Raw genomic sequence first — 56,907 nt, forward strand, 5'->3', positions numbered from 1 at the left:
ATCGGCGCTACCTTCCCAAAATCTTGTTTCGCACCTCGATTTTATGCGGGCTTAAAGGTATGCGCCGATTCCTTTTGGTGAAATTTCCGGGCTAGAACCGATATTCCACCTGCGCCAGCCACTGGTGATCGTTATCTCCAGCCGCATACTGCCCCGCGTAATCGAGCGACAGTTGCCATTGGCGCTGCGGCTGCCACATCAGACCCAGCTGAGTTTGCAGAGCGTGGCGGGCAATGTTAACGCCGGGCGCCGTATGGCCACTCTGCACAGACCCTCGGGCGCTGCCCTGCCATTGCATCCACGGCTGCTCCGATGTGTCGGCATGGCGCCAGGCAGCCTGTGCGTAGACTCCCAGCGAGCCGGATTGCTTCAGCGCGAACTGGCGCTCGGCCCGCACGCCCAGGGTGGCGGTGCGCATCCTGTCGGAAGTGCGTCCGGTTGCCAGCCATGCGTTGCTGGCCTGGTAGCGGTGCGACGGGGTCTTGTGACTGATCCAAGCCAGCTCGAGGAATGGCGTCAGCGCCGTATCCCCTATCCGCCATTGGCGCGATGCCGAGGCAAACAGCTGAACCGTATGAGCGCGATGGCTGGTATGCAGGCTTTGCCTCCATGCTGCCTGCGCCAGCTGGGCATGCCCGGATACGCTGTGGCGGCTGTAGGCCAGTCCAGTGGTGAATTGCCATGCATCGCGCCGGGCGGTCAGCGCCATGCCCAGGTGCCAGGTATTGACCGAGGCCGGTGTCTGGCTGTCTCCGGAAGTCCATCGGGTATGCTGCGCCCCGCCGTACACGCTGCCATGCCACACGGCATTGATGGGGACATCCATCCCCAGTATCGCGCCATTCAGGCTGCGCTGGCCAGATGCGGTCGGGCCGCTGCGCGAGCCATGCACGGTAAAGGCATGCGCCCATGCGCGGGGCGCATCCGCCAGCCCAAGGCCGCCGCGCTGTTGATGCAGGACCGCCTGCCGCACAAAGCGGCTGTCGTCCAGCAGGATAGCCCGCACTGCCGTGCCGGATGCCTGCACATTCCACGCAACGGCCTCCCGCCTGGGTGACAGGGTAAGAATAACGCGATCCGCCGCGTAGGCCAGGGATGCATCCAGGTCGTCGCGACTCAGCAGCCAATCGGCAAATGCCGAGCCTGGCTCGATGCGCTGGGCCTGCACGATGTTGTAGCTGACGCTGCGCTCCCATTCGCCTTCGGCCAGGATATGCAGTTGCCCGGCCAGATGGACGCTCCCGCCTACTAGCAGCCGGTTCGACATGCCGTCCGGCCTAGCGACGATCAGCAGCGTGCTGCCGTCGCTCAGATGCACATCGCCGCCCACCTGGAATACCGACCGGTCCGATAGCTGGCTTGCCGGCGACTGGCTGCCCGGCCACTGCCGCAGGCCGGGCGCGAACAGGACATCGCCATTGAGCCGCAGGCTTTGCGCCTGGCCCTGGCCCGACAGTCGTGTGCCGGAGTCGGCCAGCAGGCTGCCGCCCAGCATATTGTTCAAGGCCAGCGCGCCTTCGCCGAGATGAAATTCTCCCTGATACGCCAGGGCCATGCCGTCCAGAACCAATTCGCCCCGGCCAAGCTTCCATATGGGCAGATAGCCAAGCAGATCGCCCTGGTGAACGGCACTGCCCTGCTCGACTACCCATTGCACGCCCGGATGCGCCCCGGGCCGGGGCGCATCGAATGGCAGACCGGCCGGGATGGACAGGTCGGCCAGTTGCAAGCCGTGCAGGATACCAAGCCCGTCGGCGTATTCCAGCCGGGTACCGCCCGAAACCTGCAGGGCGCGACCTGCCCAGCCCAGCGCCTGGCTGTGCTCCAGTCTCAAGACACCCTGATATAACAGGGTGTTGCCCTGGAGCGTGCCGGCATTGGCGAGCGCCAGGGTGCCATGCCCGGTTTTGTGCAAGCCGTGATACGAGCCGGGCGCGTTGGCAAGCGTGCCCATCAGCCGCAGACTGGCATTTTCGGCGATATGGAACTGCGCCGGCGCCTGCACGATGATGGCACGCGCGTCGGTTTGATTGCTGCCGGAGGGAATCTGGATGGTGTCGCCCGTGAACGTATAGGAGGCGGGCGGACTTGCTGGTACTTCGGGGGAAGGACTTGCGCTTGCCTGCATGGGTAGCGGCAACAGCAGCAAGGCCAGTGAAAAAGCAATGCCCAAGGGGAAATGATGCAGCGCGCGGCCGCGCTGTCCAGCTGGATGAACCGCCATGGAAGCCTCCTCTGTTTTTGCGGTTGTGAAAAGTCAACAGCTGGGAGGACAGTTTTATCTGGCTGGAAGGAGAGGTCTTTGATCTAGATTGATATTTATGTTTATTTATTTCTTTTTATTACTTTTTGTTTTCATCGGGCATAATCCAGCAGCGGGGCCGTGGCGTCCCCGATTCGCATTCAATCCGGCATAAACGCTTGGCCATCTGAAAAAATAATTCCTGCCCAACCGATATATCGGATTTTTATTTCTATATTCCGATTTTTCAGATGATTATTTGGCAGTCTATTTTCGAGATCGGAAATTATAATTTTGGAAGCCTGGGCCGCGCATGCCGGCCCTGCTTTCATGGCGCCAGGCGTCTGCGCGCAGCTCATGTGACTCAAGGACTGAACTATGGCAAACGCCTCACCATTCGACTCGACCTACGACCTGATCGTCCTGGGATCCGGCTGCGCGGCCTTGACCGCCGCCCTGCGGGCCGCGACTTCGGGGCTCAGCGTGCTGGTCTGCGAGAAAACCAGCCTGCTGGGCGGCGCCAGCGCCATGTCCGCGGGAGGCATCTGGGTGCCGGCCAACCACCTCGCCAAGCGCGCCGGCCTTGAAGACAATCTGGACGACGCCCTGCGCTACATCGCTGGCGCCACGCCGGAAGATTGGGACGAAACGCCATCCTGGCGGGCAATGCTGTCGGCAGGCCCATCCATGCTCGAGTTCATCGAGGCGCACACACCGCTGCGCTTTCGGCTGACGAATGAGCCGGACCCCTTCCCCGCCGTACCTGGCTCGCGCCCGAAGGGCCGCATGCTGTCGCCGCTGCCGCTCAGCCGCCTTGCGGCGGGACGCCTGGCTTTCTGCATCCGGGGATCGACACTGCCCGAACCGTTCACCTATCACGATGTGCTGGAAACCGACCTCTATCACCGCCCGCTTGCCACCACCTTCCAGTTGCTGCCGCGGCTCGCGAAGCGGGTCCTCACGCTTTCGGCCGGCAAGGGCGTCGCGCTGATCACCGGACTGGTGCGCGGCTGCGTCGATGCGGGATGCCGGATCGTGCGCAAGGCGCGAGGCATCGAGCTGTTGCTGGATGGCGGCCGCGTCGCAGGCGCAAGAGTCGAATGGCAAGGACGCGAGTACGAGGCGCGTGCTCGCCATGGCGTCCTGATTGCAACGGGCGGGTTCGAATGGAATGCCCAGATGATGTCGCAGCACATACCCGGGCCCATAGGCTTTCTGGGCGGCCCGCGCTCATTGACCGGCGACGGCCATCGCATGGCGGAGCAAGCCGGCGCCGAGCTGGCCCGCATGGATCAGGCGACCTTTACGCCGGCCATCCCGAGGCCATACCACTGCGCAATACATGGCATGCCCGTCCCCTACCATGGGGAAGCCAACTCCATCCTGATCGACCGGCACGGCCGCCGCTTTACCGACGAGCTCATTCCCAATATCGGCGAGGTCATCAATCGCCGCGACCCGGCCACAGGCGAAGCGCTGTACTTGCCGGCCTACGTCGTGACCGATGCAAGCTATCTGCCCAAAATGCCGCTGATTCGCTGGATGTCCAGGCTGTCTCCGGATTGGCTGGTCAAGGCGGAAACGCTGGAGTCGCTGGCGGCGAAGATCGACGTGGATCCCCGCACCCTGGCGGAAACGGTGACGCGCTACAACGCGCTGTGCGCTACAGGCGTGGACAGCGATTTCGGACGCGGCAGCACCAGGGCGCAGCAAGCGGCCGACAAGCGCAAGAGCGGCGGCCTGGCGCCGATCGTCCAGCCGCCCTTCGTTGCGATCCGCTTCCTGCGCTCCATCATGAGCACCAAGGGCGGCCCGCGCACCGACGAGCGTGGGCGGGCGCTGCGGGCCGATGGCAGCGTGATCGAGGGACTGTACTGCGCGGGCGCTTCCATGGCCAATCCGATCGGCACGCGCGGCGTCGGCGCCGGCACCACGCTCGGGCCATTCATGAGTTGGGGCTATCTGTGCGCCGACGATATCGTGCGCCGGGCTGGAGGCAAGCCATAGAGCCTAGTATGACGAAGTATATATACTTCGTCATACGGTGCTTGCTTTATATGACCCTCACCGATTGATGCCCGTTTCTTTAGTCTGCCAAGCAGTATATATACTACCTAGCGGAGCAGATAAGAAGAAAGACCGCCCCCACCTACTTCGCCTCTTTCTCCGCCCAGCGCCAAGCGTCCTCGCACATCTGCTTCAGGCCCAGGCTGGCCTTCCAGCCTATGACCTGCCGCGCCTTCGTCGTGTCCGCCCAGCACGCGGCAATGTCGCCCGGACGGCGGGCCACGATGTCGTAAGGCACCTGGCGGCCGCTGGCCTGTTCGAACGCCTTGACCATTTCCAGCACGGAATAGCCCTGGCCGGTGCCCAGGTTGACGGTCAGCAGGTCCTGCTCGTGCTTTTCGCAATGGCGCAGCGCCGCCACGTGGCCTTCGGCCAGGTCCACGACGTGGATGTAGTCGCGCACGCCAGTGCCGTCCGGCGTATCGTAGTCGTTGCCGAATACTTGCAGCTTCGGGCGCAGGCCCGTCGCCACCTGCGCGACAAAGGGCATCAGGTTGTTGGGGACGCCTTGCGGAGATTCGCCGATCAGGCCGCTGGGATGCGCTCCCACGGGATTGAAGTACCGCAGCCTGGCGATTTTCCAGCCTGGTTCGCTGCGGTACAGGCTTTCCAGGATGTCCTCCACCACCAGCTTGGTATGGCCGTACGGGTTGGTCGCGGAGCGCGGATGATCCTCCGTCAGCGGCAGACGCTGCGGATCGCCGTAGACGGTGGCCGAGGAGGAAAACACGAACGTGCGCACGCCCGCCTGCTGCATGATCTGCAGCAATTGCGTGCTGCCGTTGACGTTGTTGTCGTAGTAGGCGAGGGGTATCTGCGTGGACTCGCCGACCGCCTTCAGGCCGGCGAAATGCAGGACGGCCGAGAGGTGATGGCTCTGGAACACGCGGGCCAGCAGTTCCGTATCCCGCACGTCGCCGCGCACGAAGGCCGGCTGCTGGCTGGTGATGGCCTGGATCGCATCCAGGACGGATTCGCTGCTGTTCGACAGGTTGTCCAGGATGACGACCTCGTAGCCAGCCTGCTGCAGCGCCACTACGGTATGGCTGCCGATGAAACCGGTGCCGCCGGTTACCAGAACTTTACGCATGCGAATTCTCCTGCTGTGTTCCTGCAATACAAGGAGTTTACCCTGTCCGGCGGATATTCCCAGTGCGGAAAAACCAGCTTCCCGGCCAACGACATGGCCATGTGATGACAGTATCCATGGGTAGTTGCCGAGGCTTACGCAAGAAAGCGAGCCTGCGTAGAGTGGCCATACTCTCTGCACCATGGCCCGCCCTTGAATTGCCGTGTCAACATCACACGATAGTCCGGAGGCTTGCCAGATATATCCGAACAGATATAATGAATCGAACGCGCAAGATCCTGTATTGGGAAGGTTCGTCAAAAAAAGACTTTACGAAATTCCCGCTCGATGTACAAAAGGATATGGGAGTGGCGCTGTTTGTCGCCCAGTTAGGCGGCTTGCCGGATTCAGCCAAGCATTGGAAGGGGCTCGGTTCCGGAATTTATGAACTGACGGAAGATTACCGGGGCGACGCTTTCCGAACGGTCTATACAGTGCGGGTCGGCGGCGCAGTACATGTACTCCATGCGTTCCAGAAAAAATCCAAATCCGGCATTGCCACACCTCAGCCGGACGTCACATTGATTGGGAAACGGCTGAAAGCTGTGCTCGCACGCTACGATTGAGCAGGAGAATGAGATGCCCCATCGCGACCACCCTCGTGGCACCGATAATGTGCTGCTCGACCTTGGTATCGAAGATGCCGAAGAATTATCAGCCAAGGCTGCGCTCGCACTCAAATTCAACGAATTGATCGATCAGCGCGGTCTCAGCCAAACCGAAGCTTCGGCCATCACTGGCATGACGCAACCAAAGGTGTCGCAAATCCGCCGCTACAAACTTCAGAACATTTCGCTCGAACGGTTGATGCAAGCTCTGGTATCGCTGGATCAGCACGTCGAAATCGTAGTTCAGCCCGCACGCCGGGAACACATGCCCGGCATTACCGTCGCCGCCTAAAAATTACCGACACACAGACACCATGCCCCGTTTCTGCGCCAACATCAGCCTGCTGTATCCCGAGCTTCCGTTTCCCGACCGCATCGCGGCGGCCGCGCGCAGCGGGTTTTCCGCCGTCGAGCTGCAGTTTCCCTATGAATACGAAGCCGGCATGCTGGCCGAGCGTCTGCGGAACGCCAATGTCGAGCTGGTCCTGCACAACCTGCCGCCCGGCAACGCCGCCGAGGGCGAGCGCGGCATTGCCTGCCTGCCGGGGCGCGAGCAGGAGTTCCGCGAGGGGCTGGAACGGGGCATCGAATACGCCCGCACGCTCGGCTGCAAGCAGCTGAACTGCCTGTCGGGCCTGATCCCCGAATCCCTGCCGCGCGAAGAAGCGCTTGCCACGCTGGCGGGCAACCTGCGTCACGCCGACGCGACGCTGAAGAAGGCCGGCATCCGCCTGCTGGTGGAAGCCATCAATACCTACGATGTGCCGGGCTTTGCCATGCACCGCTCGCAGCAAGTGCTGGACCTGATCGCCGCGCACGGCCTGGAAAACACCTGGCTGCAATACGACGTGTATCACATGCAGCGCATGGAGGGCGAGCTGGCGCGCACGCTGGAAGACAAGCTGCACCGCATCGCCCATATCCAGATTGCCGACAACCCCGGCAGGCACGAGCCGGGCACCGGAGAAATCCGCTATCCCTACCTGTTCGAACTGCTGGACCGCTTGGGCTACAGCGGCTGGATCGGCTGCGAATACATACCGCTGCACGACACCGACAGCGGCCTGGGCTGGATGCCGGAGGCGGTGCAATGACTCGCCCGTCCGCCTCGCTCTTTGCCCGCATCGTTCACGAATTGACGACACTGTCGCGAGACTCGGTCAAGGTCTACTTGACGCTGATGCGCGTCATGATCCCCGCCATCATCGCCGTCAAGCTGCTGGACATGGCGGGAGCGACGCAATGGCTGGCCTGGCTGCTGTCGCCCGCCATGCACCTGGTCGGCCTGCCCGAATCCATGGGAATCGTCTGGGCCACCACGCTCGTCACCAATATCTATACCGCCATGGCCATTTTCTTTACCGTCAGCGCGACGGAAAGCCTGACGGTCGCCCAGGTCACGGTGCTGAGTACGATGATGCTGATCGCCCACGCCCTGCCGGTGGAAGGCGCCATCGCCAAGGCCGCCGGCATGTCATGGCGCATGACGATCGCATTGCGCGTGGGAGGGGCCATGGTCCTGGGCGGGCTGCTGAACCTGGCCTATCGCGCCACCGGCAGCCTGCAGCAGACCAACGTCCTGCAGTGGCAACCCGACGCGCCCGATCCCGGGCTGCTGAGCTGGGCGCTGGGACAATTGCAGGTCATCGCCATGATCCTGCCCATCATTGCCGTGCTGATGCTGTTGCTGCGAGTATTGCGGCTGATCGGCGTCGAGCGCCTGCTCCACGTCCTGCTGTCTCCGCTCCTGAAAGCCATCGGCATCGGCAGGCAGGCCGCCAATACCACCATCATCGGCATCATGCTTGGCATCAGCTATGGCGGCGGCCTGCTGATCCGCGAAGCCAAGTCCGGCGCCGTAGGCAAGCGCGACATCCTGCTGACCCTGGCTTTCCTGAACCTGTGCCACAGCCTGATCGAAGACACCCTCGTCATGATGCTGCTGGGCGCGGACCTGTCGGGCATTCTCTGGGCCAGGCTGGCGTTCTCGCTGCTGGTGATCGGCGTGATCGCGCGGCTGATGCCGCAGGGATCCGCCGCGCCCAAGCGCGCGCTGTCCAGCTGACGCTCAATCGGGCGGCCGTTTCCCCCACAATTCAGTACAATAGCCCGATCTATCCGCCCGGCCGCCCGCAGGCCCGTGGCCTTCATTCCGTCTTTATTTTGTGTCAGCCATGAACGCACCTACCTTGTCAGAAGTGGAACAAGCCCGATTCAATATGATAGAGCAGCAGATCCGCCCCTGGGATGTGCTGGATACCGATGTGCTGCAGGCACTGTTCGACGTGCCGCGTGAACGCTTCGTGCCTCCCAATATGCAATCGCTGGCCTTTTCCGACATCGAGCTGCCGCTGGTCGTCAACTCCATCGACACCAACGAAACCATGCTGTCCCCCAAGCTCGAGGCCCGGCTTGCGCAAGAACTGCGGCTCAAGCCCAGCGACTGTGTGCTGGAAATCGGCACGGGCTCCGGCTATCAGGCCGCCCTGCTGGCGCGTCTGGCGCAGCAGGTCACCAGCGTCGAGGTCAACAGCAAGCTGGCCACCTACGCGCAGCAGAACCTGCAGCGCAACCAGATCGACAATGTGCGCGTCGAGACTGGCGACGCCCATGCCGGCTGGGGCGCCACCGAATACGACGCCATCCTGCTGACGGGCTCGGTTCCCGCCATTCCGGACGGCCTGAAATACCAGTTGCGCATCGGCGGACGCATGGTCGTCGTCGTTGGGCAGGCTCCCATCATGACGGCATTCCGCATCACGCGCACCAGCGCCGCCAACTTCGAGACCGAAGGCCTGTTCGATACCGTCATCAAGCCCCTGCGCGGGCCTGCTGTGTCTCAGTTCAAATTCTGAGCCCGGCCCTCCCGTGCAGCCGCTCCGCCTGAAACACGCGCTGGCGCTATTCACCCTGGCACTGGCCGTTCCACTGGCCAATGCCCAGGATCTGCTGCAGATATGGCAGTCCGCGCTGCAACGGGATCCCACTTACGCCGCCGCGCAATCGGCGCGCAACGCCGAGCAGGAACGCGTGCCGCAGGCTCGCGCGCAACTGCTGCCCCAGATCCAGGCCCAGGCCGGCACCTATGCGCAGGACAAGCGGCATGCCAGCGAACTGAACCAAGGCTCGGGCAGCAACCGCAACCTCTGGTCGCTGACGCTGACCCAGCCCGTCATCGACATCTCGCGCTGGCGCCAGCTGGAGCAATCGCACTTCCATGCCAACTCGGCCGATGTTGCGCAGCAACTGGCCTATCAGGACCTGATCCTGCGCGTGACCCAGGCCTATTTCGACGTGCTGGCGGCGCAAGACACGCTGAACGTCATCCATGCCCAGATCCGCGCCGCCGAGCACCAGTTGCAGTCAGCGCAGCAGTCCTTCGCGCTGGGCGGCACGACCATTGCCGATACGCACGAAACCCAGGCGCGGCTTGATCTGCTGCAGGCCTCCGAAATCCAGGCGCAGAACGCCCTGCAGATCAGCCGCGACCGCCTGTCCACGCTGATCTACGAGCCCGTGGGCCAGTTGGCGACCCTGCGCACCGATACGCCCCTGCCTCCCCCGCAGCCCGCGACCATCGACGACTGGGTTACGCAGGCCGCAACCGCCAACCTGGACGTACTGCGCGCCGACCTGGATGCGCGCATCGCCGAGAACCGCATCTCGGTCGCCCGCAGCGGCCACTACCCCACCCTGTCCCTGCAGGCGCAAACCGGCAGCGCCAGCGACAATCGCCTGTACCCGAACAACCAGGGCCCAAGGTCGATGGACAGCTCGATCGGCCTACAGCTTTCCATCCCGCTGTATTCCGGCGGCGGCATTTCCTCCGAGGTGCGCGAGCAGACGCTGCGCCTGCAGCAGGCCCGCTACCAGCTCGAAGCCGCGAAGCGCCTGGCCACGCAGTCGGCCCAGCAGTATTTTTCGGGGGTGGTGTCGGGGCTGTCACAGGTCCGGGCGCTGAGCGCCGCCGAGGCCTCCAGCCGCGCATCGCTCGAAGCCAACCAGCTTGGCTATGAAGTTGGCGTGCGGGTGAACATCGACGTGCTGAACGCGCAGCAGCAGTTGTACGAAACGCAGCGCAACCTGGCCCGCGCCCGCTACGATACGCTGATGCACGGCCTGCGCCTGAAGGCCAGCAGCGGCGCGCTGAACGAATCCGACATCATCGCCATCAACAATCTGCTGGCAAGCTCGCAACAAGTGCAATAACCGCGCAACGCGCTGGTGAAGAATCCGACCTGAAGTCCGGGACTTGCGCTTTGGCCCGTGGTCAAGCCATGCGTATTTCTTGTAAAAGCTCGGGATGCCTGTCCAGCAAGCGCAGCAATTTGATCAGTGCTATCGACGGACTGGCTTTGCCGGTTTCATAGCGGGAAAAGGCGTTGACACCGCCACCAAAAATTTCCGCCGCCTCCCTCTGATCCAGCCCCAGTTTTTTACGTACAGACGCGATATAGCCGGGATCCACTTGCGCAGCATTCACTTGCCGATTGAATGCGAGCATGGCCTGGCTTACCCGAGCAGATTCGGTTTCATTGAGCACTGTTTCCCCACAGGCTGGGCAACACTCGCCAGCCACTGCAGGTATCAACGTGGATTTGCCTTTGTAGGTATAGGACAGATCGCGACACTGCGTCACCAAATCATCTGCAGCACAAGCAGGACAAAGCATTGTCACAGCTCCTTGAAGGATACGACAAGGACGTCATCAGGCACGGTAAGCTTCATGTACGCCCAGCCGCCAGTCGTCCATGGACGATAAACATCATGCCAGACTCTATGATCCGCATGTGTCGTCATACTTTTATGGAAAACGCTGGACTCCAGGCTCACGACAGTATCGACAAGTGCCCTGAAGTCCAAGCCCAGACCTGCCGCACCAGCCAACGCTGAAACTGTTGATCTGATGCGTCCGGCGCTTGCCAATGCCTTTACCGCGTGTAGTTTGTAATGCGGAATCGCTTTTTCCATGATATTAACCTAAAAAGTTAATATCAACAATATACTTATCAAGCCTGCATATGCTTTTCATCAGTGGCGTCCCGGAGTTTGCTTGCGATGCTTCCAGATTGAAAACCAGTGAGAACTGCAATCTGAAAGACCGGGAACTACCATAGCGGGCTTGTTGCCCGCCAACCTGCCGATTGGGAGCAATATGTCAGTGAGGATATTTACTCAATATCGGCATCAAACTCCGCGTATCTTCTTCAGCAGCGCCGTGGTCGACTTTTCGTGCTCGAAGGGAATGGCCACCGCGCGGCCGCCCCAGCTTTCCACGACGGCGGTTTCCGGCAGCTTGGCCATGTCGTAGTCGCCGCCCTTGACGATGATGTCCGGCCGCAGTTGCTCGATCAGTTGCTGCGGCGTGTCTTCATCGAACGACGTCACCAGCGTCACGCTTTGCAGCGACGCCAGCAGGGCGGCGCGATCCTGCTCGGTATTCAGCGGACGGTCGTCGCCCTTGCCCAGGCGGCGCACCGAGGCATCCGTGTTGACGGCCACGATCAGCGTCGCGCCCAGCTGCGCCGCCTGGTCCAGGTACGTGACATGGCCGCGATGCAGGATGTCGAAGACGCCATTGGTGAACACCAGCGGACGCGGCAGTTCGGCGACGCGCGCCACGCACTGCTCGCGGGTGAGGATCTTGCTTTCGAATGATGCTGTCATGGCATTTTCCTGGCGCCTGTCGGCACTGAACGATATCTCAACGCTAGCGGATTATCGGGCGGCCGCCCCTAGCGCGTCAGCGCCCACAAGGCGATGCCCAGGGCTGCGGCCCCCAAAGCGGCAATGGCCATCAATACGCGATTGGCCTGCTCCTGCGAGCGCCGCAGTTGTTCGATTTCCTGCGCCAGCTTGGGCGCGGTATCGGGGCGGGACAGCTGCGCATGCACCAGGCGGGGCAACTCGGGCAGCATCTGCGCCCATTGCCCGGACTCCGCCTTGAGCCGCTCGCGCAATGCCTCCAGCCCGACGCGCTGGTGCATCCACTTTTCCAGGTACGGCTTGGCGGTCTGCCAGAGGTCCAGTTCGGGATCCAGCTCGCGGCCCATGCCTTCGACGTTCAGCAGGGTTTTCTGCAGCAGCACCAATTGCGGCTGGATTTCCACATTGAATCGGCGCGAAGTCTGGAACAACCGCAGCAGCACCTGGCCCAGCGAGATCTCGGCCAGGGGCCGGTCGAAATAAGGTTCGCACACCGCGCGCACCGCGCCTTCGAGCTCGACCTCGCGCGTGGTGGGCGGCACCCAGCCCGATTCGATGTGCAGTTGCGCTACGCGGCGATAATCGCGCCGGAAGAAAGCCAGGAAATTCTGCGCCAGATAGTTCTTGTCGAATTCCGACAGCGAGCCGACGATGCCGAAGTCCAGCGCAATATAGCGGCCCAGAGTCTTGGGATCGTCGGAGACATAGATATTGCCCGGATGCATGTCCGCATGGAAAAAGCCATCGGTGAACACCTGGGTAAAGAAGATCTCCACGCCGCTGCGGGCCAGCCGCTTGATGTCGATGCCCGCCTCGCGCAGCCGGTCGATCTTGCTGACCTGGATGCCGCTCATGCGCTCCATGGTGAACACATTGGTGGCGCAGTAGTCCCACATGACCTCGGGCACGATCAGCAGATGGCTGCGCCCGGTCTCCGGCGCGAAATTGCGCCGCAGCTGGCTGCAGTTGGCCGCCTCGCGAATCAGGTCCAGCTCATCGTGCAGATAGTTGTTGAACTCGGCCACGACCTCGCGGGGCTTGAGGCGGCGGCCGTCGGGCAGCAGGCGCTCCACCAGCGCCGCCAGCACGCGCATCAGCGCCAGGTCCTTTTCAATGATGTCGCGCATGCCGGGGCGCAGCACCTTCACGGCCACCTCGCGGCCATCGTGCAGCACGGCGAAATGCACCTGGGCGATGGAGGCCGACGCCACGGGATCCGTCTCGAAGTGCTTGAACAGCGTGTACGGCGATTCTCCGAGCGACTGCTCGATGGTCTTTATCGCCACGCTGGAGGGAAACGGGGGGACGCGATCCTGCAGCAGCGCCAGCTCTTGCGCCACATCCAGCGGAATCAGGTCGCGGCGCGTGGACAGCAGCTGTCCGAATTTGACGAAAATCGGACCCAGGGACTCCAGAGCAAGACGCAGCCGCACGCCGCGCTCCAGCTTGGGCGGACGGCCGAAGCGGACGATGCGCAGCAGTCCGGCGGCAATCGGATGGCGGATGGTGGACAGCACCAGTTCGTCGAGCCGATAGCGCAGCGAGACAAGACAAATACGCAGCAGACGGAAGAAGATCAACATGTTCAGCTCTTGTGTGCGGCAGGGCCTGCGGGCCGCTGCGTATTGCCGGAGGCATTAGCGCGCCGGCGCGCCAGCCGCGCCATGCGTTGCTCCAGGCCGGCCAACCGGGACTGCAGCCCAGCCACGCGTTCCGCCCAATGCTCGAAGGCAGGCCGGGAGACCAGCATGCCGCTCTCCTCGGAAAGGTATTCGGCCGTATTGCCCATGAAGCGCCGCGCGGTTTCCGTGGCGGCCGCAGCGGCATTGCGCGCCGTCGACGTCAGCCTGACAGCGGCCACGTCTCCCACCAGGCGGGAAAGATCGTCTTCCACGTCCCAGCGCAGATCGCGCGCCAGGTCGGACACGACCTGCGCCAGCGCAGCATCGCCCTGCACGTGCATCAGCGCAGCCAGCGCGGCGGGATCGCGCGTGCGCAGGGCGGCGGGCACATCGCGCCAGCGGCTGGATGGAATGGACAGCGTGACATCCGGCGCCGCCTGCTCCCCTGCCGGCTGCAGCTCGCCTTCAGGCAGGATCTCCAGTCCGAACGGACGCAGGCCGATATCGAACCTTACCGTTTTCCCCGCCTGCGCGCGCAGGCGCTGCGCGGCCCAGGGCTCGCGCCGGATCAGCGGATTGATCAGCCTGACGGCCAGGGCCACCGGATCGGGCAGCAATTGGAAAGGCAGCATAGAAATTACCGGGATCAGAAAGCACTCGCAGCCATGCTCGCCGGCCTGGAAACCGGCCGCGCATCCTGCGCCGCCCATTGTACAGACCTATTCCACCCGCCGCCCGCGCGGCAGCCGCACTGGAAAGGCAAAAGGGGCGCTCCCTTGCGATCGGACAAATCGCAGTGAAGCGCCCCCGGGGCAAGTGTTGGATGGATCAGCTGGCGTGTTCGACCGGAATCTGCTGGATGCCGGCCAGCAGCCAGCCCTGGCCGTCGGCCTTGAACAGGTTCCATACCTCTTCGAAGCGGAAGGCTTCGCTGCCGACCGACTCGCGCAGCATGCCGGAATAGCGCACGCTGGCCAGATAGCCGTCCTGCACCTTTTCTATGCCCAGCAGCTCGGCGTTGAGCAGGACGATTTCCGTCTTGCCGCCATCTTCGCGACCCATCATCTGGGGCTTGAGTTCGGCGATCAGGTCGTCGGTCAGGTATTCGGTCAGCTCATCGATGGCGCCGCGATCCCAGATGCCCTGGATGGTGGCGAACTGCTTCTTGGCCTGGGCCAGGAAGGTGGCGGTATCGAAATCGCCGGGGATGAACCAGGATTCGTCCACAGGCGCAGCGGGCACCGTTTCCAGGGGCGCGGCTGCGGCTGCTGCGACGGGCGCGGCCGCCGCCGGCTCGGACGACTGGCGCCACAGGGGCTGCGTATCGCCCTGGCGATTCAGGCCGTTGCCGCCATTGCCTGCGCCTGCCTGCTGCATCGCGGGACGCGCAGCGCCGCCGCGCAGACGGCGGAAGATGAAGATGACGGCGAAAGCCAGCAGACCGATCAGCAGCATGCTGGAGATCAGCTCCAGGAATGCGCCGGACAGGCCCAGGTGGGACAGCAGCGCGGCAATGCCCAGGCCGGCGGCGATACCGGCGATGGGGCCCAGCCAGCGCGACATGCCGCTCTTCGCTGCCGCGCCCGCGCCGGCGGCCCCGGCCGCCGCTGCAGGCGCCGCGGCGCGCTGCGCCGTATTGGCGTTGGCTGCCGTGGGCGGCGTGACTGCCTGGCGCTGCTGCGTTACGTTGGTGGACTGGCGGCCAAAGCTCTTGCCGCCGCCTGCGCGGCGAGCCTCGGCATCGAACGATGCCGTCAGCATGGCGCCCGTCGACACGACCAGCGTGACGATGGCAAAGAATCGGGAAAGTCGGGTCATGCGTGTTCTCCGATGAGCCCGCAGCCAAGACTGCGGGTGGTAACGATGTTGTTTTCTTATAGGAAAAGAAATGCGGATTCCTAATCTTACAGAAAGCTGAACATCACAGCAAGCTGAATGGAGATTTTCCGCATCATGAAATTTTCATGCCGGGCGGCCGAAACTCCTCCGCCAGATGGGACGTCCGCCCGCGTACGCCCTGCGATACGCCGATTGCGCGCTCGAGCGCGTGGCAAAAGCTCCGGCGCGCCGGTATGATGCAACGATTTCCCCCATTATTACAAGACCCTTCCTGCCATGACCACCCCTCAGCTTCCGACATTCGCCGACGTGCAGTCGGCCGCGGACCGCCTGCAAGGCATTGCCCATCGCACTCCGGTATTGACCTCATCCACTCTGAACCAGCAACTCGGCGCCGAAGTCTTCTTCAAGTGCGAGAACCTGCAGCGCATCGGCGCCTTCAAGTTCCGCGGCGCCTACAACGCGCTTTCCCGGCTCACGCCGGAGCAGCGGCGGCGGGGGGTGGTGGCGTTCTCGTCCGGCAACCATGCGCAGGCCGTGGCGCTGTCGGGCAGGCTGCTGGACACGCCCATTACCGTCGTCATGCCAGCCGATGCGCCGCAGATCAAGCAGAACGCCACACGGGGATACGGCGCAACCGTCGTCCTGTACGACCGGCTGCGCGAAGACCGGCAAGTCGTAGCCGACGCCCTGATCCAGGAAAAGGGGCTGACGCTGGTCCCGCCCTTCGATCATCCCCATGTCATCGCCGGCCAGGGCACGGCGGCCAAGGAACTGCTGGAAGACACCGGCCCGCTGGACATGCTGTTCTGCCCGCTCGGCGGCGGCGGCCTGCTGGCCGGCACGCTGTTGTCTGTCGAGGCGCTGTCGCCCGATTGCGCCGCCTATGGCGTCGAGCCGCTGGCGGGCAACGACGGGCAGCGATCCATGGAGACCGGCAGCATCGTCTCCATCGCGCCGCCAACCTCCATCGCCGACGGCGCGCTGTCGCTGGCCCTGGGACAATTGACCTTCCCCATCCTGCAGCGGGTGGCGCGCGGCGTGCTGACAGTCACGGACGAAGAACTGGTCCAGGTCATGCGCTGGTTCGGCGAACGCATGAAGCTGATCGTGGAGCCCACCGGCTGCCTGGGCGCCGCCGGCATGCTGCAGAACCCCGATCTGGTGCGCGGCAAGCGCGTGGGGGTTATTCTCAGTGGCGGGAATATCGACTTGTCCCGGTATGGGGAACTGCTGGCGGGCTGAGGGGCGGATCACGCTGGCTCAGTTACGCAAGCTGGCCGAAGGGCTGGATTGCGAAGTCGTGTATGGTCTGGTGCCCCGCCATCCATTACAGAAAATATTGGAGCAGCAGGCAAATGAGATTGCCAGGAAGGAAGTTCTGGGGGTAGCCCATACGATGGCGCTCGAAGAACAGCGGCCGGATGACGCATTCGTCAACAAGCGGATAGAAGAACGCAAACTTGCTTTGTTGAGCGGTTCGTGGTCCAAGCTATGGCGATAGACTTTATCTCTCTACCAGGCCAAACGCCTATTGATGAAGACGAGAAAGCCGGGCTTATACCCAAGCACATCTCTACCATCGCCGAGCTTAATGAATGGGAGGCCGCAAATATTCAGGCTGCGATGCAGTGGCTAGGACGACAGCGGCGACTGGATGTGCTCGACGGGCTCAGCCCAGGTTCACCCCTTCATGCAGGGCAACCACGCCGGCTGTCATGTTGAAGTACTGCACATTGGAAAAGCCTACGCCTTCCATCATGCCGGACAGGGTCTGCTGGTCGGGATGCATGCGGATGGACTCCGCCAGGTAGCGGTAGCTGTCCGCATCACCCGCCACTTTCGAGCCCAGCCAGGGCAGGATATTGAAGGAATACCAGTCGTAGGCCGGGGCCAGCGGCGCGGCCACGCGGGAGAACTCCAGCACCAGCAGTTTGCCGCCCGGCTTCAGCACGCGGCGCATTTCCGCCAGCGCCTGCTCCTTGTGCGTCATGTTGCGCAGGCCGAACGCCACGCTGACGCGGTCGAAATAGGCTGACGGGAACGGCAGCTTCTCGGCGTCGCAGACGGCGGCGGGCAGCACCAGGCCATGGTCGGCCATGCGGTCGCGCCCGACGCGCAGCATGGATTCGTTGATGTCCGTCAGCCAGACCTCGCCGGACTCTCCGGCGCGCAAAGCGAACGCCTTGGCCAGGTCGCCCGTGCCGCCGGCGATGTCCAGCACCCTCATGCCCGGGCGGATGCCAGCGCGACGCACGGTGAAGGCCTTCCAGGCCCGGTGCAAGCCGGCCGACATCAGATCGTTCATGATGTCGTAGCGGCGGGCGACGGAATGGAACACTTCGGCGACTTTCTTCGCCTTTTCGGCCTCGCGGACTGTCTGATAGCCGAAATGCGTGGTCGATTCGGCGTCGCCTGCCTGATCCGTTTGCTTGTGTTCGTCTTGCATGATCCCTGCCCTGCCGCGACTGCGGTAAATGGTTCACGTCATTATAGCCAAGCCCCGCCGGGCGCTTTCCTGCGTTTTCACAAACCTGAAATAATTACGCCATAACATGGCGGCATATCGCCCGGCCTTTGCGTCGGTTTCCCGTTTATTCGTTTATCATTACGCGCGCTATGAGTACAACCATTCTTGTCATCGAAGACGAGCCCGCCATCCAGGAGCTGATTTCCGTCAACCTGACGTTTGCCGGACACAAGGTACTGCGGGCCTTCGATGCCGAGCAGGCCCAGACGCTGATCCGCGCCGAACTGCCGGACCTCATCCTGCTGGACTGGATGCTGCCCGGCGCATCCGGCATCACCCTGGCCCGCAAGCTGCGCTCCGAAGAACGCACCCGCCAGGTGCCCATCATCATGCTGACGGCCAAGGGCGCCGAGGACGACAAGATCGAAGGCCTGGAAGCCGGCGCCGACGATTACATTACCAAGCCCTTCTCGCCCAAGGAGCTGATCGCCCGCATCAAGGCCGTGCTGCGCAGGCGCGCGCCGCAGTTGACGGACGACGTCATCCAGATCGACTCGCTCAAGCTGGATCCGGTCACGCACCGCGTGACCAGCAACGACATGACCCTGACGCTGGGGCCGACGGAGTTCCGCCTGCTGCATTTCTTCATGACCCATACCGAGCGCGTGTTTTCGCGCGCGCAACTGCTGGACCAGGTCTGGGGCGACCATGTGTTCGTGGAAGAACGCACCGTGGACGTGCACATTCGCCGCCTGCGCAAGGCGCTGGAGCCCGGCAAGCACGAAAACCACATCGAAACCGTGCGCGGGGCCGGCTACAGGTTTACCGCCACTCCGGCCTGCAGCTCCAATACCTGACCCCGCCATCACATCCTACTTTCATACGCCTGGAATCCATTCGCATCCACCATGGTAAAGACGTTGCTAACAATCGCCCTGTGGGGCTTGCTCGGATGGCTGACGGGCGCATGGCTGGGGGCAAACTCTGGCTGGATCGTCTTTACCTTCGGACTGCTCCTGATGATCCTGGTCTGCGGCTCGCAGCTGTCCAAGATCACCCGCTGGTCGAAGAACACAAATGACCCGCCCCCGGTTTCCGTGGGGCCGTGGGACAACGTCCTGGCGCAGATCTATCGCAGCATGCGCCTGCAGCGCCAGGAGATCGAACAGCTGAACCGCCACGTCGACGGCATCATGCTGGCGGCGGAGGCCTTGCCCGACGGCGCCATCACGCTGGACGAGTCCATGGCTGTCACCTGGTGCAACCAGACGGCCTGCGAGCACATCGGCCTGAACCTGGAGACCGACCGCGACCGCAGTATTTTCAACATCCTGCGCGCGCCGGAATTCCTGCGCTACGCCAAGCAGAAGGACTGGCACAGCCCGCTGCTGCTGCACCTGAGCAGCGACGGCAAGGAAAAAAGCCTGCTGATCCAGCTGACTCCCTACGGCGTGGGCCAGTTCCTCATCGTAACGCGCGACGTCACGCAGATGGAAAAGCTGGAAACCACGCGCAAGGACTTCGTCGCGAACGTGTCGCACGAGATGCGCACGCCGCTGACCGTGCTGGCGGGTTTCCTGGAAACGCTGCGCGACATGCCGCCCGAGTCGCTGACCAGCGAACAGCGCGAGCGTTACCAGGACATGATGCTGGAGCAGGCGCAGCGCATGCAGGCGCTGGTGGCGGACCTGCTGACGCTGTCCACCCTGGAATCCTCCCCCTCGGCGCAGGGCAGCCCCGTGCGCCTGGACACGGTGATCAACACCGCGCTGCAGCAGGCCAAGGTCCTGTCGAACGGACAGCACGTCTTCGTGACGAACATCACCGAAGGCCTGTGCGTTTCCGGTGTGGAAACCGAACTGGCCTCCGCCGTCTCGAACCTTCTGACCAATGCCGTGCGCTACACCCCGAAGGACGGCACCATCACCGTGAGCTGGTACCTGACGGAAAGCGGCGCCGCCTGCTACTCCGTGCAGGACACCGGCATCGGTATCGCGGCGCAGGACATCCCGCGCCTGACCGAGCGCTTCTACCGGGTGGACCGCGGCCGCTCGCGCTCGACCGGAGGCACGGGCCTGGGGCTGGCCATTACCCGCCACGTCGCCATGCGCCACGACGCCGAATTGCACATCCAGAGCCGCTACGGCGCGGGCAGCCTGTTCTCGCTGGAATTCCCCAAGGCGCGCGTCACCCAGGCGGAAGCGCAGTCCGCCTGAACATCGCTAGATACTCCGGCGCATCCTCCCTGTGCAACGCTCCGGGCCTGCGGACCCGAAGCGTCTTCGCCGCGATACTGGAGAGCGAGATCACTGCGGCTGGATGCCCGCCGTGTCGATCCATCCCTTCCAGCGCTGCACATCCTCGCGCACGAACGCCTGGAACTCATCCACGGCCATGCTTTGCGGCTGCATACCCAGCTTCTCGTATTGCTCCTTGGTGGCGGGGTCGGCCACGGCTTCCGCAATCAGGGCGTTCATGCGCCGCACGATTTCATCGGGCGTCCCCGCCGGGGCGGAAATGCCCAGCCAGCCCTCGACCACGAAGCCCGGGTAGTCTTCGCCCGTGGTCGCCACGTCCGGCCATGCCGGGCTGCGATCCTGGCCCGTCACCGCCACCGGCTTGAGGTTGCCGCCCGAAATCTGTCCCATGGCCGTCAGATAGTCGACGAAGGCGAAGTCGATCAGGCGTCCGCGCAGATCGGTCAGGATCTGCGTGATGTTCTTGTAGGCCGCTCCTTCGATCTTGATGCCCGCATATTCCCTGAACAGGGCGGAAGGCACCTGCGACGACGAGCTGTAGTAGCCGAAGAACACCTTTCCGGGCGCGGCGGACGCCTTGTCCGCCAGGTCTTTCAATACCTTGACCTCGCTGTCCGGCGAAACCACCGCCACCGTGCCGAACTTGCCGATCAGCCCGACGTCCACGAAGTCCTTCTGCGCGTCATACGGCAGGGATTTGTAGAGAAACTGATTGGCCGCCTGCGTGGAGTTGGTGGACAGCAGGAAACTGTAGCCATCTGGCTTCGCATTGCGCACGGCCGCGGTACCGATGATGCCGCCTGCGCCCGGCTTGTCCTCGACGACCACATTCATGCCATGCTTCTGGTTCAGGTAATGTGCGAGGGTGCGCGCAGTCAGGTCGGCAGCCCCGCCCGGCGCGGACGGCACGACGATGCTGATCGCCCTTTGCGGCCATTGCTCCTGCTGGGCGAATGCGGCGGGTCCGGCCAGCGCCAGGCCGAGCAGACATGCGGTCACAGTGTTCTTCGATATCATGGTTGTCTCCTTGTCGTATCGATGTCATATGCCGGCTCTGCGCGAGCCGGCGCCGGCCACGGCAGAGCCGTGCAAGCCTTTGCTAAAAACCCTGGCGCCGGTACCAGCGCAGTATTTCCTCCGCGCTCTCGCGCCAGCGCGGTCCATACATCATGCTGTGCGGCTGCTTCTTCAGCAGCCGGTATTCGAATCCAAAAAAATCGGCCACCGCCTTGTCCTGCCCTTGCGGATGCCGTGCGCTGTCATCCAGCTCCGCCTCGAAGCAGATCCCGGGACAGGCCACGCCCGCGGGATCCACGGTATAGCGCAGCAGATAGCGCTCATTCAGCATGCCGGGACTGGCCGGCGTCAGCCTGCGCAGCAAATCGTCGACTGGCGCGGCGTCATCCACGTCCAGGAACCTGCGCCGCACGGCGGCCTCGTCCGGAGGCGGCACCATCCCGCCAACAGGCACCGCCGGCACCGGGGCCGCGCCCGGCAGGTTGCCCGGCGGCGACGGCGCCAGCAGTACGACCCCACGCACGCAGGCAAGATCCGCGGCCCCCATGACGGGCAGCGCCCCCATGCTGTGACCCGCCAGCACCAGCGGCCTGTCCAACTGCACGCACACAGCGCGCAGCGCTCGCGCCTGATCCTCGATGCCCAGCCCGGCGCAAGCCTGCCATGACTCCGCATGCGGCCATTGCCCCGGCAAGTCCACGGCAAAGCAGTCCACGGCGCGCCCGGCAAAGAAATCCAGGTAGTGGCTGTAGCACCAGGCCCCGTGGTAGCCGCCCGCCACGAACACCAGCCCCGGCGATGCGCCTGTGTCCCTGCCCGTGTACACGCGAGCGTCTTCCACGCGGCATGCTCGCCTGGCGTCCATCGCCGAAAAATCCAGTCCGTCCGGCAGCGCCCTGTATGGCCTGCCTGTTTCCGAGCCTTGGTGCGTGGTCAACATATTCCGCTTCATCCACGAGCCGGATGCAAGCTCATCGAAACACACCGTCGCATCCTTTGATATCCGGCATCATAGGTTTACCGTTATCATCAGTAAACTAAAATATATCTATATAAAATTAAGAATTTCTTATCGGCTTGCGCCGCAGCCCAGTGGATCCACCATGAACCTGTCCATTCATCATTACCGCTGCTTTCTCTGGGTGGCAGAAACCGGCAGTTTCCGTGCCGCCGCCGAGCTGGCCTACCGTTCGCAGCCGGCCATATCGCTTGCCATACGGGAAATGGAAGCCCAGCTGGGGCAGCCTTTGTTCGAGCGCGGCCAACCCGTAACCCTGACACCGTTCGGCAAGTCCTGCCACCAGGGCATCCGCCATTTCGTCATGCATGCCGACGCACTGACTGCGCGGCTGGGCGATCTTGCCGGCAGCCGCGTCGGACAGCTCAACATCGCCAGCATCATGTCGTTCGCCACGCACTGGATGCCCACGCTCGTCTCGATCTTCCGCGAGAATTTTCCTCACGTGCACCTGAATGTCTTCGACGGAAACTCGGAGGAAATGGAGCGCATGCTGCTGTCCGGCCAGATCGAGCTTGCCGTGGGCAGCCGCGTCAGCGAAGACCGGCGCATCGAAATGCAGCCGTTGCTGGAGGACGCGTTCGGCCTGGTCTGCCATGCGGATCATCCGCTGGCGCAGCGCAAGTCGCTGACCTGGCGCCAGATCTCGGACCTTCCCATCATCGGTACAGTGGCTCACCGGCAGCTGGAGCGCTCGCCGCAGACGGCCTTCCTTCGAAACCGGCCGTTCTTCGTCTCCAACATGATTTCCCTGATCGCCATGCTGTCCCGCGACATGGGCGTCACTGTGCTGGCAAGGCTGGGCGTGCCGCCCGACACCGACAACCTGGCCTTCGTGCCATTGACGCATCCGCGCCTGAAGCGGACGCTGGGCATCCTCAAGCTGGCCGACGCCACGCTATCGCCCGCCGCCGAGCAGATGCGACAGCTGATCCTGGATACCGTGACGCCTTCGGCTTGAGCGCAGCCGCAGTTGCCCGAGCGTCTGCGTGCATCAATGCGACGCGGCCACGATCGGCAGCGTTTCAAGGTGCCTGTCGATTGCGGCCCGAACGTCTCTATCCATGGGCAGGTGGTTTTTCTCGCTGACCCAACGCTGCATGAAAAGTGCAACGGTTTCCTGCGCGGTATCCATCACGAGATTGCGTGGCAAGGCAGTCTTGGCGGCCAAGTGTTCCAATTCGTCTACGGTGTAGTCCGAGAATTCCTTGCCACGGCTGAATGCCAGGGCAGACCTGTCTCCCGGAATATAGGCGATGGTGGAGACGAAATCGTACGCGGGCGACAGTTCGGCATGTTTCCGATCACGATAGACAAGCGACCAGTTCTTCAGGTGCATGTCGCCGTTGCCGATGAGGACATTGAATGTCGCCCTGCGGATGAATTCGGCGATATCGTCGTCGCCGGACTCGGTTGCGATGACCCGGGCCAGACTGCGGTAGCTGGCTTTTTCGTACTTGGCCTCAGGGTACACGCCGAACACTTGGGCGAAGTCCTCGATGTGGATTTTCCGGCCGTTGTCCGTGCGATCAAAGCGCTTGATGATGAATGCTTTGCTGCCCAAGTGGCCGATGCCTTCGGGCAGGTTTTCGATGGACGAAACATCAACCAGATCGATAGCGGGAACGTCGATGCCCACCATCCTGGCCAATGTCATCATGGAGAACTCGTTCTCAGGCATATGCCTGAAATCCCGGGAGGGCAGCTTGACGATCCAATCCCCGCCAACGCCCCGGGCGGGGATAGTCAGGCCGCCCGGAGCGTTCGTGACGGCGGAAAACTTCAACTGCACCCCGGCCAGCGAAAACCGCAAAGCATGCTCAACGGCGGTCGGCGCGGCATCGTCGCCCCCAGGCTCCGCGCGGGATCTCTCCGGCCATGCCGGGTCGTCTTCGGCGGTCACGGTGACGGCGCCGGGCAGATCCTGACCCAGCGCCCGCAGCAGAAAGAATTCCCGTTCCGGGTGTACTCCCGCCATGCCGGCCAGATACTGCCGCAAATACCCTTCCGGCAGCAGATTGGAAAAGAAGGGCATGAGTTTGATGCGGTATGGCTTGAAGTCCGTCAGCAACTGGCCGAACGTATCCTTGAAGCTCAGGCTCAGGGTCGATCTGTTCGGATCATTGATATGGGCTTCGTTGAATGCGAATAGCGTGCGTTCGCCCCCGACATGGGTGAGAGTGCCGATGGGTTCGTCGTAGAGTCGGACTGCCAGGGTGGAAACGTCCGCCATTATTGATCGTCCTCATCCAGAGTGTAGGCGGGCCGGGCTTCGCCAGGCGGTTCTCGCGAGGACTCCGACACAGCTTGACGCGCAATGGACCGTACGGCGGACATCGCCTTGCGCGGCACAAGCGCCACTTCCAGATCCAGGGCGTTGGCGATGGCGGCCAAGCTGGAAAGCCGCAGGTCCACCTGATTGCTTTCGATCCTGGAAATATGCGCCTGCGGCACGCCGGCCAATTTGCCAAGCTCGCGTTGGCTCAGGTTCTTGGCAATGCGTGCTTCTCGCAAACGATCGGAAAGGTGTTCGAAGTCATAGCCCATAGTGATATGCAATTAAACATCACAATACAACTATGATATATAAAAACACATCACTTTAACAAGCGAATAAAACTCACGCTTCCCGCGCGACTTCCACCAGGCAGCTCATGGCGTTGGGGCCCTGCGTCAGGCTGGACGTACCGATATCCAGCGTAAGCACGTTGGCGGTGCCGGCGCGTTCCACATTGCGGCTTTCATCGAGGTCGAACCAGGCGCCGGTCGACATCATCACCACGCCCGGCAGCATGCTCTCGTCGATGCTCAGTCCGGCGAGGCAGGCGCCGCGATCATTGAAAATACGCACCACATCGCCATTCGACAGGCCGCGGCGGCGCGCATCGTCCGGGTGCATGTGCATGGCCTCGTGCCCGTTGACCTTGTTGGCTTGCGCCATGGGCGCGGGATCCATCTGGCTGTGCAGCCTGTCCCTGGGCTGGACCGAAATCAGGTGCAGCGGGAAGCGCTCGGCCTGGCTGGAGCCCAGCCATTCCCTGGGCGGTATCCATTTCGGATGACCGCCGAAATCGTCCAGCTTCATGGCCTCGATCGTCTTGCTGCCGACCTCTATCCTGCCGCTGGGCGTTCTCAGCGGATTCTTCTGCGGATCGTCCCTGAAGGATTCGAACAGAATGAAATCTTTGGCGGGCGACGGCAGGCGCACATGGCCTTCTTCCCAGAACTGCTCGAACGGCGGCAGATCGATGCCGGCTTTCGCGTGCTCATCGAGCAGCGTCGCATATATGTGCCGTATCCACTCCATCTCGTCCTTGTTCTCGGTGTACGCCTCCCGGTAGCCCAGGCGCTCGGCAAGATCGCTGAACACATCCCAGTCACTCCTGGCATGGCCCACGCTGTCGATCGCCTTGTGCATGGCGAGAATGTAGCGGTCGCGGGAGGATCCGCCGATATCGTTCCGTTCCAGCGAGGTCGTGATCGGCAACACGATATCGGCATGCCTGGCCGTGGCGGTCCACCATATGTCCTGCACGATGATCGTGCGCGGCTTGCTGCGCCAGGCTTCGAGAAAGCCCGTCAGCTGCTGGTGGTGGTGGAAGGGATTGCCGCCCGCCCAGTGGATCAGGTGCACGTCCGGATACGTGCAGTGCTTCCCATCGAAAAAGTATTCCTGTCCCGGACGCTTCAGCATTTCGGTGATCCGCGCAACGGGTATCGCGAGATTGGCGGGATTCTTCCCCACCTCCATCGCCGGCCCCGGCGTGGCGATGCGCGGATTGCCCACGCCGTTCATCGAGCCGTGCCCGAAGCCGAAGCCGCCGCCCGGCAGGCCGATCTGACCCAGCATGGCCGACAGGGCGATCATCATCCAGTACGGTTGCTCTCCATTCTGCGCCCTCTGCACGGCAAAGGAGCAGGTCATGAAGCTCCTGGCGCCGCGCAGCGCGGCGGCCAGTTCGGCGATTTTCCCGGCGGGGACGCCGGTAATCTTCTCCGCCCATTCGGGCGTCTTCGGCACACCGTCCTCGACTCCCGTGAAGTAGTCGCGCAGCCCTTCGTAGCCCACGCAATACTTGTCCAGGAACGCCTTGTCGACCGCGCCCAGCCTGTCCAGCTCATAGGCCAGCGCCAGCATCAAGGCCACGTCGGTGTTCGGACGGATGGGAATCCACTCGGCCTGGAGGAACTCCGGGCAGTCCGAACGGGTCGGGCTGATGTTGAAGACCCTGGCCTTGCCCTGGGCCAGCTTCCTGAGCCAGTGGGCTTGCGTGTGCTCGGCCGCGCCTCCCGAAGACACCTGGCCGTTCTTGAGCGCCAGGCCGCCGAAGGCGACGAACACCTCGGCATGCTCGATGATGCTCGGCCATGCGGTGACGCGCCCCGTCAAGGGCGTATAGGTACCTATGACGTAAGGCAGCAGGAACTGCGCGCTGCCCCAGCTGTAGTTGCCCTGCTGGTCTACGCCGCCCCCGCCCTTGAAATAGAAGCGCCGGATCAGCGAACGCGCATGGTGCAGGCGGCCGGCGGACGACCAGCCGTAGGACCCGCAGAACAATCCCTCAGGCCCATATTCGCTTCTGGCCTGCCGGATTTCCTCCGCGACCAGATCCAGGGCGACATCCCAGTCCACTTCGACGAAGCTGTCCCTGCCCCGCTCGGCTCCGGTGAATTTGTCGCGGTTTTCAAGCCACGATTTCCTGATGGCGGGCTTGCTTATCCTTTTATCCGAATACACCATGTGCGGTATGCCATGGATGATCGGAGAAGGATCGGGATCATCCGGGAAGGGCTCGCAGGACACGAGCCTGCCCCCCTCCACGACGGCCGTGAAGGCCCCCCAATGCGCCAATTGAGGATAACGCTGCACCATTTCGGCCTACCTCATTCCAGTTTGATATTTGCTTTCTTGATCAGATCCGCCCATTTCGCGCGCTCGCTGGCCATCAATTTGGCGAATTCCTCCGGCGTGCTGGACGTTGCCGTCATGCCTCCTTGCGCCGCCAAGGCCTTGACCACGTCTTCGTCCGCCATGATCTTGACCAGCGCCGCATTCAACTTTGCGACCACTGCCTCGGGCATGCCTTTGGGACCGATCATTCCGTACCAGTTTACAACCTCAAACCCTTTCACTCCCGCCTCATCCAGTGTCGGCACGCCCGGGAAATCGGGGGATGGCGTCAAGGACGTCACCGCCAGCGCTTTCAGCTTACCGCCCGAGATCAGGGCCTTGGTCGACGGATCGGAAAAAATCACATCGGAAATGCCGCTGGCGACATCGACCAGCGCCGGCGACGTGCCGCGATACGGGATATGGCGCATCTTGACGCCCGCCAGCATGTTGAACAGCTCGCCCGCCATCTGCCCGATGGTGCCATTGCCGCCGCTGGCATAGTTCACATCCCCGGAAGACGCCTTGCGGATCAGATCCTCCACACTGTTGATTTCCGACTTGGCGGAAGTGACCAGCACGTTCGGCATGGTCACCATCAGGCTGACGGCAGTGAATTCCGCCGGGTCATAAGGCGTTTCCTGCATGCTGGGCAGCATCGTCAGGGAGCCTGGCGTCGCGACATACAGCGTGTACCCGTCGCTGTTCGCCCTTGCCGTCGCCGCAGTGGCGATGACGCCGCTGGCCCCCGGCCGGTTTTCCACCACGATCGGCGTCCCGAGCGCCTTTTCCAGCTTGGGCGCGACAGTCCGGGCAAGCACATCGGCGCCTCCCCCCGGAGGAAAGCCCACGATCAGGTTGATCGGCTTGGAGGGAAAATCATTCGCTTGCGCCGATCCTGCGAAAGGCAGGCAGACACCGATCAGTCCAGCCAGCAATGAACTCAGCATGCGGGTCTTCTTCATCATCATTCACCTTTTTGTCTTTGGTTTCGTTTACGCGGAACTGCCTATGCACAACCCTGGCGAACGCACCCGCATCAATCCGTGCGGGAATGCCGCAACTGCAAAGAAAAGCAAGGCGGCTTTGCCTTCATCGTTTTTTGATTATCAGGTTGCCGCGTGAGCCAAACAATTTAAAAAAATTCCCTCAACAATCAGCGATCCTAATGAATTAGAAAAACGCACTGTAGAGCAGCAATATGCACCAGCCCTGAGCAAACAGGGGAAACCCGTATTCCCTTCACTTTTATTTATGCATTCAATGACTGTGCCGACACCCCGGCACGGTCTTCCCTGACCGGCAAGCTCCCCTTCCTGTACCTCACGGCATGAGCCATTGACGCAATGCAAGACAACATCAGTCCGGGCAATGATTGGCCGACGACCCCTGTCCGCAATCTGGACATGGACACCCTGCGCACGCTGGTCGCCATCAGTCAGTACGAGACCTTCTCCTCCGCCGCCGAACGGCTGCACCGGACGCAATCGGCCATCACGCAGCAAATGCAGCGGCTGGAGACACAGATCAACCTGCCCCTGTTCGAAAAGATCGGCAGGAACAAGCGGCTTTCGCTGCACGGCAAGCGGCTGGTGGAATATGCGCGGCACATTCTCGCCATCAATGACGAAGCCCTGCGCGATCTTTCCGATCAGCGCATGGAAGGCAGCCTGCGCCTGGGGTCGCCGCACGACATCGCGGAAACCATACTGACGCCCGTGCTCAAGCAGATCACGCGCTATTCGCCGCGCATCAAGCTGGAGATCCGCGTCGATCGCAGCCCTTACCTGATGGAGGCCATGCACAACGGCGAGCTCGACCTGACCATTTCGACGCGCTTCGACCAGCAATTGCACGGCGTGGTGCTGCGCACTTCGCCCACCGCCTGGATCGGCGCATCGGATTATGTGCACGACCCGCATTCGCCCATCCCACTGATCCTGGCGGACGAGCCCAGCATCTTCCGGCGGCTCGCCATCACCGCGCTGGAGCAGCACCGGGCCAGTTGGCAGGTCAACTACATCGCCCCGAACCTGGTCGGCATCAAGGCGGCCGTTCGCGCGGGCCTGGGCATCACCGCCAGAAGCGTGGAACTGCTCAGCCCCGACCTGCGCGTACTGGGCGAGAAAGACGGCCTGCCGCCGCTGCCGAGCGTCTCGTACTTTCTCTGGATGCGCAACGACGCCATCAACCCGCTGACGCGCCACGTATTCAACATGCTCTGCACCAACATGAACCTGCAACCGGCGGGCGGGGAGAACTGACGAGCTCTTCCCCAAGCGCCTCCCAGCCGGAAAAACCCGGCCGCATCGCACGACGCGGCCGGCATTCGCGCCCGCGCTTCTCCCGCTGAGCCGTTGCGCCGCACGTCCAGACCCATTCGCACCAGATACATCAGTAAATCTAATATGTTTTTCCAGCAATTTAATTAGTCATACAGGACATTGATGTCTAGAATTTTCCTGTATTCCCTTACTGCAACGCCTGGAGACAATAAATGACGGCCACGCATCCCCACTGGGACCAGATCGAAAAATCTCTGGAAAACATAAAGAAAACGATAGAAAACCAAGCACTTTCGCGAGATCGCCTGGCGCAGGTTCTGCAGGAAGTGATCGGCCTCGCCTCCCATGCCGACTGGTGGTCCGAAGACCGCTTTCCGCCTCCCGGCGAAGACGAGCGGCAGGCGCGCTACCTGATCAGCGAAGAGCCCGACCAGACATTCGCGCTCTACCTGAACGTCATGCGCCCGGGCAAGAAGATTCCTCCGCACAACCACACCACCTGGGCCTGCGTCGCCGCGGTCGAGGGCGAGGAATACAACACCATTTACCGCCGCACCGACGACGGCAGCAAGCCGGGCGTCGGCCTGCTGGAAGAATCGGAACTGGTCGTCGTGCGCCCCGGCACCGGCGTGGCGCTGCTGCCGGACGACATCCATTCCGTGGAGATCAAGGGCGACAGCATCATCCGCCACCTGCACATGTACGGCCGCGCGCTGGAAACCCTGAGCGAGCGCCTGATGTTCGACCTGGAAAACGGCACCTGCAAGGTCATGCCCGTCGGCGTCCAGACCCGGAGGGCCTCATGAGCAGCAACGACCCGGCGCCGCAGACCAGGCTGCTGCGCGCAGGCCGGCCGCACAAGGGCTGGGTCAACACCCCGGTCACGCGCGCCAGCACCTACATCTTCGAAAACGTCGCCCAGTGGCGCGACGTGCGCGCGCGCCGCGGCGACGAGCGCCTGGCCTCCTACGGCGCGCGCGGCACCGACTCGACCTTCGCGCTGGAAGACGCGCTGATCGAGCTGGAGGGCGGCTATCGCGCCAAGGCCTATTGCACGGGCCAGGCAGCCATCGCCATCGTCCTGCTGTCCTATCTGCGCGCCGGCGACCACCTCCTGCTCACCGATGGCGTGTACGAACCCGTCAGGCGGTTCTGCAAGGAGCAGCTGACGCGGCTCGGCATCGAATTCACCTATTTCCTGCCCGACGGCTCGGACATCGCCGAAAAGATCCGCCCCAATACGCGGTTGATCTATGTGGAAAGCCCTGCATCGCTGACCTACGACATGCTGGACCTGCCCGCCGTCGCCGAACTGGCCCGCAAGCACGACTGCCTGGTCGCGGCCGACAACACCTGGGGATCGGGCTATCTGTACCGTCCCCTGGACCTGGGCGCCGACATTTCGGTCTGCGCCGCCACCAAGTACCTCAGCGGCCACGCCGACATCATGATGGGAACGGTCGTCACCAATAAGCGCGCATGGCAGCCGCTGGAAGACGCAACCGTGGATTTCGGCCAGACCATCGGCGCCGACGACGCATTCCTGATGCTGCGCGGCATACGCTCGCTGCCGCTGCGCCTGGCCGCCCACGGCAAGGCCTGCCTGCAGGTGGCCCAGTGGCTGCAGCAGCGTCCCGAAGTGGCGCGGGTCTATTGTCCGGCGCTGCCGGAAGATCCCGGCCATGCCCTGTGGAAGCGCGACTGCACCGGCCAGAACGGCTTGCTGACCATCGAGTTCGTACCCGCCATCGACGCCGCCAGCGTCGAACGCCTGATCGATTCGCTGCAGCTGTTCGGGCTGGGCGCGTCCTGGGGCGGCTTCGAAAGCCTGGTCATTCCCGTCAACATCGGCGCGGCGCGCTCGATCGGCGACTGGAGCAAGCACGGCGCCATGATCCGCCTGCACATCGGACTGGAAGACACGAACGACCTGATCAACGATCTGGAGCAAGCCATGCACAGCTGCCTGCCCCGCATCGGCTGAGTTCGTCGACCTCTTCCCCAGTTTCATGCCGCCGCGCACATACCGCTGTGCGCGATGGCTCCCTGTTACCCGCACGGACGGCTACATATGACATCACTACCCCCCACCGCCAACCGGCTGTCTCCGAAACAACTGAAGGAATGGCTGCATGACGGCCAGGAAATCGCCCTGCTGGACATCCGCGAACACGGGCAATACGGCGAAGCTCACCTGTTCTACGCCGTCAACCTGCCATACAGCCGGATGGAGGCCGAACTGCCCAGGCTGGTGCCGCAAAAGGCCACGCGCGTCGTGGTCTACGACACCGCCGACGAAGGCATGGCCCAGCGCGCCGCGTCCGTACTGGCGGAATGCGGCTATACCTCCGTCCACATCCTGGCCGGCGGCGCCGAAGGCTGGAAGGCGGACGGCCGCCAGTTGTTCGCCGGCGTCCACGTCCCCAGCAAGACGTTCGGTGAACTGGCCGAAGAGGTCTTCCATACGCCTCACATTTCCGCGCAGGAACTGAAGCGCCGCCAGGATGCCGGAGAGAAGCTGGTCGTGCTGGACGGCCGGCCCTTCAGCGAATACCGCAAGATGAACATCCCGGGCGGCGTCTGCTGCCCGAACGGCGAACTGGCCCTGCGCACCGATCTGCTGGTTCCCGACGAGGAAACCACCGTGGTCATCAATTGCGCGGGCCGCACGCGCAGCATCATCGGCGCGCAAACGCTGATCAACCTCGGCCTGCCCAATCCCGTCTATGCGCTGCAGAATGGCACCCAGGGCTGGGTCCTGGCGGACCAGGCGCTGGAGCACGGCGCTGACCGGCGCTATCCCGACGCGATTCCGCACGACTCCCTGCCCGCCCTGCGGGAACGCGCGCAGCAATATGCCGCACGCTTCGAGGTTCCCGAGATCACGCCGCAGACATTGCTGCAATGGCAGGCGGACTCCAGCCGCACGACGTTCCTGTGCGACGTGCGCACGGGAGAAGAATACCGGACCGGCACCATCGCCGGCGCGCAGCACGCGCCAGGCGGCCAGTTGATCCAGGCGACGGACCTGTACCTGGGCGTGCGCGGCGCGCGCGTGGTGCTGTTCGACAACGAGCAGGTGCGCGCGCCCGTCGTCGCCGGATGGCTGCGGCAGATGGGCTGGGACGTGCATGTGCTGCGGAACGCGGACACGCTGATGGCGGCCAGGCCGGCACAGCCCGCGCCCGCCGGCCACTTGCCCGATCTCGCCGGGATACCGGCTGCGCAACTGGCGGCGCAGGCCGCGAACGGCGCAACGCTGCTCGACGTCCGTCCCAGCATGGAATTCCGCAAGGCTCACCTCGCACAGGCCGTCTGGTCGAACCGGACCTGGCTGGAACAGGAAGACAGCCGCCTGCCGGGCCCATTCATCCTGCTGGCCAAAAACCAGCAGGACGCCGCAATGGCGGCGAAGACGCTGGCGGCCCATGGCCGGCAGGTCGTCGGCGCCAACACCGACTCGCCCGACGCATGGCGCCAGGCGGGTCTGGAAGTCGAAGCATCGAGCGACAACCCGCCCGACGCGCGCTGCATCGACTATCTGTTTTTCGTTCACGACCGCCATCACGGAAACCGCGAGGCCGCCAGGCAGTACCTGGCATGGGAGACCGGGCTGGTCGCACAGATCGACGCGCAAGAGCGCGCCGCCTTCAGGCTGCCCGGCTGAAATGCCAGGCGCATTATTGAACACAGGAGATCACGCAGCGCCTCATCACACCTGAAACTCAACTTACCACTTACCAAATAGTCAGAAAGGAAATCACCATGCGTCCAACCCGACCCTCTCGCCGTCTGCTCTTTTCCCTGCTGGGCCTGTGCGCCTGCATTCTGCCGGTCTCGCAGCAGGCGCATGCCGCCTACCCGGAAAAACCCATCACCTTCATCGTGCCATTTCCCGCCGGCGGCGGTGTGGATCTGGTAGGCCGTATCCTGGCTGAGCGCATCGGCGCGCAAAGCGGCGCCTCCATCGTCGTGGACAACCGCGGCGGCGCGGGCGGCACCATCGGCGTCGCATCCGCGGCGCGCAGCGCGCCGGACGGCTATACCGTTTCGCTCGGCAGCCCCGGCAACATCAGCATCGCGCCCAGCGTCTATCCCCAGCTTTCCTACGATCCCGCCAAGGACCTGAGCCCCGTCGCCATGGCGGTGCAGATGCCCATCCTGATGCTGTCCCGCCCGGACGCGCCATTCAAGAATGTCAGCGAACTGATCGCCCATGCCAAGGCCAACCCCGGCGTCCTGAGCTACGGCTCGGGCGGCACGGGCACTTCGCTGCACCTGGCCGGAGCCCTGTTCGCCAACATGGCGGGCATCGATGCGGTGCACATTCCATACAAAGGCTCATCCCCGGCGCTGATTGATCTGATGGGCGGGCGCATCGACTTCATGTTCATCGACACGTCCGCCATCTCCGCCGTCACCTCCGGCAGGGCCAACCTGCTGGCGGTCACCAACGCCGAACGCTCCCCGCTGCTGCCCGAGACCCCCACCATCGCCGAGTCCGGCCTGCCAGGGTATGAGGCCAGCAACTGGTATGGCTTTTTCCTGCCGGCGGGAACGGACACAGAGACGGTGCAATGGCTGAACGAGCAGATCACGAAAGCGATGCAGGATCCCTCGGTACAGGAAAAACTCAAGGGCCAGATGCTGCTGGCCGCCCCCGCGCAGACGCCGGACGAGTTCAGGCAATTCATCCTCGACGACATCGCCAAGTGGAAACAGGTCGTCGGCACGCTGGACCTGTCCAAATAAGCAACCTTACCCCCACCAAGGAGGGCAACATGCATTGCATTGAACAATCCTGGATTGCGCGGGCGTCACGCCTGTTGCTGGCCGGCATGACCGCCTTTGCCATGGCGCCTGCCCATGCTGCTCCCTATCCGGAAAAGCCGCTGACGCTGGTTGTGCCCTATCCCGCCGGCGGCGGCCTGGATGTGCTGGGCCGGCTGATGGCGGAAGGCATGTCGCGCGAGCTGAACGTACCTGTCGTCGTCGAAAACAGGACAGGCGCAGGGGGAACGATCGGCGTTTCCTACGTCGCCAGGTCAAAGCCGGACGGCTACACGCTATTGATCGCCAGTCCGGCGGCCATCAGCATTGCGCCCAGCCTGTACAACAAACTGCCATACCAGCCGCTGCGCGACCTGGCGCCCGTGGCCATGATGTCGCAGATGCCCTCTTTATTGGTCACCAACCGGTCGGCGCCATTTTCATCCGTGCGCGAACTGGCCGAATATGGCAAGGCAAACCCTGGAAAGCTGAATTACGGTTCTGGCGGGCCGGGATCCTCCCTGCATCTATCAGGGGCGATGTTCGCGCAGATGGCGGGTTTTGACGCCACCCACATTCCCTACCAGGGATCGGCGCCGGCCATTGTCGACCTGATTGGCGGGCAACTGGATTTCATGGTCGTGGACACCACTGCCATCCCCCATGTGGAGTCGGGGCAGTTGAAGCTGCTCGCCATCACCAACCCCGAGCGCTCCGCCCAATTGCCCGACACTCCCACTATTGCGGAAGCCGGCGTTCCCGGCTATGAAACCATCAACTGGTACGGCCTGTTCCTGCCGGCGAAGACAAGCCCGGAAATCGTGCAGGCCTTGAACCAGGTCATACAGAAAGTACTGGCCGATCCAGCGACCCAACGCCGGTTCAAGACACTGCGCGCCGATCTGCCGCCTGCGCTGGACAGCGAAGCATTTACCGAGTTCGTCAGGGCCGACACCCGGAAATGGGATGCCTTGGTGAAATCACTGAATCTTTCCCTGGACTGATGCCGTATGAATACGCCAATACGAACAATCGTCAAGCTGGGGGTATTGTTGCCGGAAGGCAATATCACCTGCGAAACAGAGTTCCCTGCGCTCGCACCCGCCGGCCACTCCTTTCATTACCAGCGCCTGCATCGCGAGGGAACCGTCCTGACGCAAGCCTCGCTGCTTTCCATGCAGGACAGCGTCGATGACGCCACCAACGCGCTGCTGATGCCGCGTCCGGCCGCCATGGTCTACGCCTGCACGTCGGGCACGTTCCTGGCGGGCCACGACAAGCACGCGGACATGGCCAACCGCATGGAGGCGCTTTCAGGCGTTCCCTGCATTACGACAGCCTCCGCCATGCTGTACGCATTGAAACGCGTCAACGCGCAACGCATCCACATGCTGACGCCCTATCCCGAAGCCATCAACCAGACAGAATGCGATTTCCTTCGCTTTCATGGGATTGATGTTGTGCGCCCGGACACCTTTGGATGCCGGGACAGCGACGAGATTCGCGCGCTCTCCTGGCAGCAGGTGCTGGATCGCGTCAGATCCCACCACGCCGACGCCTCCAATGCGGATGCGCTGTTCCTCAGTTGCACGAACATGCCTGCGCTTGAGGCCATCGAAACGCTGGAGGCGGAACTGGGAATCCCGGTCATTTCCTCCAACAGCGCATCCGCCTGGGCCGTGCTGCGGCTGGCCGGATACCATCAGACTATCGCAGCCATCGGCGCGCTGGGCAAACTGGACTATCAATCAATCAGTGATCAGTGAGAGGAATCAACACTATGGGTGACATCCACCAATTTCTGAACAACGGCGCCGCGCACGGCAAGCAGACCGGGTACATTTCCGCGGGTTCCATGGCGTCCGGCATGCCGATCGGCCTTCCCTACATCGCCATCCGGGGCAAGCATCCCGGCAAGACGCTATGGCTGCACGGTCAGGTGCATGGCGATGAAATCAACGGCATCGTAGCCGCGCTGAACTTCCTGGAGACGCTGGACCCGGAGGCCATGCACGGCAATGTCGTCTTCACGCCCACCGGCAATCCGCATGCGCTGGATCTGCGCAAAAAGCGCAATCCCTACGATGACCTGGACCTGGACCAGTGCTATCCAGGCAATGCCAACGGCCTGATCAGCGAACGCCTGGCACACGCCCTGTTCAAGGAAGTCGAGGGCACGGCGGACTTCCTGATCAACCTGCACACCATGAATCCGCTGTTCGATTCCAAGGCCTATGCCGTGTACAAGGTGCATCCGCAAAGCACCGTCACCGAAGACGATCTGCTGCAGGCGATTGCGCTGTTCGAGCCCAATGTCGCCTGCCGCATGCGGGTCGAAGGCACGGGAGAACTGCCCGGCAATATCGCGGGCGGGCTGGACTACCAGTGCCTGGCAAAGAACATTCCCGCCTTCATGCTGGAACTGGGCGGCGGCAGCCGCTACGAACCCGTCAATGTCGAACTGGCGCAGCGCGGCTTCGCCCGCCTGGCCGTCCACCTGGGCATTGTCGATGCCGGCCAGTCCCGGCAGAAGCCGTCATCCGTGCGGCGCGTGACCAAGCGCGGCTGGGTCACCTTCGCCCACGGCGGCATCTTCGTGCCGGAAGTCGAAGCAGGCGCCACGCTGCAGGCGGGCGCAGTGCTCGGCCGCACGCGCAACCTGCTGGGCGAGCCGCTGGAAACTTTCTCCATTGCCCAGGACGGCATCGTGATCGGGCTGCGTCGCGACCCTGTCTCCCATACCGGAGAGCGCGTGGCGTTCATGGCCTGGGAATGGGACGAGTACAAGCTGTCCTGATCACTCGCCAAAGCAGGAGAGCCCTATGAACACCCCACCAGAGGCCGGCATTGCCGATGGCATGATGCAAGTCATCGATATTCCCGAACCAGGCGGCCCGGAAGCGCTGCGCCCCGCGCAGCATCCTGTTCCCGAACCAGGCGAGGAGCAAGTGCTGATCCGCGTCTATGCGGCGGGCGTCAATCGCGCCGACCTGAAGCAGCGCGCGGGCGACTACCCCATGCCTGCCGATGCCGGCACCGTTCCCGGACTGGAGGTCGCCGGCATCATCCAGGCAGTGGGCGCCAAGGTAAGCCGCTGGCGCAAAGGAGATCGTGTCTGCGCGCTGTTGATCGGCGGAGGCTATGCGCAGTACTGCGTCGCCCCCGCCGGGCAGGTGCTGCCCATTCCGGAAAACCTGGATTTCATCCAGGCTGCCGCGCTTCCGGAAACGGTCTTCACTGTATGGTGCGCGCTGTTCGAACAGGCAGGTCTGCAGCCTGGCGAAACCGTGCTGATCCATGGCGGCGCCAGCGGCATCGGCAGCACCGCCATCCAGATGGCAGCCGCCCTGGGCTCCAGCGTCATCGCCACTGCGCGCAATCCCGAACGCTGCGCGCTGTGCCGCGACCTGGGCGCCAGCCTGGCCATTCCCTACCAGACGCATGACTTTGTCGAAGAGGTTCTGGCATATACCAAGGGCAAGGGCTGCGAGGTCGTGCTGGACATGGTCGGCGCCGCCTACGCGGGCCGCAACCTGCGCGCCCTTTCCTCCGGCGGTCGGCTGTGTTTCATTGCCGGGGACAGCGGCCCAGAAGCCGCATTCAATATTCGCGAGATCATGCTCAAGCGCCTCTGGATCACGGGCTCCACGCTGCGCCATCGCACCGAAGCCGACAAGGAACGCATACGCGATCTGCTGGAGTCCAGGATATGGCCATTGCTGGCGCAGGGTCGCATCCGCCCCATCGTGGACAAGGTGTTCGACCTGAACGATGCGGCGAAAGCGCATCATGCGCTGGAGCAAGGACAGGTTGCGGGCAAAGCCGTGCTGCGCGTCTCGGGCTGAACGGGCAGGAGCGGCGCTCCCTGCCCGCTTTCATCAGTCGTACTCCGACGCCCTGCCCGTCAGCGCCACGCCAATGCGCAGCATCACATAGGACAGCGCGTCGATCAGTTGGCCCAGCCAGCTGCGCTTCTGCAGATCGTCCGGCGTCACTTGCCTGGCGCTGGACGCCATTTCCTTTTCCAGGATGGCGCGAAGCTCCTGCGCGAATGCCGGATCGTCCATGAATACGTTGGCCTCGCGCGCCAGCAGCAGGCTGAACGGATCCAGATTGGAAGACCCCACCGTGGCATAGTTGTCGATGACAGCCGCCTTGGCATGCAGGTAGCTGGCCATGTATTCGTGGATTTCTATACCGCGCCCCAGCAGCTTGCGATACATGTAGCGGCAGGCGCGGTACTGCATGGGGTATTCCGAGCGCCCCTGCAGCAGCAGCCTGACCCGCACCCCGCGCGCCGCGGCCTGCGCCAGCACCTGCCGCAGACGGCGGCCCGGGAAAAAATAGGCATTGGCGATCAGCGCATCGCTGCGCGCATGTTCGAGCGCGCGCATATAGGCGGTTTCGATGGACTGGCGGAAACGCAGATTGTCCCGCAGCAGGAAGATGGCGCGACAGCCCGGCTCGTAGACCGGATACGATTTCAGCATGTGCTTGCCGCGCTTTCCCCACCACTCGGAAACGCGCGCATAGGTTTCGTTCCAGCCTTTGCGGCGATAGCCCTTCGCCGAGACTGCCTTGTCGCCCCGCCACAGCTTGCGCCAGGACATGCGCAGCCACAGCCTGTCCTGGGATCGCACGATATCGAACACCAGCGGCCCCCTGACCCGGACGGCGAAATCGAAACGTGGACGCGGACCATCGCCATCGTCCGGCACGTCCTCGAAATCGTCGAGTATGTTGATTCCGCCGACGTAGGCCTCGCGCTGGTCGATCACCGCCACCTTGCGGTGCAGGCGGCGCAAGCGGCGCGGATCGATGCGCCAGTTGCGTATGCCGGAGGGCTCCGGACGGTAGACGCGGCATGCGACGCCCGCCTCCATGAGCCTGCGATGGATGTCCTCGGCATGTGCGCTGCTGCCGAACCCGTCGATCACGACCCGGACGCGCACACCCCGCTGACGCGCGCGGATGAGGCCCGCCATGAACGCCTCGCCGGTGCGGTCCAGGTTGAAGATGTAGGTTTCCAGGTGAACGGTGCGCTCGGCGCGGTCGATGGCATCGAGCAGCGCCGGAAAATAAGCGATGCCGTTATGCAGCAGGTCGATGCGATTGCCATCGCGCCAGACTGGCAAAAAGAACTCTTTAGCCGGCATGACGTTCTCTCGGGATCGGGCGGCTCAGCCGGCCCGCCTCCCTTCGGTTCCGGCAGGCAAGCCTGCGCTGCGGTCCATGATCACGGCAGCTCCAGTTCCGTCAGCAGCGGCGCATGATCGGAAATCTGGCGCCAGGGCGTTCCCTGGAGCACGCGCGCATTGCGCACGGCGAAGCCGCGCTGGTAGATGCGATCCAGGCGCAGCCAGGGAAAGACCGCCGGAAACGTGCGCGGCGGCGGCGTCATGCGGGCGGCGCCGTTATTGCCCAGTTCGTGTATGCGCGCCGCCACCGGCCTTTCCGACGGCAACTGCAGCAGGCTCTTGCCCAGCTTCTGCACCGAGGAAATCAGCCTGCGCGGCCGCAGGACGGGGCTGTCAGGCGCCACGGCGAACACCTCGTACAGGCCCAACTCATCGACGAACAGGGGCGCCAGCTTGTTGCTCCAGTCATTGAAGTCGCCCGCGATCAGAATGGGTTCGTCGTCCGGCACGATGCGCTTGATGCGCTCGACCAGCGCCATGACCTGGCGTGTGCGCCCGCCGGCGAACAGGCCCAGGTGCACGACCAGGCAATGCACCGGCGTACCGCCGACATCGATCGTGGCGTGCAGCAGGCCGCGCTGCTCCATCTTGTGATCGGAGATATCCTGGTTTTCGTAGCGCAGGATGGGATAGCGGGACAACAGCGCATTGCCATGATCCGTCTGCTGACGCACGGCATTGCAGCCGTAGGCGGCGTCCATGGAAAGCACGGCCGCCAGCGATTCGTGCTGCGCGTGCAGGTTGATCCTGCGCTCGTTGCGGCCCTGCACTTCCTGCAGGAACAGCAGGTCGGGCCTGAGGTTGTACAAGCCGAGCCGCAAGTCGGACAACGAATCCCGGCTGCCCATGGCGGAGCGGCCTTTGTGGATGTTGTAGCTTACGACCCGGATGACAGACATGGCCCGTGCCCGATCGGCTTACTTGGCTTCCGCGGCCCGCAGACGAATGTGCAACTCGCGCAGCTGCTTTTCATCGACGGCCGAGGGCGCCTGCGTCAACAGGCACTGGGCGCGCTGCGTCTTGGGGAAGGCGATGACGTCGCGGATGGATTCGGCGCCGGTCATCATGGTGACCAGGCGGTCCAGGCCGAACGCCACGCCGCCGTGCGGCGGCGCGCCGTACTGCAGCGCATCGAGCAGGAAGCCGAACTTCTCGCGGGCCTCTTCTTCGCCGATATTCAGCGCCGAGAACACCTTGCTCTGCACGTCCGCGCGGTGGATACGCACCGAACCGCCGCCGATTTCCCAGCCGTTGAGCACCAGGTCATAAGCCTTGGCCAGCGCACGCGACGGATCGGAGGCAAGGTAGTCCTCGTGCCCATCCTTGGGGCTGGTGAAGGGATGGTGCGCGGCAAAGTAGCGGCCCTCCTCTTCGTCGTACTCGAACATGGGGAAATCGATCACCCACAGCGGCTTCCAACTGGCCTCGAACAGGCCGTGCTCGCGGCCGAATTCGCTATGGCCGATCTTGACGCGCAGCGCTCCGATGGCGTCGTTGACGACGCGGATCTTGTCCGCACCGAAGAAGATCAGGTCGCCGCTTTGCGCGCCGGTGCGCTCGATCAGCGCCTTCAGCGCGTCCACGTGGATATTCTTGACGATGGGCGACTGCAAGCCTTCCGGAATGGCGGCCGCGTCATTGACCTTGATGTAGGCCAGGCCCTTGGCGCCGTAGATGCCGACGAACTTCGTGTAGGCATCGATTTCGCTGCGGGGCATGCTGCCGCCGCCGGGAATGCGCAGCGCCACGACACGGCTCTTGGGATCGTTGGCCGGCGCGGAGAACACCTTGAAGTCGACGTCCTTCATCAGGTCGGCCACGTCGGTGAATTCGAGCTTGACGCGCAGGTCGGGCTTGTCGGAGCCGTAGCGCTGCATGGCCTCACCCCACGTCATGGTGGGGAAGGTTTCGGGCAGCGCCACCTGCTGCACTTCCGAGAACACATGGCGCACCATGCCTTCGAAGATGCCGCGGATTTCTTCCTCGTTCAGGAACGAGGTTTCGCAATCGATCTGCGTGAATTCGGGCTGGCGGTCGGCGCGCAGGTCTTCGTCGCGGAAGCACTTGGTGATCTGATAGTAGCGGTCGAAGCCGGACACCATTAGCATCTGCTTGAACAGCTGCGGCGACTGAGGCAGGGCGAAGAACTGTCCCGCATTGACACGCGACGGCACCAGATAGTCGCGCGCGCCTTCCGGCGTGCTTTTGGTGAGCATGGGCGTTTCGATATCGATAAAGCCCAGGCTGTCGAGATAGCGGCGCACCGCCATGGTGACTTTGTAGCGCAGCATCAGGTTGTACTGCATGGCCGGGCGGCGCAGGTCCAGCACGCGATGCGTCAGGCGGGTGGTTTCCGACAGATTGTCGTCGTCGAGCTGGAACGGCGGCGTGACGGATGCGTTCAGGATCTCGATTTCGCGGCACAGGATCTCGACCTCGCCGGAAGCCAGTTCGGCATTGTTCGTGCCTTCGGGGCGCAGGCGCACCAGGCCTGTGATGCGCACGCAGAATTCGTTGCGGATGCGCTCCGCCGTGGCGAAGGCTTCGACATTGTCGGGATCGACCACGACCTGGGCCAGGCCGGCACGATCGCGCAAATCGATGAAAATGACGCCACCGTGGTCGCGACGGCGATGTACCCAGCCAAACAATGTGACCGTCTGGTCAAGATGATCTTTACAAACCTCGCCGGTGTAGCAGGTACGCATTCAGGGTGGCTCCAGTTAGGTATTAAGGCAATATATGAGAGATAGGGAATTCGGTAGTGCTTGAAAGAAAGTCAGCGCGGATCCTGCCCCGCGGCGCCATCATTGACATCGGCGGGCAACACGGTTTTCGCGGCGTCCGCCGGCGCCACTACTCCCATGGACACGATGTACTTCAGGGCGGCATCGACGCTCATGTTCAGCGGGCGCACATCCTGGCGCGGCAGCATCAGGAAGAAGCCGGATGTCGGGTTGGGCGTGGTGGGCACATAGACGCTGACATGGTCGCCGCCAAGCAGCGCGGCAACTTCGCCGCCCGGCGCGCCGGTCAGGAAGGCGATGGTCCAGGCCCCCTGGCGCGGGTACTGCACCAGGACGGCCTGACGAAATGCCTGCCCGTTGGGCGCCAGGACGGTATCGCTGACTTGCTTGACGGAATTATAGATCGAACGCACCAGGGGGATGCGGCCCAGCAGATGCTCCCAGCGATCCACGACAGCCTGGCCCAGGAAATTGGCCGTCATCAGCCCCGTCGCCGTCACGGCAACGATGACCAGCAGCAGGCCGAAGCCGGGAATCTGCATCCCGAACAGGGATTGCGAGGTCAGGAACGACGGCACAACGCTTTCCAGGGCCCCGACCAGCAGCGTCAGCACCCAGATGGTGATCACCAGCGGGATCCATACCAGCAGCCCGGTGATGAAATAGCGTTTGAACAGCCGCATGCCTTTCCTTAAGTCGTTGTGCTGGCGGCGCCGGGAGCGGCGCCGCTCGCTGCCGGAGTGGCCGCAGGCGCTGCGGCCGGCGCAGACGGCGCAGCCTCTCCGCCGGCGTCCGAAGACTTGCCGGCCGAGGACTTGCCGTCATTGCCGCGGAAATCGGTCACGTACCAGCCGTTGCCCTTGAGCTGGAAGCCGGCCGCCGTCACCTGCTTGGCGAACGCATCCTGCCCGCACTCGGGGCAAACCGTCAGCACGGGATCGGATATTTTCTGCAGCACATCTTTGGCATGTCCACAGGATGTGCACTTGTAAGCGTAGATAGGCACTGCGAACCTCTTGCATTCTTGAAGTTATCGGGAAAACAGCGATTTTAGCCCTTTCCGGAAGCATTCTGATTCGGGATGCGGCAAACCAGGGCGCCAGGCTGCGAAGCGGCGCACGGACGGGGAGGCCCGTCCGTCCATGCATCCGCCGGGCAAGGCCGGCGCATGCCAGGTATTTGCGGGCGAAAATGCGAAATGCAAGAGGGAAAGCGGGTTCCGCCCTGCCCATGGGGGTGAATAAACCGGCAGGCCTCGCGCATGAGGCCTGCCGGCTGCCTCGTGCGTCAGGAGAATGAATTCGGCAGCAGGAACATGCCGGCCGCCACCAGGGTCGGCACCAGCGCGGCCACGAACAGTTTCAAGGGAGAAATGGAACTGTTGGGGAAAGACCGCCGCAGAATGGCGAACCCGGCAGGATTGGGCGCATTGGCGATCACCGTCAAGCCGCCGCCGGTCACCGCGCCGGCCACCAGCATATAGCGCCACAGATCGCTCGTGCCCTCCACCAGAGATCCCAGGTACGTCAGCGCCGCGTTGTCGGTCACGGCTGTCAGCACGGCCGCTCCCCAGAACAGCACGGTGGGCGGCAAGCCGCCCAGCAGATCCTGCAGCCACCATTTCTGCAAGCCGCCCAGGATGACCAGGCCGGCAAGGAAGAAGCCCACCATCAGACCCTCGCGCACCAGCAGAGGGTTCTGATAGCGCTGATAAGCGCCCGCATAGCCGATGAACAGCATCAGGATGCCCAGGAACACGACGGGATGATGCGCCGACAGCACGATGCCGACGAGGAACACCAGGTGGATGGCAACGACGATCCAGGGGACGGGAGGACGCTGGTCCTGCTCCTGCGCCTGCGATGGCTCCGTCCCGGAAGCCTGCCCGTCCGGCGTGCTCGCGGCCTGCGCCATACCGGCTCCGATCTCTCCGCTTCTCAGCTGCACGCGGCATACCCAGGTCAGCATGCTTGCATTGATGAGGACAGCCAGGGCGGCGCGCCAGCCGAAGTGCGTCGCCATATAGGCGGTATCCCAGCCGAATGTCTGCGCCACCATCAGGACCGGCGGCGCGGCATAGGCCGTCAGCACCCCGCCGATGGAAATATTGACGAACAGCACGCCGATCGTCAGATATTTGAAACCCGTCTGGCCCGGCCGCCGGAAATAGTCGTCACGCAACAGCAAGGCGGCCAGCGTCATGGCCGCAGGCTCGGTAATGAAGGAACCCGACAGGGGCACGAACGCCATGATGACGAAGAACCGCGCCAGCGCTTCCTGCATCGGCAGCGCCCTGGCCAGCAGATTGACGATCTGCCCGACCAGCACCAGAATCGGCCGGCTGGCGGCCACCACCATGATGGCGAACACGAACGCAGGCTCAGTGAAGTTCCGTGTATCCAGATAAGTAACGGCATCCGGCACGCCAGAGATGAGCGCCATGCACACCAGCAGCACGAAGGCCCATACGCCGAACACCGCCTCGACTTCGGACAGCAAGTGCCACAGTCCCGCATGCGGCCCGTTCCGGTGAGCCAGGCGGGCAAAGACCGGCACTGAAAACGTATGGATGACTGCCAGCGCGAATAGAGCGGTTGCGATGACTTCTATGAAATGCGGCATTTCCACATCCTATGAAAAACGATGGATGACATGAACAGATCTGGTTTCGCAGCGATGCCGCCGAGGCGGCGGCATACGCAAGAGCGCTCACGGACCTTGGCCGCATACGTTTTCGCAAAAGGGGAATTCTTTCCCGGACCAATGCCTGGCCCCGGGAAATGCGCGGCCTGACTGCGCCGGCAGAAGGAGAAAACAGGTTTCAAAGTGCATAGATGGTTTCGGACAGCCCGCATTGGCGGCCCGACCAATACACAGAAACCTCCCAGCCCGTTGAAAACCCCGAGACTGAAACCCTCGGGCATTGTATAGAAAAGCACCGGAACGGACATCATGGATACCCCTGATACCCGCCCCATGCTCCGGCACTCCAGGCCTGAAGGCTGAAGACGTCCGCGCCTGAAGACGTCCGCGCCCGGCGCATGCTCAGACAGGCAGCGCTCCCGCCAGCGCAGCCACGACCAGCAGCGTACCCAGCGCCATGTTCGAGCGGAACAGCTTCAGCCCCTTCTCCGGGCGGGCGACATCGAACTCCCGCATCTGCCAGAACAGATGCGCGCCGATCACGGCCATGACGACATAGTAGGGCCATGCGGCATCCAGCATCGCCCCTCCCGCCAGCCACAGCGCCATCGTGGCGATGTAGAAGCCGCTGATCCATTGCTTGCCGCGCTCCGCGAAGCGCAGCGCCGTGGAGTGCAGCCCCAGCTCGCGGTCATCGCGCACATCGATATAGGCGTAGATGGAGTCATAGCCCACTTGCCACAGCACAGCCCCCACCCACATGGCGATGGCGCCCAGCGGCACGGTATTTTGCGTGTCGGACCAGGCCATCAGCATGCCCCAATTGAAGCCGATGCCCAGCACGACCTGCGGCCAGTAGGTGAACCGCTTGCACAGCGGATACACAATGACGATAGGCACAAGTATGACAGCCAGCCAGCGCGAATACGGATTCAGGGCGAACAGCAGCAATGCGCATACCGCCAGTTGCGCGATCAGGAACACGATGGCCGCCTTCAGCGAAACCTGCCCGCTGGTCAGCGGGCGGAAGCGCGTGCGCTCGACCTTGCGGTCGATATCGCGATCGAAAATATCATTGATCGTGCAGCCCACGCCGCGCATCAGCAACGCGCCCAGCGAAAAAACGATCAGGCGCCACCATTCCGGGATGCCATTCGCAGCCTGCGCCAGCGCCGCCAGCGTCGGCAGCAGCGTCAGCCAGGTCCCGACCGGCCGGTCAAGGCGGCAAAGACGCGCATACGGCCCCCAGGAACGCGGCAGCCAATACTCCACCCAGTCGTCGTGCGGGCGCATATCCGACAGATCGACCTTGCTCATATTCCTCTCTTTCTGCGATTTACCAGTATCCATCCGGACCGAGCCGCTAGCGTAACGCAAGACAGCTTTCCCGCTCGCCCATAACCTCAGGTTATGCCTGCCAGCGGAATCGCTAATGGGCAGCGACGGCCATCCGTTGGAAAATACGCATTGTTCCATTCTTTCCATGACGGAGCCACTCATCATGCACATCTGCATCATCGGTTCGGGCGTCATCGGCGCCACCAGCGCCTGGTTCCTGACGCAGGCGGGTCACCAGGTCACCCTGCTCGATGCGCGCGAAGCCCCGGGCATGGAAACCAGCTTCGCCAATGCCGGACAGCTCAGCTACAGCTACGTCGCCCCGCTGGCCGAGCCCAGCGTCATCCCCAACCTGCCCAAATGGCTGCTGGACAAGAACTCCCCCCTGCGCTTCCGCCCGCAGTTGGATCCGGCCCAATGGTGCTGGGGCCTGTCATTCCTGCAGGCCTGCCAGAGCGCGACCGTCAAGCGCACCACGGCGGAAATGCTCACGCTGTCCTACCTCAGCCGCGACGCGATGGCCAGCCTGCTGGAGCAATATGCTTCCCTGGAATTCCATCACGCGCAATCCGGCAAACTCATCGCCTACCGCAACGCCGAGCTGCTTGAAAAAGCCCGCGCCCAGGTCAGCCTGCAGGCCGAACACGGCTCGAAGCAGCAGATCCTGTCTCCCGCCGAGTGTCTGACCATGGAGCCCGCGCTGGCCGGCTTCGGCAGCAAGCTTGCCGGCGCCGTCTACACCCCCAGCGAAGCCGTCGGTGACTGCCACATGTTCACCCAGGCGCTGATCGCCGAACTGCAGCGCCAGGAAGACAGCCCCGCCGACGAGGCTCCGACCGACGCGCCGCCAACAGGGGACTCTCATACCGGGACGGCCCGGCGACAGGCATTCACCCTGCACCTGAACACCAAGGTGGCCGCCCTGGAACGCCATCAAGGCCGCATCACCGCCGCCCGGCTGGCCGACGGCGCCCGCATTCACGCAGACCACTTCATCCTCGCCAACGCCCTGGGCTGTCGCGCCCTGCTGCGCCCGCTGGGAGAAACCGTTCCCCTGTATCCCCTCAAAGGCTACAGCCTGAGCCTGCCGGTATCCGAAGACCGCGACGACATCCCTCGCATCAGCGTCACCGACTACGAACGCCGCATCGTCTATGCCCGCATCGGCAACACGCTGCGCATCGCCGCCATGGTCGACATGGGAGACTTCTCCACCGAGCCCAATCCGAAGCGCGTGGCGCAACTGAAGTCCCAGGTGAGCGAACTGTTCCCCCAGCTGGACCTGGACCAGGCGCAAGTCTGGGCCGGCCTACGCCCCACCACGCCCGACAGCAAGCCCCGCATCGGCCCAAGCCGCAGCGCCTCCAATCTGTGGCTGAATGTCGGCCACGGCGCACTGGGCTTCACCCTGGCCTGCGGCAGCGCAGTCCTGCTGCAGCACCTCATCGACGGCCAGAATCCGCCTATTGCTGCCGGGCCGTTCGCGCCCTGAGAAGGGCGGTCAGACTGTATCTACGCACACCGGTCTTTGAGTGGATCATGGATTCATCATCCCACCAAAGCCTCCAGTTCCTCGGACGCCTGGCGCGGCAAGCGCCTCCCTTCCTTGGCCGCGTTGACCTGCAAAGCCGCCCGAGCCACGTCCAGAATACTCAGAGGCAGTGCATAACCGCCCTTCGCCTGCATCCAGCCAAGCACGTCCGCCAAGTGCCAGATCGACGTGCTGCCCTCATGCACCGGAGCCGGAAAACTGCCCGGATGAGCCAGCATCAGCTTGCGCATATTCTGCCGCGACACACCGACAATCTCGGCCACATCGCTCAGCCCGACCAGATCCGGCGCAGCCTCTATCAGCCGCGCCGATGGCGCAGCTCGCCGTACGTCGGCCAGCGCGCTGCGTACGGCTTCGCCCGCATCGACCGCCTCGCGGGTGAATTCCAGCGCCAGCCGCCCCGGCAGCCCGATGCCGACCAAAGCGTCGTCGCAGCCAGCTTCGCCCAAACGCTCGACCAGCGCCTCGAAATCGCACTCGCCATCGGCAAGTTGGTACTTCAAAGTAAAGGTGTATTCCATCGCGCTACTCCTTGACGCCGCCATCCGCTTCGCGCCGCCGGCGGTGAGTGGTGCAGTTATCCACAACCCGCCGCAAAGCGCGGGCATGATTGCCGGGGTTCTGCGGCGTGCTCCAGATACTGGTGATGCAAAACTCGCCGCAACGGCATTCCTTATCGCTGTACGGGCAGTACATCCGGCCCCAGGCATGGCTGCCGCCGACCTCGACACGCCAGCCTTGCTCTTCGGCGTGTCTGATTGCGCTTTCAACCTCTTTCTTGGGATGGAAGGAACGGGCCATCAATAAGTCTCCAGTATGGAGACGACGCACCAGGTTGTCAAGTGACAACCTGATCACGGTTTAAACCATATGCCCTGCCACGGATAACCACCCGTTCGTCATTTGGCGCACCAAGCACATCCCCGATGGAAACATAGCGCATGAGCACCATCACCATCCTGCAAACTGTGAGCATCATGTCCACCCTGGCCGTTCCCAGCCAGCAACATCAAGACGCCCACCCAGGCTAGGTCATCCGCAAGGCAAATCCGAACCCCAACTCCCCATGCTGCACCACAACAACGCCCCACGCACCCCTACAGTGCAGCCCCCAAAAAAAATTACGCTCCCAAAAGACCCGATCCACGCCCATGCCCAGAAAAAAAACACAAGAAAAAACAAAAAACTGGATACGTCACCTATTTATCAACCACTTGCCACAATAATCAATAAATAGGGACGCACCATGAATTTCCTGTTGTTTATCACGGGCATACGGCGTATCTTGATTTTCCTGCACCGCAGCAATTCCAGCATTCCTTACGTGGAGCCATCATGCCGTCCGCCCTGCCCACAACCACCGCCCCGCAAGCCCAAGGCCTGTACCATCCACAGCACGAACACGACGCCTGTGGCGTGGGCTTTGTCGCCCACATCAAAGGCCAGAAACGCCACGCCATCATCCAGCAGGGCCTGAAAATCCTGGAAAACCTCGACCACCGCGGCGCCGTCGGCGCCGACAAGCTCATGGGCGACGGCGCGGGCATCCTTATCCAGATCCCCGACACACTGTTCCGCGCGGACATGGCCCAGCAGGGCGTCACCCTGCCCCCGCCGGACGAATACGGCGTCGCCATGGTCTTCCTGCCCAAGGAAACCGCCTCGCGCCTGGCCTGTGAACGCGAACTCGAGCGCGCCGTGCGCGACGAAGGCCAAGTCGTGCTCGGATGGCGCGACGTCCCCGTCGACCACGACATGCCCATGTCCGACACCGTACGCGCCTGTGAGCCTGTCATCCGCCAGTTGTTCATCGGCCGCGGCCCCGACATCATGGTGCCCGACGCACTCGAGCGCAAACTCTATGTCATCCGCAAGACAGCCAGCCATGCCATCCAGCAGATGCGCCTCGCGCACGGCAAGGAATACTTCGTCCCCTCCATCTCCGTGCGCACCATCGTCTACAAGGGCCTGCTGCTCGCCGACCAGGTCGGCAGCTACTACAAGGACCTGACCGACAGCCGCGCCGCATCCGCGCTCGCCCTGGTCCACCAGCGCTTCTCCACCAACACATTCCCCGCCTGGCCCCTGGCCCACCCCTACCGCATGATCGCCCACAACGGCGAAATCAACACCGTCAAGGGCAACTTCAACTGGCTGCGCGCCCGCGAAGGCGTCATGCAGTCCAGCGTCCTGGGCAGCGACCTGGACAAACTCTACCCCATCGTCTACGAAGGGCAGTCCGATACCGCCACCTTCGACAACTGCCTGGAACTGCTCGCCATGTCGGGCTATTCGCTGGCGCACGCCATGATGATCATGATTCCCGAAGCCTGGGAACAGCAGGCCGGCATGGACGCCAACCGCCGCGCCTTCTACGAATACCATGCCGCCATGATGGAGCCGTGGGACGGCCCCGCCGCCATCGCCTTCACCGACGGACGCCAGATCGGCGCCCTGCTCGATCGCAACGGCCTGCGCCCCGCCCGCTACCTGATCACCGACGACGACCTCGTCGTCCTGGCCTCCGAGGCCGGCACGCTGCCCATCCCCGAACACCGCGTCATCAAGAAATGGCGCCTGCAGCCCGGCAAGATGCTGCTCATCGACATGCAGCAGGGCCGCATCATCGAAGACCAGGAAATCAAGTCCCAGTTGGCCAACGCCCATCCGTACCGCCAATGGATCGAACGCCTGCGCCTCAAGCTAGAGGCACTGCCCGCCCCCGCGCATGCGCACGCCATTCAATCAGGCACGCCGCTGGACACGCTGCAACAGGCCTTCGGCTGGACACAGGAAGACCTCAAGTTCATCCTGCAGCCCATGGCGGAAAAAGGCGAGGAAGCCATCGGCTCCATGGGCAACGACGCTCCCCTGACCGTGCTGTCGGACCGCAGCAAGCCGTTCTACAACTACTTCCGCCAACTGTTTGCACAGGTCACCAATCCGCCCATCGACCCCATCCGCGAGCAGATGGTGATGTCGCTGGTGTCCTTCATCGGCCCCAAGCCCAACCTGCTGGACATCAACAACGTCAACCCGCCCCTGCGTCTCGAAATTGCGCAGCCCATCCTGGACCGCACCGCCATCGCGCAGATCCGCAACGTCGAGGACACCACTTCAGGCAAATTCCGCTGCATCGAGCTGGACATCACCTATCCCTCGCAATGGGGCGCCGAAGGCATAGAAGCCAGCCTGGCCGCACTCTGCTCGAGCGCGGCCGATGCCGTGCGCAGCGGCGGCAACATCCTGCTGCTCAGCGACCGCAACACCAGCAGCACCCGGCTGCCCATTCCCGCGCTGCTGGCGACGTCCGCCGTCCACCTGCACCTGATCCGCCAGGGCCTGCGCACCCGCACCGGCCTGATCGTGGAAACCGGATCCGCGCGTGAAGTGCATCACTTCGCGCTGCTGGGCGGCTACGGCGCCGAAGCCATACACCCCTACCTGGCCATGGAAACCCTGGCCCGCATGGAATCGCCGGAAAAGGCCATCGCCAACTACATCAAGGCCATCGGCAAGGGGCTGATGAAGACCATGTCCAAGATGGGCATCTCGACCTACATGTCGTACACAGGCGCCCAGATCTTTGAAGCCGTGGGCCTGCACTCCTCGCTGGTCGAGACATACTTCACCGGCACGCCCAGCCGCATCCAGGGCCTGGACATCTTCCAGGTAGCGGAAGAGGCACTGCGCACGCACCACGCCGCCTTCCGCGACAAGCCCGGCGTGCGCGCGCTCGACCTCGGCGGCGAATACGCCTTCCGTACCCATGGCGAACAGCACATGTGGTCGCCCGACTCCATCGCCAAGCTGCAGCACGCCGCGCGCGCAAACAGCTACGCCACCTACAAAGAGTACGCCCAGCACATCAACGACCAGTCGCGCCGGCACATGACGCTGCGCGGCCTGTTCGAGTTCCGCTTCGACCCGAACAAGGCCATCCCCCTGGCTGCCGTCGAACCCGCCAAGGAAATCGTCAAGCGCTTCGCCACCGGCGCCATGTCGCTGGGATCGATCTCCACCGAAGCCCATGCCGTGCTGGCCGTCGCCATGAACCGCATCGGCGGCAAATCCAATACCGGCGAGGGCGGTGAAGACGAATTGCGCTATCTGGCGGAAATGCAGACCGGCAAGAGCGGCATCAAGAAGGGCGACACGCTGTCTTCCGTGCTGGGCTCGCAGCGCGTCGTGGCCGACATTGCGCTGCAGGGCGGCGACTCGCTGCGCTCCCGAATCAAACAGGTCGCCTCCGGCCGCTTCGGCGTTTCCGCCGAATACCTGTGCAGCGCCGACCAGATCCAGATCAAGATGGCGCAGGGCGCCAAGCCTGGCGAAGGCGGCCAACTGCCCGGCGACAAGGTCACCGAATACATCGCCAAGCTGCGCTTCTCGGTGCCCGGCGTCGGCCTGATCTCGCCTCCCCCGCACCACGACATCTACTCCATCGAAGACCTGGCGCAGTTGATCCACGACCTGAAGAACGTGAATCCGCAGGCCTCGATCTCGGTCAAGCTGGTCGCGGAAGTCGGCGTGGGCACCGTCGCCACCGGCGTGGCCAAGGCCAAGGCTGACCACGTCGTCATCGCCGGCCACGACGGCGGCACCGGCGCATCGCCGCTGTCGTCCATCAAGCACACCGGCGCCCCCTGGGAGCTGGGCCTGGCGGAAACGCAGCAGACGCTGCTGCTGAACAACCTGCGCAGCCGCATCCGCGTCCAGGCTGACGGCCAGATGAAGACCGGCCGCGACGTGGTTATCGGCGCGCTGCTGGGCGCGGACGAATTCGGCTTTGCCACCGCGCCGCTGGTGGTCGAAGGCTGCATCATGATGCGCAAATGCCACCTGAACACCTGCCCCGTCGGCGTCGCCACGCAGGATCCCGTGCTGCGCAGGAAATTCCAGGGCAAGCCCGAGCATGTCGTCAATTTCTTCTTCTTCATCGCCGAGGAAGTCCGCGAAATCATGGCGCAGCTGGGCATCCGCAAATTCGACGACCTGATCGGCCGGGTCGATCTGCTCGACACCCGCAGCGGCATCGACCACTGGAAGGCGCGCGGGCTGGACTTCAGCGCCCTGTTCCACCGCGTCGAGTCGCAGGACACGCCGCGCCAGACCATCGAACAGGATCACGGCCTGGAAAACGCGCTGGACCATCAGTTGATCGAGCGCTGCCGCCCCGCCATCGAGCGCGGCGAAAAAGTGTCGTTCATCACGCCCGTGCGCAACCGCAACCGCACCATCGGCGCCATGCTCTCAGGCGTGATCGCCCATCGCTACGGCCGCGCTGGATTGCCTGACGACACCATCCACATCCAGTGCAACGGCACGGCCGGCCAGAGCTTCGGCGCCTTCCTGGCGCACGGCGTGACGCTGGACCTCGTCGGCGAAGGCAACGACTACGTCGGCAAGGGCCTGTCGGGCGGCCGCATCATCGTGCGCACGCCCAACGACTTCCGCGGCTTCGGCCCCGAGCACATCATCGCCGGCAACACCGTGCTGTACGGCGCGCTCGAAGGCGAGGCCTACTTCAACGGCGTGGCGGGCGAGCGCTTCGCCGTGCGCAATTCCGGCGCGGTCGCCGTCGTGGAAGGCGTGGGCGACCACGGCTGCGAATACATGACGGGCGGCACCGTCGTCGTGCTGGGCGCCACCGGCCGCAACTTCGCCGCAGGCATGTCCGGAGGCGTGGCCTACGTATGGGACCCGGAAGGCGTTTTCCGGCAGTTCTGCAACGCCTCCATCACGACGCTGGAGCGCGTGCGCTCGCACGAAGAACAGTCGCAGAACGAAGACATCGCCACCTGGCACAGCATGACGCGCGGCGGCGAACGCGAGACCGACGAAGCCATCCTGCGCCGCCTGGTCGAGCAGCACTATCGCCATACCGGCAGTTTCCGCGCGCGCGACCTGCTCAACGACTGGGAAAAATCGCGCAATGCCTTCGTGAAGGTCATGCCCGCCGACTATCGCCGCGCCCTGTCCCAACTGTGGGCAAGCGCGCAATCCGAACCTATCGCCGCCTGAGGAAACATCATGGGAAAAATCACCGGCTTCATGGAACTTGAGCGGATCACTCCCGTCAGCGAAGCGCCTGCCGTGCGCACCCGCCACTGGAAGGAATTCCTCTCGCCGCTGAACAGCCAGCTGGCCGGCAACCAGGCCGCCCGCTGCATGGACTGCGGCATCCCGTTCTGCAACAACGGCTGCCCCGTCAACAATCTGATCCCCGACTGGAACGACCTGGTCTACCGCCAGCAGTGGCGCCCGGCGCTGGATACACTGCACGCCACCAACAACTTCCCGGAGTTCACCGGACGGGTCTGCCCCGCCCCCTGCGAAGCGGCCTGTACGCTGAACATCAACAACGACGCCGTCGGCATCAAGTCCATCGAGCACGCCATCATCGAGCGCGGCTGGCAGGAAGGCTGGGTGCGTCCCGAGCCAGCCCAGCGCCGCACCGGCAAGAAAGTCGCCGTCGTCGGCTCCGGCCCCGCCGGACTGGCCTGCGCGCAGCAACTGGCGCGCGCCGGACACAGCGTGACCGTATTCGAGAAAAGCAGCCGCATCGGCGGCCTGCTGCGCTACGGCATCCCCGACTTCAAGCTGGAAAAAGTGCACATCGATCGCCGCCTGGCCCAAATGGAAGCGGAAGGCGTGGAATTCCAGCCCTCCACCTACGTCGGCAGCGAATCGCAGGCGCCGGACGGCCTGGCCGTGCGCACGCCGGCATCGCTGCAGGCCGAGTTCGACGCCATCGTCATGTCGGGCGGATCCGAGCAGCCGCGCGACCTGCCGATCCCCGGTCGGGAACTGCAGGGCATCCACTTCGCCATGGACTTCCTGCGCCAGCAGAACATGGTCTGCAGCGGAGACATCCGCGAATCCGCCATCCAGGTCAAGGGCAAGCACGTCATCGTCATCGGCGGCGGCGATACCGGCTCGGACTGCGTCGGCACCAGCATCCGCCAGGGCGCGGCCTCGGTCACGCAGTTCGAGGTCATGCCGCGTCCGCCGGAAGTCGAGGACAAGCCGCTGACCTGGCCCTACTGGCCGCTGCGCCTGCGCACCTCCTCCTCGCACGAGGAGGGCTGCGAGCGCGACTGGTGCATATCGACGAAGCAGTTCACGGGTCAGAAGGGCAAGGTACAGTCCCTGACCGCCGTCCGGGTCGAGTGGGTCAAGGACAAGACGACAGGGCAGATGAAAATGCAGGAGATCGAGGGCTCCGAGATGGAGCTGCCCGCTGACGCCGTGTTCCTCGCCATGGGCTTCGTATCGCCCGTGCAGCAGGTGCTGAAATCGTTCGAGATCGAAACGGATGCGCGCGGCAACGCACGCGCCAATACCAACGACTACCGGACCAGCGCGGACAAGGTGTTCGCGGCCGGGGACATGCGCAGGGGCCAGTCGCTAGTGGTCTGGGCCATCCGCGAAGGCCGCCAGTGCGCGCATGCGGTGGATGAGTGGCTGATGGGAGAGAGTGTGTTGCCCGTGTAGCCGCAGCGGCTGCATCAGCTTCAATCCAGAGCGCATGGCCCCGGGAGGATCATCCATCCGGGGCCATTGCTTTATGATTCCCTTGTCCATGCAACGCTTGCATCCGGGGGGACGCCATGAAAGGTTCAAGAAACTCGCTGACTTCGCTCAGGATTTTCCTGGTCGCCGCCAGGACCTTGAATTTCAGCATGACGGGCGAACTCATGCATCTGACGCAAAGCGCCGTCAGCAAGCACGTCGCGGCACTCGAGAAGCACCTTGGCACGCCGCTGTTCGAGCGCACCAGCAACGGCCTGAAGCTCAGCCATGCCGGCATGCGCTACCGCGACCATATCCAGCAGGCCATCCGCCTGATCGACGAAGCCGACATCCTGGTGTCGAATCCTTCGTCGCGCATCGCGCTGAATATCGCGGTATCCCCGTCCTTCGCGCAGAGCTGCCTGATCCCTGCGCTGAAGGACTTCTTCTCGAGCCACCCGGAAGTGAAAGTCAATATACGCCCCCGTCTTCCCAAGGAAGACCGGAGCACCGAGCGCTTCGACGCGGAGATCCAGCTCAATACCGGCCATGCGCGCGGCATGTCCGCCACGTATCTCTGCGGGCGCGAAATGGCGCTGGTCGTCGCGCCCGAACTGATCGCGGACAGTCCGCCGCGGCTGCCCGAAGACCTGGATCACATGGTGCTGCTCAAGCGCGCCCAGCCCGGCTACGGCTGGGAGGAGTGGAAAAGCGCCATGGCGCCCGGCTGGGCCGGCCCTTCGCCCTCCTCTCCCGAGTACGAGGGCTTCTCGATACTGCTGCCTGCGGTGCTCAATGGCCTGGGAGCCGCCATATTCCCGCTGTGCCTGGTGAAGGACCATCTGCAGTCCGGACGGCTGGTCCGGCCTTTCGGCGAATCGGTGTCCGGCCGCTATGGCTATTATCTGCTCGAGCCGCGCCCCCAAAGCCCCAATCCCTACATCGCCGCCCTGTGCAACTGGATCAGGGAATACAGCAAGAGCCTGAACACGGCGCCTGAACAGCGGTAGGCACCCGCCCCATCTTTCCGCATGGCATTCCGGACTGGAATACCCCATGCTTAAACATCCATTGATCCGCTTGTCTGCGCCCGACAAAATAGATCGGCTATCCATGGCCCATCGCGGAGACTCCCATCATGAAATCATGGCAACGGCTGCTATCCAGCCTTACCCTTCCCCTGTTCCTGTACGGCGCCTCTGCAAGCGCCGCCTATCCGGAGCAACCGGTCCGGCTGATCGCCCCCTATGGCGCTGGCGGCAGCTCCGATGTGCTGGCCCGGGCCCTCAGCGAACAGCTGGCCAAGGAACTGGGCCAGCCCGTCATCGTGGAAAACCGCGCCGGCGCGGGGTCCATGATCGGCACTTCCTACGTGGCCAGCGCCGCTCCGGACGGCTACACGCTGCTGCTGGTCGATGTGCCGTTCACGATCATCCCGGCCCTGTATCCCGATCGCGTGAAATACGACGTCAGCAAGGATTTCGCGCCCGTCGCCCTGCTGGGCGTCGCTCCCATGTATCTGTTCGTCCACCAGGATTCGCCCATCAAGACCTACCAGGACCTGATCGAGACCGCCAAGAAGAATCCCGGCCAGCTTTCCATAGGCTCCGGCGGCAACGGCTCGTTTACTCACCTGCTGGCCGAACTGCTCATGAGCAATACAGGCATCGAGCTGACGCACGTCCCGTACAAGAGCGCGGCGGCCTCCGTCACCGACCTGGCGGGCCGGCAGATCGACGCCAGCTTCACCACCATCGCATCGGCCAAGGCGCTGATCGACGGCGGCAAAATCCGCCCCATCGCCTCCACCTCCATGGAACCGCATCCGGCGACTCCCGATGTCCCCACATTCCACGCAGGCGGCCTGGACACGCTGAACGTGCAAAGCTGGTGGGGCATCGTCGCGCCTGCGGGAACGCCGGCGGCAATCATCTCCAGGCTCGAATCCGCCCTGGCCGCCGCGCTTCCCGACCCATCCGTCCAGCAACGCTT

Annotated in this window: 50 protein-coding genes (1 of these 50 only partly in view); 26 read left to right on the forward strand and 24 right to left on the reverse strand. The window is 63.4% G+C overall.

Features of this window, described 5'->3' with window-relative positions; genetic code table 11:
* Positions 1–91: 91 nt before the first annotated feature.
* The gene (locus tag EV686_RS13245) at positions 92–2,224 is read right to left on the reverse strand and encodes an autotransporter outer membrane beta-barrel domain-containing protein (protein ID WP_132477432.1); all 2,133 of its coding nucleotides are present in this window, start codon (positions 2,222–2,224) and stop codon (positions 92–94) included.
* Between the two features lie 396 nt (positions 2,225–2,620).
* On the opposite strand from EV686_RS13245, the gene EV686_RS13250 reads away from it, so the two are divergent.
* Complete coding sequence (locus EV686_RS13250; protein WP_132477433.1) at positions 2,621–4,249, forward strand: FAD-dependent oxidoreductase; 1,629 nt, start codon at positions 2,621–2,623, stop codon at positions 4,247–4,249.
* Between the two features lie 142 nt (positions 4,250–4,391).
* Here the strand turns inward: EV686_RS13250 and galE are convergent, their stop codons facing one another.
* Positions 4,392–5,399, reverse strand: a complete 1,008-nt coding sequence (galE, locus tag EV686_RS13255) for a UDP-glucose 4-epimerase GalE (RefSeq protein WP_132477434.1) — start codon at positions 5,397–5,399, stop codon at positions 4,392–4,394.
* 257 nt (positions 5,400–5,656) lie between these two features.
* Here galE and EV686_RS13260 point away from each other — a divergent pair, with 257 nt between their 5' ends.
* The 6 genes from EV686_RS13260 (at position 5,657) to EV686_RS13285 (ending at position 10,255) form a co-directional block, all read left to right on the forward strand.
* Positions 5,657–6,004 (forward strand): type II toxin-antitoxin system RelE/ParE family toxin, encoded by a 348-nt coding sequence (locus EV686_RS13260; protein ID WP_132477435.1) that lies wholly within the window; start codon positions 5,657–5,659, stop codon positions 6,002–6,004.
* 13 nt (positions 6,005–6,017) lie between these two features.
* Positions 6,018–6,338 (forward strand): helix-turn-helix domain-containing protein, encoded by a 321-nt coding sequence (locus tag EV686_RS13265; RefSeq protein WP_132477436.1) that lies wholly within the window; start codon positions 6,018–6,020, stop codon positions 6,336–6,338.
* A 22-nt stretch (positions 6,339–6,360) separates the two neighbouring features.
* Positions 6,361–7,140, forward strand: coding sequence for a hydroxypyruvate isomerase (gene hyi / locus EV686_RS13270; RefSeq protein ID WP_132477437.1), 780 nt, complete (start codon positions 6,361–6,363; stop codon positions 7,138–7,140).
* Positions 7,137–8,111, forward strand: a complete 975-nt coding sequence (locus EV686_RS13275; RefSeq protein WP_207901776.1) for a hypothetical protein — start codon at positions 7,137–7,139, stop codon at positions 8,109–8,111. Before hyi ends, EV686_RS13275 begins: the two co-directional genes overlap by 4 nt.
* A 109-nt stretch (positions 8,112–8,220) precedes the next feature.
* Positions 8,221–8,901, forward strand: coding sequence for a protein-L-isoaspartate O-methyltransferase family protein (locus EV686_RS13280; protein ID WP_132477438.1), 681 nt, complete (start codon positions 8,221–8,223; stop codon positions 8,899–8,901).
* A gap of 13 nt (positions 8,902–8,914) precedes the next feature.
* Entirely contained in the window at positions 8,915–10,255 is a 1,341-nt protein-coding gene (locus tag EV686_RS13285; RefSeq protein ID WP_132477439.1) for a TolC family outer membrane protein, read from the forward strand.
* A gap of 61 nt (positions 10,256–10,316) precedes the next feature.
* On the opposite strand, the gene EV686_RS13290 is transcribed toward EV686_RS13285, so the two are convergent.
* From EV686_RS13290 to EV686_RS13315, 6 genes are all read right to left on the reverse strand, one after another.
* Positions 10,317–10,718 (reverse strand): type II toxin-antitoxin system MqsA family antitoxin, encoded by a 402-nt coding sequence (locus EV686_RS13290; RefSeq protein WP_132477440.1) that lies wholly within the window; start codon positions 10,716–10,718, stop codon positions 10,317–10,319.
* Positions 10,719–10,720: 2 nt separating this feature from the next.
* On the reverse strand, positions 10,721–11,017 hold the full coding sequence (locus tag EV686_RS13295) for a type II toxin-antitoxin system MqsR family toxin (RefSeq protein WP_132477441.1): 297 nt from the start codon (positions 11,015–11,017) through the stop codon (positions 10,721–10,723).
* A 216-nt stretch (positions 11,018–11,233) separates the two neighbouring features.
* Entirely contained in the window at positions 11,234–11,713 is a 480-nt protein-coding gene (gene rfaE2, locus EV686_RS13300) for a D-glycero-beta-D-manno-heptose 1-phosphate adenylyltransferase (protein ID WP_132477442.1), read from the reverse strand.
* Positions 11,714–11,781: 68 nt separating this feature from the next.
* A complete protein-coding gene (ubiB, locus tag EV686_RS13305) occupies positions 11,782–13,335 on the reverse strand; it encodes a ubiquinone biosynthesis regulatory protein kinase UbiB (RefSeq protein ID WP_165972606.1) in 1,554 nt (517 codons plus the stop codon).
* Between the two features lie 2 nt (positions 13,336–13,337).
* Positions 13,338–14,006, reverse strand: a complete 669-nt coding sequence (locus tag EV686_RS13310) for a ubiquinone biosynthesis accessory factor UbiJ (protein ID WP_243650887.1) — start codon at positions 14,004–14,006, stop codon at positions 13,338–13,340.
* A gap of 196 nt (positions 14,007–14,202) precedes the next feature.
* Entirely contained in the window at positions 14,203–15,192 is a 990-nt protein-coding gene (locus EV686_RS13315; protein ID WP_132477445.1) for a Tim44 domain-containing protein, read from the reverse strand.
* 297 nt (positions 15,193–15,489) lie between these two features.
* Here EV686_RS13315 and EV686_RS13320 point away from each other — a divergent pair, with 297 nt between their 5' ends.
* Positions 15,490–16,458, forward strand: coding sequence for a threo-3-hydroxy-L-aspartate ammonia-lyase (locus EV686_RS13320; protein WP_132477446.1), 969 nt, complete (start codon positions 15,490–15,492; stop codon positions 16,456–16,458).
* A 427-nt stretch (positions 16,459–16,885) separates the two neighbouring features.
* Here the strand turns inward: EV686_RS13320 and ubiE are convergent, their stop codons facing one another.
* Positions 16,886–17,662, reverse strand: coding sequence for a bifunctional demethylmenaquinone methyltransferase/2-methoxy-6-polyprenyl-1,4-benzoquinol methylase UbiE (ubiE, locus tag EV686_RS13330; protein ID WP_132477448.1), 777 nt, complete (start codon positions 17,660–17,662; stop codon positions 16,886–16,888).
* Positions 17,663–17,832: 170 nt separating this feature from the next.
* Between ubiE and phoB the strand changes: the two genes are divergently transcribed.
* Together phoB and phoR are read left to right on the forward strand one after the other, a co-directional pair.
* A complete protein-coding gene (gene phoB / locus EV686_RS13335; RefSeq protein ID WP_132477449.1) occupies positions 17,833–18,540 on the forward strand; it encodes a phosphate regulon transcriptional regulator PhoB in 708 nt (235 codons plus the stop codon).
* Positions 18,541–18,591: 51 nt separating this feature from the next.
* On the forward strand, positions 18,592–19,899 hold the full coding sequence (phoR, locus tag EV686_RS13340) for a phosphate regulon sensor histidine kinase PhoR (RefSeq protein WP_132477450.1): 1,308 nt from the start codon (positions 18,592–18,594) through the stop codon (positions 19,897–19,899).
* Between the two features lie 90 nt (positions 19,900–19,989).
* Here the strand turns inward: phoR and EV686_RS13345 are convergent, their stop codons facing one another.
* Both EV686_RS13345 and EV686_RS13350 read right to left on the reverse strand, forming a co-directional pair.
* On the reverse strand, positions 19,990–20,958 hold the full coding sequence (locus tag EV686_RS13345; protein ID WP_132477451.1) for a Bug family tripartite tricarboxylate transporter substrate binding protein: 969 nt from the start codon (positions 20,956–20,958) through the stop codon (positions 19,990–19,992).
* An 82-nt stretch (positions 20,959–21,040) separates the two neighbouring features.
* The gene (locus tag EV686_RS13350) at positions 21,041–21,898 is read right to left on the reverse strand and encodes an alpha/beta hydrolase (RefSeq protein ID WP_165972607.1); all 858 of its coding nucleotides are present in this window, start codon (positions 21,896–21,898) and stop codon (positions 21,041–21,043) included.
* A gap of 163 nt (positions 21,899–22,061) precedes the next feature.
* On the opposite strand from EV686_RS13350, the gene EV686_RS13355 reads away from it, so the two are divergent.
* Entirely contained in the window at positions 22,062–22,937 is an 876-nt protein-coding gene (locus EV686_RS13355; protein WP_132477453.1) for a LysR family transcriptional regulator, read from the forward strand.
* Between the two features lie 33 nt (positions 22,938–22,970).
* On the opposite strand, the gene EV686_RS13360 is transcribed toward EV686_RS13355, so the two are convergent.
* From EV686_RS13360 to EV686_RS13375, 4 genes are all read right to left on the reverse strand, one after another.
* Entirely contained in the window at positions 22,971–24,209 is a 1,239-nt protein-coding gene (locus EV686_RS13360; RefSeq protein WP_207901778.1) for a type II toxin-antitoxin system HipA family toxin, read from the reverse strand.
* Positions 24,209–24,523: a helix-turn-helix domain-containing protein gene (locus EV686_RS13365; protein ID WP_132477455.1), complete on the reverse strand. Its 315-nt coding sequence runs from the start codon at positions 24,521–24,523 to the stop codon at positions 24,209–24,211. Before EV686_RS13365 ends, EV686_RS13360 begins: the two co-directional genes overlap by 1 nt.
* A gap of 73 nt (positions 24,524–24,596) precedes the next feature.
* A complete protein-coding gene (locus EV686_RS13370) occupies positions 24,597–26,849 on the reverse strand; it encodes a molybdopterin-dependent oxidoreductase (RefSeq protein WP_132477456.1) in 2,253 nt (750 codons plus the stop codon).
* 11 nt (positions 26,850–26,860) lie between these two features.
* Positions 26,861–27,817 (reverse strand): Bug family tripartite tricarboxylate transporter substrate binding protein, encoded by a 957-nt coding sequence (locus EV686_RS13375; RefSeq protein ID WP_165972608.1) that lies wholly within the window; start codon positions 27,815–27,817, stop codon positions 26,861–26,863.
* Here EV686_RS13375 and EV686_RS18630 point away from each other — a divergent pair.
* The 10 genes from EV686_RS18630 to EV686_RS13420 all read left to right on the forward strand — a co-directional run bounded on the left by EV686_RS18630 (position 27,816) and on the right by EV686_RS13420 (position 37,767).
* Complete coding sequence (locus tag EV686_RS18630) at positions 27,816–27,992, forward strand: hypothetical protein (RefSeq protein ID WP_165972609.1); 177 nt, start codon at positions 27,816–27,818, stop codon at positions 27,990–27,992. The two genes, EV686_RS13375 and EV686_RS18630, sit on opposite strands and share 2 nt — an antisense overlap.
* A gap of 221 nt (positions 27,993–28,213) precedes the next feature.
* A complete protein-coding gene (locus tag EV686_RS13380) occupies positions 28,214–29,131 on the forward strand; it encodes a LysR substrate-binding domain-containing protein (RefSeq protein WP_132477458.1) in 918 nt (305 codons plus the stop codon).
* A 233-nt stretch (positions 29,132–29,364) separates the two neighbouring features.
* Positions 29,365–29,958 (forward strand): cysteine dioxygenase family protein, encoded by a 594-nt coding sequence (locus EV686_RS13385; RefSeq protein ID WP_132477459.1) that lies wholly within the window; start codon positions 29,365–29,367, stop codon positions 29,956–29,958.
* A complete protein-coding gene (metC, locus tag EV686_RS13390) occupies positions 29,955–31,136 on the forward strand; it encodes a cystathionine beta-lyase (RefSeq protein ID WP_132477460.1) in 1,182 nt (393 codons plus the stop codon). Before EV686_RS13385 ends, metC begins: the two co-directional genes overlap by 4 nt.
* Before the next feature lie 87 nt (positions 31,137–31,223).
* On the forward strand, positions 31,224–32,819 hold the full coding sequence (locus tag EV686_RS13395) for a rhodanese-like domain-containing protein (RefSeq protein WP_132477461.1): 1,596 nt from the start codon (positions 31,224–31,226) through the stop codon (positions 32,817–32,819).
* Positions 32,820–32,917: 98 nt separating this feature from the next.
* On the forward strand, positions 32,918–33,904 hold the full coding sequence (locus EV686_RS13400) for a Bug family tripartite tricarboxylate transporter substrate binding protein (RefSeq protein WP_132477462.1): 987 nt from the start codon (positions 32,918–32,920) through the stop codon (positions 33,902–33,904).
* A gap of 29 nt (positions 33,905–33,933) precedes the next feature.
* Positions 33,934–34,926: a Bug family tripartite tricarboxylate transporter substrate binding protein gene (locus EV686_RS13405; RefSeq protein WP_132477463.1), complete on the forward strand. Its 993-nt coding sequence runs from the start codon at positions 33,934–33,936 to the stop codon at positions 34,924–34,926.
* 6 nt (positions 34,927–34,932) lie between these two features.
* Complete coding sequence (locus EV686_RS13410; protein ID WP_132477464.1) at positions 34,933–35,688, forward strand: maleate cis-trans isomerase family protein; 756 nt, start codon at positions 34,933–34,935, stop codon at positions 35,686–35,688.
* A 14-nt stretch (positions 35,689–35,702) separates the two neighbouring features.
* Positions 35,703–36,719, forward strand: coding sequence for a M14 family metallopeptidase (locus tag EV686_RS13415; RefSeq protein ID WP_132477465.1), 1,017 nt, complete (start codon positions 35,703–35,705; stop codon positions 36,717–36,719).
* A 64-nt stretch (positions 36,720–36,783) separates the two neighbouring features.
* Positions 36,784–37,767, forward strand: coding sequence for an NAD(P)H-quinone oxidoreductase (locus EV686_RS13420; protein WP_132477598.1), 984 nt, complete (start codon positions 36,784–36,786; stop codon positions 37,765–37,767).
* A 33-nt stretch (positions 37,768–37,800) separates the two neighbouring features.
* Here EV686_RS13420 and clsB read toward each other — a convergent pair whose 3' ends face one another.
* From clsB to ubiA, 7 genes are all read right to left on the reverse strand, one after another.
* A complete protein-coding gene (gene clsB, locus EV686_RS13425; RefSeq protein ID WP_132477466.1) occupies positions 37,801–39,078 on the reverse strand; it encodes a cardiolipin synthase ClsB in 1,278 nt (425 codons plus the stop codon).
* A gap of 80 nt (positions 39,079–39,158) precedes the next feature.
* A complete protein-coding gene (locus EV686_RS13430) occupies positions 39,159–40,019 on the reverse strand; it encodes an endonuclease/exonuclease/phosphatase family protein (protein ID WP_132477467.1) in 861 nt (286 codons plus the stop codon).
* A gap of 18 nt (positions 40,020–40,037) precedes the next feature.
* Positions 40,038–41,828: an aspartate--tRNA ligase gene (gene aspS / locus EV686_RS13435; protein ID WP_132477468.1), complete on the reverse strand. Its 1,791-nt coding sequence runs from the start codon at positions 41,826–41,828 to the stop codon at positions 40,038–40,040.
* A gap of 71 nt (positions 41,829–41,899) precedes the next feature.
* Positions 41,900–42,550, reverse strand: a complete 651-nt coding sequence (locus EV686_RS13440) for a DUF502 domain-containing protein (protein WP_132477469.1) — start codon at positions 42,548–42,550, stop codon at positions 41,900–41,902.
* An 8-nt stretch (positions 42,551–42,558) separates the two neighbouring features.
* On the reverse strand, positions 42,559–42,873 hold the full coding sequence (locus EV686_RS13445) for an FmdB family zinc ribbon protein (RefSeq protein WP_132477470.1): 315 nt from the start codon (positions 42,871–42,873) through the stop codon (positions 42,559–42,561).
* A 281-nt stretch (positions 42,874–43,154) separates the two neighbouring features.
* Positions 43,155–44,489 carry a putative Na+/H+ antiporter gene (locus EV686_RS13450; protein ID WP_132477471.1) on the reverse strand — a complete coding sequence of 445 codons (1,335 nt, stop codon included), beginning with the start codon at positions 44,487–44,489 and terminating at the stop codon, positions 43,155–43,157.
* A 423-nt stretch (positions 44,490–44,912) separates the two neighbouring features.
* Positions 44,913–45,827, reverse strand: a complete 915-nt coding sequence (gene ubiA / locus EV686_RS13455) for a 4-hydroxybenzoate octaprenyltransferase (RefSeq protein ID WP_132477472.1) — start codon at positions 45,825–45,827, stop codon at positions 44,913–44,915.
* Between the two features lie 184 nt (positions 45,828–46,011).
* Here ubiA and EV686_RS13460 point away from each other — a divergent pair, with 184 nt between their 5' ends.
* Entirely contained in the window at positions 46,012–47,340 is a 1,329-nt protein-coding gene (locus EV686_RS13460; protein ID WP_132477599.1) for a D-amino acid dehydrogenase, read from the forward strand.
* A 56-nt stretch (positions 47,341–47,396) separates the two neighbouring features.
* Here the strand turns inward: EV686_RS13460 and EV686_RS13465 are convergent, their stop codons facing one another.
* Together EV686_RS13465 and EV686_RS13470 are read right to left on the reverse strand one after the other, a co-directional pair.
* On the reverse strand, positions 47,397–47,921 hold the full coding sequence (locus tag EV686_RS13465) for a helix-turn-helix transcriptional regulator (protein ID WP_132477473.1): 525 nt from the start codon (positions 47,919–47,921) through the stop codon (positions 47,397–47,399).
* Between the two features lie 4 nt (positions 47,922–47,925).
* Positions 47,926–48,201, reverse strand: a complete 276-nt coding sequence (locus EV686_RS13470) for a hypothetical protein (protein ID WP_132477474.1) — start codon at positions 48,199–48,201, stop codon at positions 47,926–47,928.
* 534 nt (positions 48,202–48,735) lie between these two features.
* Here EV686_RS13470 and EV686_RS13475 point away from each other — a divergent pair.
* The 4 genes from EV686_RS13475 to EV686_RS13490 all read left to right on the forward strand — a co-directional run.
* Positions 48,736–53,424, forward strand: a complete 4,689-nt coding sequence (locus EV686_RS13475) for a glutamate synthase-related protein (protein ID WP_132477475.1) — start codon at positions 48,736–48,738, stop codon at positions 53,422–53,424.
* A 9-nt stretch (positions 53,425–53,433) separates the two neighbouring features.
* Entirely contained in the window at positions 53,434–54,897 is a 1,464-nt protein-coding gene (locus tag EV686_RS13480; RefSeq protein WP_132477476.1) for a glutamate synthase subunit beta, read from the forward strand.
* Between the two features lie 116 nt (positions 54,898–55,013).
* Positions 55,014–55,925, forward strand: coding sequence for a LysR substrate-binding domain-containing protein (locus EV686_RS13485; protein WP_132477477.1), 912 nt, complete (start codon positions 55,014–55,016; stop codon positions 55,923–55,925).
* Positions 55,926–56,053: 128 nt separating this feature from the next.
* On the forward strand, positions 56,054–56,907 hold the 5' portion of the coding sequence (locus tag EV686_RS13490; protein ID WP_132477478.1) for a Bug family tripartite tricarboxylate transporter substrate binding protein. 121 nt of this gene lie beyond the right edge of the window; 854 of the gene's 975 nt are visible here — the first part of the coding sequence; the start codon lies at positions 56,054–56,056; its stop codon lies off the right edge, out of view.

Origin of the sequence: Paracandidimonas soli, from assembly GCF_004342005.1 — a bacterium.
Classification (GTDB): Bacteria; Pseudomonadota; Gammaproteobacteria; order Burkholderiales; family Burkholderiaceae_B; genus Paracandidimonas; species Paracandidimonas soli.

What these genes read in the sequence shown, in the direction of transcription:
- EV686_RS18630 (WP_165972609.1), top strand. Translation starts at nt 27,816, where the DNA reads ATGCGGGTCTTCTTCATCATCATTCACCTTTTTGTCTTTGGTTTCGTT.
- aspS (WP_132477468.1), bottom strand. Translation starts at nt 41,828, where the DNA reads ATGCGTACCTGCTACACCGGCGAGGTTTGTAAAGATCATCTTGACCAG.
- EV686_RS13460 (WP_132477599.1), top strand. Translation starts at nt 46,012, where the DNA reads ATGCACATCTGCATCATCGGTTCGGGCGTCATCGGCGCCACCAGCGCC.
- metC (WP_132477460.1), top strand. Translation starts at nt 29,955, where the DNA reads ATGAGCAGCAACGACCCGGCGCCGCAGACCAGGCTGCTGCGCGCAGGC.
- rfaE2 (WP_132477442.1), bottom strand. Translation starts at nt 11,713, where the DNA reads ATGACAGCATCATTCGAAAGCAAGATCCTCACCCGCGAGCAGTGCGTG.
- EV686_RS13310 (WP_243650887.1), bottom strand. Translation starts at nt 14,006, where the DNA reads ATGCTGCCTTTCCAATTGCTGCCCGATCCGGTGGCCCTGGCCGTCAGG.
- EV686_RS13375 (WP_165972608.1), bottom strand. Translation starts at nt 27,817, where the DNA reads ATGCTGAGTTCATTGCTGGCTGGACTGATCGGTGTCTGCCTGCCTTTC.
- EV686_RS13395 (WP_132477461.1), top strand. Translation starts at nt 31,224, where the DNA reads ATGACATCACTACCCCCCACCGCCAACCGGCTGTCTCCGAAACAACTG.
- ubiE (WP_132477448.1), bottom strand. Translation starts at nt 17,662, where the DNA reads ATGCAAGACGAACACAAGCAAACGGATCAGGCAGGCGACGCCGAATCG.
- clsB (WP_132477466.1), bottom strand. Translation starts at nt 39,078, where the DNA reads ATGCCGGCTAAAGAGTTCTTTTTGCCAGTCTGGCGCGATGGCAATCGC.
- EV686_RS13365 (WP_132477455.1), bottom strand. Translation starts at nt 24,523, where the DNA reads ATGGGCTATGACTTCGAACACCTTTCCGATCGTTTGCGAGAAGCACGC.
- EV686_RS13470 (WP_132477474.1), bottom strand. Translation starts at nt 48,201, where the DNA reads ATGGCCCGTTCCTTCCATCCCAAGAAAGAGGTTGAAAGCGCAATCAGA.
- EV686_RS13465 (WP_132477473.1), bottom strand. Translation starts at nt 47,921, where the DNA reads ATGGAATACACCTTTACTTTGAAGTACCAACTTGCCGATGGCGAGTGC.
- EV686_RS13485 (WP_132477477.1), top strand. Translation starts at nt 55,014, where the DNA reads ATGAAAGGTTCAAGAAACTCGCTGACTTCGCTCAGGATTTTCCTGGTC.
- ubiB (WP_165972606.1), bottom strand. Translation starts at nt 13,335, where the DNA reads ATGTTGATCTTCTTCCGTCTGCTGCGTATTTGTCTTGTCTCGCTGCGC.
- EV686_RS13385 (WP_132477459.1), top strand. Translation starts at nt 29,365, where the DNA reads ATGACGGCCACGCATCCCCACTGGGACCAGATCGAAAAATCTCTGGAA.
- EV686_RS13410 (WP_132477464.1), top strand. Translation starts at nt 34,933, where the DNA reads ATGAATACGCCAATACGAACAATCGTCAAGCTGGGGGTATTGTTGCCG.
- EV686_RS13345 (WP_132477451.1), bottom strand. Translation starts at nt 20,958, where the DNA reads ATGATATCGAAGAACACTGTGACCGCATGTCTGCTCGGCCTGGCGCTG.
- EV686_RS13295 (WP_132477441.1), bottom strand. Translation starts at nt 11,017, where the DNA reads ATGGAAAAAGCGATTCCGCATTACAAACTACACGCGGTAAAGGCATTG.
- EV686_RS13370 (WP_132477456.1), bottom strand. Translation starts at nt 26,849, where the DNA reads ATGGTGCAGCGTTATCCTCAATTGGCGCATTGGGGGGCCTTCACGGCC.
- EV686_RS13380 (WP_132477458.1), top strand. Translation starts at nt 28,214, where the DNA reads ATGCAAGACAACATCAGTCCGGGCAATGATTGGCCGACGACCCCTGTC.
- EV686_RS13250 (WP_132477433.1), top strand. Translation starts at nt 2,621, where the DNA reads ATGGCAAACGCCTCACCATTCGACTCGACCTACGACCTGATCGTCCTG.
- phoR (WP_132477450.1), top strand. Translation starts at nt 18,592, where the DNA reads ATGGTAAAGACGTTGCTAACAATCGCCCTGTGGGGCTTGCTCGGATGG.
- EV686_RS13245 (WP_132477432.1), bottom strand. Translation starts at nt 2,224, where the DNA reads ATGGCGGTTCATCCAGCTGGACAGCGCGGCCGCGCGCTGCATCATTTC.
- EV686_RS13405 (WP_132477463.1), top strand. Translation starts at nt 33,934, where the DNA reads ATGCATTGCATTGAACAATCCTGGATTGCGCGGGCGTCACGCCTGTTG.
- EV686_RS13440 (WP_132477469.1), bottom strand. Translation starts at nt 42,550, where the DNA reads ATGCGGCTGTTCAAACGCTATTTCATCACCGGGCTGCTGGTATGGATC.
- EV686_RS13475 (WP_132477475.1), top strand. Translation starts at nt 48,736, where the DNA reads ATGCCGTCCGCCCTGCCCACAACCACCGCCCCGCAAGCCCAAGGCCTG.
- EV686_RS13430 (WP_132477467.1), bottom strand. Translation starts at nt 40,019, where the DNA reads ATGTCTGTCATCCGGGTCGTAAGCTACAACATCCACAAAGGCCGCTCC.
- EV686_RS13320 (WP_132477446.1), top strand. Translation starts at nt 15,490, where the DNA reads ATGACCACCCCTCAGCTTCCGACATTCGCCGACGTGCAGTCGGCCGCG.
- EV686_RS13260 (WP_132477435.1), top strand. Translation starts at nt 5,657, where the DNA reads ATGAATCGAACGCGCAAGATCCTGTATTGGGAAGGTTCGTCAAAAAAA.
- EV686_RS13480 (WP_132477476.1), top strand. Translation starts at nt 53,434, where the DNA reads ATGGGAAAAATCACCGGCTTCATGGAACTTGAGCGGATCACTCCCGTC.
- ubiA (WP_132477472.1), bottom strand. Translation starts at nt 45,827, where the DNA reads ATGAGCAAGGTCGATCTGTCGGATATGCGCCCGCACGACGACTGGGTG.
- hyi (WP_132477437.1), top strand. Translation starts at nt 6,361, where the DNA reads ATGCCCCGTTTCTGCGCCAACATCAGCCTGCTGTATCCCGAGCTTCCG.
- EV686_RS13350 (WP_165972607.1), bottom strand. Translation starts at nt 21,898, where the DNA reads ATGTTGACCACGCACCAAGGCTCGGAAACAGGCAGGCCATACAGGGCG.
- EV686_RS13360 (WP_207901778.1), bottom strand. Translation starts at nt 24,209, where the DNA reads ATGGCGGACGTTTCCACCCTGGCAGTCCGACTCTACGACGAACCCATC.
- EV686_RS13420 (WP_132477598.1), top strand. Translation starts at nt 36,784, where the DNA reads ATGCAAGTCATCGATATTCCCGAACCAGGCGGCCCGGAAGCGCTGCGC.
- EV686_RS13265 (WP_132477436.1), top strand. Translation starts at nt 6,018, where the DNA reads ATGCCCCATCGCGACCACCCTCGTGGCACCGATAATGTGCTGCTCGAC.
- galE (WP_132477434.1), bottom strand. Translation starts at nt 5,399, where the DNA reads ATGCGTAAAGTTCTGGTAACCGGCGGCACCGGTTTCATCGGCAGCCAT.
- EV686_RS13280 (WP_132477438.1), top strand. Translation starts at nt 8,221, where the DNA reads ATGAACGCACCTACCTTGTCAGAAGTGGAACAAGCCCGATTCAATATG.
- EV686_RS13275 (WP_207901776.1), top strand. Translation starts at nt 7,137, where the DNA reads ATGACTCGCCCGTCCGCCTCGCTCTTTGCCCGCATCGTTCACGAATTG.
- EV686_RS13290 (WP_132477440.1), bottom strand. Translation starts at nt 10,718, where the DNA reads ATGCTTTGTCCTGCTTGTGCTGCAGATGATTTGGTGACGCAGTGTCGC.
- EV686_RS13315 (WP_132477445.1), bottom strand. Translation starts at nt 15,192, where the DNA reads ATGACCCGACTTTCCCGATTCTTTGCCATCGTCACGCTGGTCGTGTCG.
- EV686_RS13355 (WP_132477453.1), top strand. Translation starts at nt 22,062, where the DNA reads ATGAACCTGTCCATTCATCATTACCGCTGCTTTCTCTGGGTGGCAGAA.
- phoB (WP_132477449.1), top strand. Translation starts at nt 17,833, where the DNA reads ATGAGTACAACCATTCTTGTCATCGAAGACGAGCCCGCCATCCAGGAG.
- EV686_RS13415 (WP_132477465.1), top strand. Translation starts at nt 35,703, where the DNA reads ATGGGTGACATCCACCAATTTCTGAACAACGGCGCCGCGCACGGCAAG.
- EV686_RS13450 (WP_132477471.1), bottom strand. Translation starts at nt 44,489, where the DNA reads ATGCCGCATTTCATAGAAGTCATCGCAACCGCTCTATTCGCGCTGGCA.
- EV686_RS13400 (WP_132477462.1), top strand. Translation starts at nt 32,918, where the DNA reads ATGCGTCCAACCCGACCCTCTCGCCGTCTGCTCTTTTCCCTGCTGGGC.